Consider the following 46,356-nt stretch of genomic DNA (forward strand, 5'->3'; position numbering starts at 1 on the left):
AACGGGAAGTATTGACTGCTTTGATCGTCTGTCCCGCTTCCAGCGTACGCTTGAACGTGATCGGCTGGGTACGGAAAGAGAATCGGAATGCTTCATAAGGAGCATAGATCAAATCTGTCGTTGTGCCGACGTTAGTAAACGCGACACGTTCACCGTTAGCCAGTTGGAAATAACTACTTTGATGATAGGAATCGTATTTGATAATGCCCAAGCTATCGTAGAACGCGTAATCATAGCGTCCATTTGCCTGAATGGTTGCGTTATTATGTGTCAGATTGCTTGCTTCCAGTGAACCGCCGGGTGGCAGATTGTAGCGATACAACGCCGGATTGGCGGAATCGGAAATCTGGGTCTGCTCCTTCGGAACCTTGATCGTGATAGATGTGGAACTGCTCGGATTGGTGAATACAACCGTATTGCCGATTGGTAGCAAATAGTTGGACAGCGTGCTGCCATTATCGTATTCTGCTACATCGCCGGATGCGTCGTATTCGGCATGCTCGTATAGTCCGTTCATCAAGAGCTTGATCTGATCGCTGGAGCTATTTTTCACTTTGATGCTGGCGTTAGGAGCCAGCGTTTTGGTGACCATTGGCGGCTCGACCTGCGTTGTTGTGTCAAAGGCGGGATATGCGCCCGATACCGTGATTGCCGTAGCGGAAACATTAGTCATGACAAAGCGCTGACCCGCTCGGACGAATTTGCTCGTCGTTTTGGTCGTCCCCGATGAGGATAATGAACCATCTTCATCGTAAATCATAAATTCATACGAGACTCCGCCATCCATATATACATAATAGTTATTGGCAGTTTTGTTGGTCGCTTGTACCGACGTATTTGGAGCCACATTGTATCTGAAATCAGCAGGAGTATATGAATATATAGTACGAATTACTTTTCTCGCACCAAATATATCGTACGTTTTGGAATCACGATTCGTAACAATGATTCTTGTACCTGCATTTAGCGTCTCTACACCACCAGAAGCATTACGTGCAAAAGATGTTGGTACATAGTAGCCGTTACTGTCAAAATGGATATTGGCATTTACTCCGCCAATTCGTATACTCTGGCTTCTCGCCGAATCCATATTCTCAAAAATATAGCTTCCACCCGGCGTTAAAGTAATCCGTTCAAGCGCGTGAGAACTAATTGTGTACACTTGAATTTGTTTACTTTTGGCATCAATCGTCATATTGGAACCAGAAAGGTTCGTGATCTCAATCGTATAATCTTTTGGGAAATTCAGTGTTGTTTTTCCTGTATCTTCGTTGTAAGATGCTACGTCACCATTTGCCATATAACGAGCATATTCATATGACGTTCCATCCAGATAAATAGACATAGCCGCAGTATAAGAATGTGTAATGGTTACACTTTGTCCTGCACCTAATGTATAGGAATTTACAAGCGCTGCCTCAGCAGCTGGTTGTTTGAATATGAACAAGGAAACAACCAATATCGCTGCTAATGCTACTACTTTTAAGCAATTTCTTATATTCATCACTGACTGCCCCCTGCCTTGCTGAAGGTACGGTCAGCAAAACCGGCTTTGGCGTGTCCGTTTGCCTTCAGCAACACGATTTGCAAATGAACGCGTGCTTTGACAGCGCCAGATGGGGCAGTCAGATTGGCGTTGTAGCTAGTCCAGCCAGTATTTTGTCTCAAGTTAAGCAGATTGTCGTAGCGAATCAAGCGTTTGTTGCCATCGTAATAATTGACGATGACCTGCACGACCGCATCCTTCATCTCATCGGTCTTCACCCAGCCCTCGTACGTATAGCTTGTACCACCCTGAACCGGGATATCGCGGTAAATGTTAGCTCCACCACTACGCTTGGCGTCCAGCGTAATCAGTTGCGCGGTCAGATTGCTATCGCTTGGCTCATACACGTCAGCTGCAACGGTCGACGATGTATCACCATATACATTTTCTACTACAGACGGTGCATAGGTAACGTGAGTATCATTGGAAACATTAGCTGTTGTCGTCTCGTATTGGGCTTTCATGCCTTTGGTCATATACGCAGTCCAGCCGGAAACGATATTGCTTTTCTGTACAGCAGGTTTGCTAGTCGACGTCACACTGAGCAGGTTACCACCATGATCGTACGTATACGTCGTTTGTTTGCCGTCTTTGTCTACCGAGGTGACTCGGTTCAGATCGTCATAAGTATAATCGGCTGCATAAGCAGACGCGCTAGCGGTAAGAACAGATAGTCCTACCAGTATCGCTGCCAGCGATTTCCATCGTAATCGTGCTAAATTCAAGTGCATTCGCTCCCTTGTCCATTTCTGGCTATTCCAAGGTTACGTGCTAGCTTCTATGGACAGACGTGTCCCTTGCTTGCTTTGGATCCCTCCGTTTCTGCTTGTTTTATCCTTTTCCAGTCTGATCAAACTTCAATTGGGAAGCTGCGTGAAAAATGATGGGTGACAGCACACTCTGTTGCTGTCTTCGTTAAGAAGCTAGCGTAACAATCTCTATGTATATTGGAAAGCCTAACCCTTTTATCGGTATAATCACCAAAAATTTTAATTTTTAGGTGGGTAAATGAAGAATATGAGCCATTTGTATCATGTTTCGCCGCTTCCCATTCATGATGAATCCATAGCAAAAAGCCATTTACATGGATAGCAGAATGGAACTGCATCACAGAGAGTACTGAGCCACAGTATCCATACGAGCAGAACATTCAACTACACCATATAAATGGCGATTTCATTATTTATCCAATTACAGCTAATGAGCAATCGGACTCATGACATGACCCCAAAATAATCCAAGCAAACAATAACATTAACCTTGTTCAACCAGTGCTTTGGCAGCGATATCGCTACGCTGATGCTTGCCTTCAAACGTAATCTGCTCCGCCTGTGCGTAAGCGTTGGCACGCGCGGAAGCAATATTTTGACCTAGACCGACAACACCGAGAACACGACCACCGTTAGTGACGATCTCGCCATTGCTACCTATACCTGTCCCTGCATGAAAAACAAGTGCTTGCTTGGTATCGATCTTATCCAGTCCCGAGATCAGCAAGCCCTTCGGATACGATGCCGGGTAACCGCCAGAAGCAAGAATGACGCATACCGCTGCTTCATCGCTCCACTCAATCTCAATATCTGCCAGCGTACCGTTCACGGTTGCCAGAAAAATATCCAGCAGATCCGTCTTCAAGCGTGGCAGCACCACCTGCGTTTCTGGATCGCCAAAACGGGCGTTAAACTCGACCGTCTTCGGCTTGCCATCCGGGGTGATCATCAGACCAGCGAACAATACGCCTTGAAATGGACGACCTTCCGAGACCATCGCATTGGCAGTTGGAATGATAATGTCGGCAATCGCTTCGTCGATAATCTGCTGATCAATATGCGGCAATGGTGAATAGGTGCCCATACCGCCAGTATTGGGACCTTGATCATGATCATAGACAGGCTTATGGTCCTGAGCGGCAGGCATCACACGCACGGTTTCACCGTCGACAAAGGCTAGGATCGACATCTCCTGCCCTTCCATAAACTCCTCAATAATGACGCGACTGCCTGCTTCGCCAAATACTTTATCCTGCATAATCGCCTGTAGCGCATCCACGGCTTCATCCATACTGCGTGCGACAGTAACGCCTTTACCAGCTGCCAGACCATCCGCCTTGATAACGATAGGAACGGGCTGCTGCTGCAAATAGTCCAGTGCCGCTTCGTATGTGTCGAACTTGGCATACGCGGCGGTAGGGATATTGTATTTGTGCAGCAGGTCTTTCATAAAGGTTTTGCTGCCTTCGATAATAGCGGCATTTTGACGTGGACCGTAGACCGGAATGCCGCGCGCTTCGAATACATCGACGATACCGTCAGCAAGTGGATCGTCTGGACCAACGACAACTAGCCCAACCTGCTTGTCAGCAGCAAAATCAGCTAGTTTTTGAAATTCATGTACAGAAATCGGTACACACTCGGCGATTTGCCCGATGCCTGCATTGCCTGGTGCACAATAAATGTTGTCGGTTTGTGGACTTTGGGACAGCGACCATACGATTGTATGTTCACGTCCGCCGCTGCCGATGACGAGAATATCCATAATGTCACACTCCGTTCGTGGAAATAGGGATGCTACTTGATCAGTGTTTAAAATGGCGCACGCTGGTGAACACCATCGCGATGCCATGCTCGTTGGCTGCTTTGATCGACTCTTCGTCTTTGACCGAGCCGCCCGGTTGAATGATCGCGGTAATGCCTGCTTGCGCTGCCGCTTCCACTGTATCGCCCATTGGGAAAAAGGCATCCGATGCGAGAATGGCACCTTTCGCTTTGTCGCCAGCTTGCTCGATGGCGATTTTGGCAGCACCGACGCGGTTCATCTGACCTGCACCAACGCCAATTGTCATATCGTCAGCTGCGAGTACAATCGCATTCGATTTTACATGCTTGACGACTTTCCAGCCGAACAGTAATTGCTTCATCTCTTCCGCAGACGGTGCGCGCTTGGTGACGATGTTCAGATCAGCTTCGGTAATGGAATGTACATCGCTCTCCTGTACCACCATGCCGCCTTCCACTTCAGTCACGATCTGTTGCGGTTTGCGATCAGCAGACGAGGAGAATTCGCCCATTTTGAGCAGGCGGATATTTTTCTTCTTCGTCAAAATCTCCAACGCTTCCGGTGTGAAATCCGGTGCCAGCACGATCTCTAAGAAAATCTCGCTCAGCGGCTGCGCCGTTTCCGCATCGATGACGCGGTTGGCTGCTACGATGCCGCCGAAGATGGAAGTCGGATCAGCGTTGTACGCTTTGTTGTATGCTTCGGCGATCGTGGAGCCTACGCCTACGCCACATGGATTCATATGCTTGACGGCTACAACCGCCGGTTCGGTAAATTCTTTGACGATCTGGAGTGCAGCATTGGCATCGTTGATATTGTTGTACGACAATTCTTTGCCATGCAGCTGCTCTGCGGTAGTCAGCGTGCCTGCCGAAGCCAGCGGCTTGCGGTAAAAAGCGGCGCTTTGATGCGGATTCTCGCCGTAGCGCAGATCTTGAATTTTCTCATACGTCACGGTATACCGTTCAGGGAACGGCGTTTCCAATACTTCTGCCAAATAATCGGAGATCAGGGAGTCGTAAGCCGCAGTATGACGGAATACTTTGGCAGCAAGCTGCTTGCGCGTATCCAGCGTCGTATCGCCTTCACTGCGTACTTCGTCCAGTACAGTTGCGTAGTCGCCTGCATCCACTACAACCGTCACAAAAGCATGGTTTTTGGCAGCACTGCGCAGCATCGTTGGTCCGCCGATATCAATATTTTCAATCGCGTCTTCATAAGCGACATCCGGCTTGGAGACCGTCTCTTGGAATGGATACAAGTTTACGACCACGAGGTCGATGTAGCCCAGCTCCAGTTTCTTCATTTGCTGCTGATGCTCTTCACTGTCACGAATTGCCAGCAGACCGCTATGTACAGCCGGATGCAGTGTTTTCACACGTCCGTCCAGAATTTCGGGGAACCCGGTCACTTCGGAAATACCGATGACGGGCACGCCTGCATCAGCAAGCAGATTTTTGGTACCACCAGTGGAAATGATCTCTACACCTAGTTGCGATAATTCGCGGCAGAAATCGACTACACCTGTTTTATCGGATACGCTGACAAGCGCACGTTTGATCGTCATGATTGAAAATTCCTCCTTTGTAGTGGAAACAGAAATCGTTCATTGACTAGCTATCAGTTTGGGCAAATATACAGGTATATCTTGCTCCACATAACAAGCCAGTCCCCTATACGTTATCAAAAGCTTCTCGCAATCCTCTATTCACTGCTCTACAATTACATGTCTGCCATCTTCGGCAAGTCGTACTTTACCAGCAGCAATCTGTGATACGACGCGCGGGTATAGCGTCTGTTCGATCTTGTGAATCCGCTCTGCCAGCGTCTCCGCCGTATCATCCGGGTGAATATGTGCAGGCTGCTGCGCGATGATCGGACCCGTATCCATACCATTATCAACAAAATGAACTGTAATTCCGGTCAATTTCACACCATAATCCAGCGCCTGCCCGATCGCATCCTTACCGGCAAAAGCAGGCAGCAGCGACGGATGAATATTAATCATCCGCCCCATGTATGGATTCACCAGCGTCGGCGTCAGCAAACGCATATAGCCCGCCAGCACGATCAGGTCAATATTTCGCTTCGCCAATTCACTCAGAATATCCAGTTCGTACGCTTCCCGACTGTCATATTCCTTTGGCTGAAAGACAAACGTATCTATCCCTGCCCGCTGTGCACGCTCTACGACCGGTGCTGCCGGCTTGTCGCATACGAGCAGTTCGACTTCCGCCGACCCCAGCAATCCGCTGCGCTGCGCATGCACAAGCGCCTGAAAATTACTGCCCTGACCGGACGCAAATACCGCGATCTTACATACGTTCATTATACATCCGCTCCGGTAAAGGTGACGATCTTCTGTCCTTCCGTGACGTTACCGATGAGATAAGCTTCTTCGCCCTGTTCTTGTAGCACGCTCAATGCCAGCTCCGCCTGTTCCGCTGGAACGACAATCACCATACCGATCCCCATGTTAAAGGTTGTGAACATATCGCGGTTGCTAATGCCGCCCTTCGCTTGCATCAATTGGAAAATCGGCAGGATCGGCCAGTTTCCATATTCGATATCTACATTTACATCATCCGGCAACATCCGTGGAATATTCTCAATAAAACCGCCACCTGTAATATGCGCCATGCCGTTGACCTGTACCGCTTGTTGCAGCGCAAGACACGACTTCACATAAATGCGCGTCGGCTCCAATAATACATGTCCCAGCACGGCATTATCCAGTTCTGCTACCTGTGCTGTCAATTCATAACCACCATCTTCCAGCAGCAGCTTGCGCACAAGGGAAAATCCGTTACTGTGTACGCCGCTTGATGCCAAGCCGATTACAACATCGCCTGCTGCGATATCGCTGCCTGTAATGACTTTTGGCTTATCCACGATACCTACTGTGAAACCAGCGATATCGTATTCACCTTCCGAATACATACCCGGCATCTCCGCTGTCTCGCCGCCAATCAGCGCACAACCGGATTGACGACAACCGTCCGCAATACCGGAGACGATCGCTTCAATCTTTTCGGGAATGACCCGATCACAGGCAAGATAATCAAGGAAAAAGAGCGGTTCTGCCCCTTGCACCACGATGTCGTTTACACACATGGCAACTGCATCGATCCCGATCGTATCGTGCTTATCCATCGCAAAAGCGAGCTTCAGCTTCGTACCAACACCGTCTGTACCGGAAACGAGTACTGGCTCCTCATACTTATCCTTATTCAGTCCAAACAGCGCACCAAAGCCGCCGAGGTCTGTCATCACTTCCGGGCGAAACGTCGTTTTGACATGCTTTTTCATCCGTTCAACCGCTTCATTGCCTGCCGCGATATCGACACCGGCATTTTTATAAGCTTCTGACACTGTGATCGCACCTTTCATCTGTTGAAATATTTGCGGAGTTGGGGGGCGGTGGAGGGGATGGGGGGTTCTGTTGCTACAGCGCTGCGGGAATGGATCGTTCGGGCTTCGCCGTTGCAGACCGGCTTTTTCCGAATGATGACAAGAGTCGTAAAAAGCCGGTCCGCAAATGCTCCGCCCGGAACGATTCCATTCCCTCCGCTACGTGCAACGATCCCCTTCCCCCTCCAAACCCAAGCTCCGAACTTTGGGTGGGGTGGTAATGGGAAGAGATTGGTAGAGATTAGAGATTAAAGATTTAGAGAAATAGGATTAGAGAATAAACAGGAAATAGTTAGAGATATAGGACTAGAAATGACTCGTTTGAGAATGGTGGAATTGACTATATCTCTTGGTCGGTTATATTGATGAGTCGGTTTGATTGCTGTGATTGTTTTAGTTATTTTGCTGTTGAAGATTGTGTTGATTCCGTGCTATTTATAGGTTTAGACTCCGTATCCGGTATTCTCTTTGTATTGGTCGTGTTTGGTCAGGATGTTGGTTTTGATTATAATGTATCATCCTTATCTTTCCCTACTGCCCCAACCGATCTAACGAATTTGCTATTGGAATAGGATGGGGAGCGTGTGGAGCGGAGGGGAAGGAAATAGGCTATAGATCGCCTTTGAAATCGGGTGCCTTCCTCTACAAGGGGTTACCCAATCCAAGGCACCCGATTTCAACCCGCGATCGGCAGCCTATATCCTTCCCCGAAGCGGTGCCACACCAATCCCCATCCCCTATTCCACCCAGCGTAATTCCGTCAGCACCCACATCCGAATTGTTCTTCGCCACCGAAGTCCACTTGAGTCGGGTAGTCGTTGTCAAAGCACGCCATGCACATGCCGCCTTTGTAGTCGCCGCGATTATCGCCAGCGACTGCTTCGATCAAGCCGGTATTGCTCAAAAAGGCGAGTGAATCGGCGTTGATCTCCTGACGGATTTCTTCGACGGTTTTGGATGACGCGATCAGGTCGCGGCGATCCGGGGTATCGATGCCGTAGAAGCATGGATTTTTGAAAGGTGGTGAGGTGATTCGCACATGTACCTCGGTCGCTCCTGCATCGCGTAGCATGTTGACGATCCGGCGCGACGTGGTGCCGCGTACGATGGAATCGTCGATCATCACGACACGCTTGCCTTCCACGACACGGCGGACGGCGCTCAGCTTCATCTTTACGCCCTGCTCGCGCAGTTCTTGACTAGGCTGGATAAAGGTACGTCCGGTGTATTTATTTTTGATCATGCCCAGCTCGTACGGAATGCCTGTCTGCTCGGCATAACCGATCGCGGCGGAGATACTGGAATCCGGTACACCGGTCACTAGATCCGCATCGACAAACGATTCTCGCGCCATTACGGAACCCATCCGTTTCCGGGCAGAATGCAGGTTGGAGCCATTCATATCGCTATCCGGGCGGGCAAAATAAATATATTCCATCGAGCAGAGTGCTTTACGCTGAGGCTGTTCGATATATGTGTCTTCTTGTAATCCGTCTTCGTTCAATACGAGCAATTCGCCCGGCTGTACATCGCGTACCAGTTCAGCACCAATCGTTTCCAGAGCACACGTTTCGGAAGCGAAAATATACGCGTCACCCAGTCGTCCCATCGTTAGCGGACGCAATCCGTTCGGATCACTGGCAACGATCAGTTGTCCGTTCGTCATCACCATAAAGGCAAATCCGCCTACGATCCGGCGGAACGCATCCTTCGCCGCTTCCACCAATGGCTTCGGCGAACGAGCGATCAGATGCGCGACCACTTCGGTATCACTGGTCGTTTGGAAAATAGAACCCATTTCCTCCAGCTCGCGCCGAATCTGCGGAGCGTTGACGATATTACCGTTCGTCGCCAGTGCCAATTCGCCTGCACGGTAACGGAATACGAGCGGCTGAGCGTTGCCCAGATGACTGCTACCGCTAGTCGAATAGCGTACATGACCGACAGAGATGTCGCCGGTCAATCCGCTCATAATATCCTTGTCAAACACTTCCTTTACCAGTCCCATTCCGCGATGGTAATTAAACTGGGTACGGTCGCTGACGCAGATACCGCAGCTTTCCTCGCCACGATGTTGAAGGGCGTGCAAACCATAATAAGACAGGGAAGCGGCCCCCGGGTGTCCGTAGACACCGAAGACGCCGCATTCCTCTTTTAACGTATCAAAAATATCATTGGGTCCGGTTCCCTGATTATAATAGTCGCCGGTCCACAGTTGATGCTGATTTAATTCATCAGACATGGAATCGCATCCTCCCAGACCTGACGAAGTGATTTCACTTCTTCTGTCAGGACTTGTTTGCCGTCCACTTGGATTTGTAGTTGTTGTTCCTGTGTCACCGTACCGATACGAGTGATCGGTACTCCAGCAGCTTGCAATCGACTTTGCAGTGCATCTGCTTGCTCCGCGGTTGCCGATAGCAAAATGCGGGATTGGGATTCGCTGAACAGCAGCAGATCGTGACGCAATCCGCCAGATGTTAGTTCAAGCGCAGCGCCCAGTTTGCCGCTAATACATGATTCTGCCAGTGCAACCGCCAAACCGCCTTCAGACAGATCGTGTGCAGATTGTACCAGACCAGCTTGAATCGCGCCTAGCACACCATCCAGCAGTTGTTTTTCAATAACTAGATCCAGTGCCGGCGGACGACCTTCGGTCTTGCCATGCACGACATACTGGAATTCACTGCCGCCGAGTTCGGCTTTCGTTTCACCCAGCAAGAAGATGACGTCGCCATTCTGCTTGAAGCCTTGTGTTGTAATATGATCGGTATCGTGAACGAGTCCAACCATGCCGACAACCGGTGTCGGGTAGATGGAGCCGCGTGTATTTTCATTGTACAGACTGACATTACCGCCGATAACTGGCGTTTCCAGTGCGCGGCAGGCAGTTGCCATGCCTTCAACGGACTGTTCCATTTGCCAGAAAATTTCTGGCTTTTCTGGACTACCAAAGTTCAGGTTGTCCGTAATGGCAAGCGGTTCGGCACCGGAGCAGACGATATTGCGTGCCGCTTCGCTAACCGCGATTTTGCCGCCCACTTCGGGATCAAGGTATACAAAGCGGGAGTTACAATCGGTCGTCATCGCCAGCGCTTTGCGTGTGCCGTTTACAAGTACAACTGCCGCATCCGAACCAGGACGTACCGCTGTACTTGTGCGTACCATGTAATCGTACTGGTCATATACCCATGCTTTGCTTGCTACCGTTGGCGAAGCCAGCACGGATCGTAATGCGCCGGACAGATCGGTCACTTCGTCGTAAGCAGCAGTGTCAATAGATGCCATTTGCTCATAATAAGCCGGAACCGAGGATGGCTTGTTATAGATTGGGCATTCGTCAACCAGTGCATGAACTGGCATGTCGCCAACAAGCTCGTCATGATGGAACAGCTTCAGACGACCATCGTCCGTTACTTTACCGACTTTGGCACAAATAACGCCCCAACGCTCAAAGATTTCCATCGCCTGTGCTTCGTCCTTCGGCTCAACGACGAACAGCATACGCTCCTGTGATTCAGACAGCATCATTTCGTAAGGAGTCATGCCTTCTTCACGCTGCGGCACCTGATCCAGATACAGCTCCAGACCGTTGCCCGCTTTGCTCGCCATTTCCGAACTAGAGCACGTCAGACCAGCTGCACCCATATCCTGAATACCGAGTACGATGCCGGTATCGATCAGTTCGAGACAGGATTCCATCACCAGCTTTTCCATAAATGGATCGCCGACCTGTACCGCCGTCTTGCGTGCTTCGGATTCTTCGGTCAATTCTTCCGATGCAAAGGTCGCTCCGTGGATACCATCGCGTCCAGTTGGTGGACCTACATAGAACACCGGGTTGCCGACGCCTTTGGCAACGCCGCGTTGGATTTTATCATGATCGATCAGACCGACGCACATTGCGTTGACGAGCGGATTACCTTCATAGCTCTCGTCGAACATGACTTCGCCGCCAACAGTCGGGATGCCGATACAGTTGCCGTAGCCAGCGATACCAGCCACAACATGCTCAAACAGATACTTCACGCGTTCGCTCTCCAGCTTACCGAAACGCAGGGAGTTCAGCGAAGCGATCGGGCGCGCACCCATCGAGAAAATATCGCGGATAATGCCGCCCACACCGGTAGCTGCGCCTTGATACGGCTCCACTGCGGATGGATGGTTATGACTTTCGATTTTGAAAACGACTGCCTGGTTGTCGCCGATATCGACGATCCCTGCACCTTCGCCCGGTCCCATCAGGACACGCGGACCATCGGTCGGGAAACGTCTCAGCAGCGGTTTGGAATTTTTGTACGCGCAATGTTCCGACCACATTACACTGAATACGCCGATTTCCGTGTAGTTCGGTTTACGTCCGAGGAAACCGCAGATCAGATCGAATTCGGTGTCCGAGACACCCATTTGTTGATACAGTTTCTGTTCTGCGACTTGCTCCGCCGTCGGTTCCTTAACGGATGTTTGCTGCGTCATGTTGATCCCTCCAGGCTTTCAAAATAGATGTGAACATTTTCTTGCCGTCTGTCGTGCCAAGCAGTTCATTAACCGCGCGCTCTGGATGCGGCATCATACCGACTACATTGCCACGTTCATTGCTGATGCCCGCGATATCGTGCAACGAGCCGTTTGGATTCTCGCCGTATTGGAAGACGATTTGGTTGTTGCTTTTCAGCTGTTCCAGCGTCGCTTCGTCGCAGTAGTAGTTACCTTCACCATGTGCAATCGGGATGATAATCTCTTCGCCTTGCTCATAATCCCGTGTAAATGGCGTCTGGTTGTTCGTTACCGTCAATACGGTATCATGACAGCGAAATTTCATCGATTCGTTACGCAGCAGCGCGCCCGGCAGCAGATGTGCTTCGGTCAAAATCTGGAATCCGTTGCAGATGCCGAGTACGTATTTGCCTTGCTCGGCGGCTTTGATCACTTCTGCCATGACTGGTGCAAAACGGGAAATGGCGCCGCAGCGCAGGTAGTCACCATAAGAGAACCCACCCGGAACTAGAATACAGTCGTACGCAGACAGGTCTGTCGCCGTGTGCCATACATAATCAACCGGCTCGCCCAGCGTTTCTTCTACCGCTTTGAAGCAGTCGATATCACAGTTGGAACCAGGGAATACAAGTACCGCAAATTTCATGGGATTAACCCTCCAGTTCAAATCGGTAATTTTCAACGACCGTATTGGCAAGCAGCTTCTCGCACATTACTTTCAGGCGCTGTTCCGCTTCTTCGCGGTTGTCGGTGTCCAGCTCGATCTCCATAAATTTGCCGATCCGTACGCTTTCCACTTCATTAAAGCCGAGTGTATGCAGAGCGCCCTGTACGGTTGCTCCCTGCGGGTCGAGTACGCTTTCTTTGATGGTCACGTGGACTGTCGCTTTGATCATGGGTGGTGTTCCTCCTTAGTGGTGGGTGGGGCTGGAATTTTACTTGGTTTTGTTTGGGTGGATCAGGGTGGTGGGGCGGACTGTTGGATTGGGTGAGAGTGTCCGCTCCCGGAAGGGATAAGGGAACGGAACTCCGGTGGAGCCGCGCGAATCTACGGATGAGATCGTTACTTGTAGATTCACGCCCCTCCAAAGTCGTCCTTTTCCCTTATTCCCTTCCCTGCGCTCCGTGCTTCTGAATTATATTGAACGGGCGCATACGTCCTGATCCTATCGGCAAACGGTACTGGTGTAAACATTCATGTTTTGAAGGTGTAGCAGTTGTAAAAGATAAAGAGAAATTACTTTAAAACAATTTTAGAGATTGGTTTGTTAAAAAATTGATTGTTATGCGTGTTGCTGGAATTGTATGGAGTGATTCATTTGAGTTTGCTTGTTCACTTCTTTATTTCTTTACTTTTTGCGCTATTCTCCACTTGTGTGCTGGCTCGTTCTGTTCCTATTCGTAAATGAACGGGCTACGAAAGTTTGGAGCCGGTTAGTTTTTCATAGATGGTGAGGTAGCGGGTGGATGTGGTTTGGACGACTTCGGCTGGTAAGGGGGCTGGGGGGCTGTTTTTGTCCCAGTCGGTGCTTGCCAGGTAGGTGCGTACCGGTTCTTTGTCCATGCTGTCGATTTCGATGTCGAGTGCATAGTTTTCTTTTGCCCAGAAGCGCGAGGAATCTGGGGTGAAGATTTCGTCGATCAGGATCAGTTGTCCGTCGATCAAGCCGAATTCGAATTTGCAGTCGGCGAGGATGATGCCGTGCTGTTGGCATTGCTTACGCGCGTATTCGTACAGCTGGATACTTTTGTCGCGTAGCTGTTCTGCCAGTTCTTCACCGACCTGTTCTTGCATTTGGGCAAAAGAAATGTCTTCGTCGTGACCGACATCGTTTTTGGCAGCTGGGGTAAACAGCGGCTCTGGGAATTGATCATTTTTGCGCAGACCTGGTGGCAGCGGGATGCCGTTGACTTCACCTGTTTGCTGATACTGACGCCAGCCGCCGCCCGTGATGTAGCCGCGAACGACGCATTCGATATCAATCCGCTCCGCTTTGCGTGTGACCATGATCCGGTTGCGCAGAGCGTCGGGATCGCGCACGATGTCACCAAGAATATCGACATCGATATGCACGACATGGTTGTCGAGCAGTTGCTTCGTTTCGCCGAACCAGTAGGCGCTAAGACGATTGAGTACTTCGCCCTTGTGCGGAACTGGCGGTTCCAGTACGTAGTCAAATGCAGATATGCGGTCGGTAACGACGATGAGCAGATGCTCGCCCAGATCATACAGCTCACGTACTTTGCCTTTGTAGATCAGCGGCGCGTCGATCAGTTCCGCTGCCGTAGATAATGCCTGTGCTGTCATGTCATCTTCCCTTTCCCCTGTGTAGTGGTCGCTCAGTCCAAGCCCAGCTTTTTGAAAATAGTATCAACGTGCTTCAGATGCCAAGATGGATTAAACGCGTCTTCGATCTCGTCCGCACTCAGCAGCTCGGTAATCGCTGGCGTTTCCACAATGATGTCTTTGAAGGAGCGTTGTTCTTCCCATGCCTGCATCGCGCGTGGCTGTACCGTATCGTACGCTTGCTCACGGCTCAGTCCTTTGTCGATCAGCTTGGTCATCACACGACCGGAGAATGGTACACCATACGTACGTTGAATGTTGCGCTGCATGTTTTCCGGGAACACGGTCAGGTTTTTGACGATATTGCCAAACCGATTCAGCATGTAGTTCAGCAGCATCGTTGCATCCGGCAAGATGATACGCTCAACGGACGAGTGCGAGATGTCGCGTTCATGCCACAGGGTGACATTTTCATAAGCCGATACCATATGACCGCGAATGACGCGTGACAGACCGGAGATATTTTCCGAACCGATTGGATTGCGTTTGTGCGGCATTGCAGAGGAGCCTTTTTGACCTTTGGCAAAGGCTTCTTCTACCTCGCGGAATTCACTCTTTTGCAGAGCGCGCACTTCGGTAGCAAATTTGTCCAGCGATGTGGCAACCAGTGCCAGTGTCGCCATATATTCGGCGTGACGGTCACGCTGCAATGTCTGCGTGGAGATCGGTGCCGGTTTGGTGCCCAGCTTGCGGCATACAAACTCTTCAACTGCTGGATCGATATTGGCATACGTACCAACCGCACCGGACATTTTGCCGTATTGTACATTGTCTGCTGCATGGCGGAAACGCTCCAGATTGCGCTTCATTTCCTCATGCCACAGCGCCATTTTCAGACCGAATGTCGTCGGCTCGGCGTGTACACCATGCGTGCGTCCCATCATCGGCGTGTTTTTGTACGCCAGCGCTTTGTCCTTCAAAATTTCAATAAAATTGATAATATCGCGTTCCAGAATTTCATTTGCCTGGCGCAACAGGTAGCCGAGTGCGGTATCAACCACGTCGGTCGAGGTCAGTCCGTAATGCACCCATTTGCGTTCCTCGCCTAGACTTTCGGATACGGCGCGAGTGAAGGCGATCACATCATGACGCGTCTCCTGCTCGATTTCGTAGATGCGATCCATATCAAAAGTAGCATTGGCACGCAGCTTGGCTACATCCTCATGTGGAATGACACCGAGATCTGCCCATGCTTCGCAGGCACAAATCTCCACTTCCAGCCACGCTTTGAATTTGTTCTCTTCACTCCAAATATTGCGCATTTCCGGTCTGCTGTAACGTTCAATCATGGTTTTATTTATTCCTCCATATGTTGGTTTGCTCTATCCAGTTCAGAGCGTCTTCCCTATTATGACACAGCACATTGATATGTCCCATCTTGCGTTTGTGCTTGGCTTCTTCTTTCCCATATAAATGGTACTTCGGGATCACGTTCAGCTGTTCTGCATTCTCATCGGCTGCCAGCATACGTTCTACGACGTCCGGCACATGCTCGCCGAGAATGTTCACCATCACGACTGGTGTATGCAGTTCCGTGCTGCCTAGCGGTAATCCGCAGATTGCGCGCACATGCTGTTCAAACTGCGACGTCGCGCATGCTTCCATCGTATAATGCCCGGAATTGTGCGGGCGCGGCGCTAGCTCATTCACGTACAGCTCACCGTTCTTCGTGCAAAATAGCTCCACCGCCAGCAGTCCGACTGCATCTAGCGATTGTGCAATATTCACCGCCATCTGACGCGCCTTCTCTTGTACCTCGTCCGGCACTCGCGCTGGTACGATGGACAGGTGCAGGATGTTGTCCACATGGATATTTTCCGCTACTGGGAAGGTCTGCACTTCGCCGTTGGAGCTGCGTGCTGCAATGACCGACAACTCGCAGTGAAAGTCGATGAATTGCTCCACCACCAGCTCCGTGCCTGCCTGACTCAATTCGGCAAAAGCGGTCACTGCCTGCTGCTCGCTGCGAATGACGAACTGCCCTTTGCCATCGTATCCGCCCATCGCCGTCTTCATCACGCACGGTGTGCCGAAGCGACGTACCGCTTCCAGTGTTTCGTCAGCACTATTCACCTGCGCATACGGTGCTACTGTCGCTCCAGCAGCTTCAATCGCCCGCTTTTCACGTAAACGATGTTGCGTCGTATACAGCAGCTTGCTGCCCTGCGGCACATACGACTGCTCTTCCAGCAGCACCGCTACGCCAGCATCAACATTTTCAAATTCGTACGTAATCACGTCCGCCACTGCCGCTAACCGACTCGCTGCTTCGGTGTCGTCATAATGCGCGACAATCTGCTTGCTCACTTGCCCGCATGGCGCATTGTCCGCCGGATCAAGTGTCACAAAGCGATAACCAAGCGGTGCGCCCTGCAATACCATCATGCGTCCCAGTTGACCTCCACCGAGAATGCCGATCATCGATCCCGGTGGAATCAAACGTCCGTCCCGTGTGCCTGCTTCTGTACTCATAAGCTGTCCTCGCCCAGCGTGGCGCTCGATTCCAGCACTTCCTGCTTGATGCGCTCACGTCGCTCATTGACCCGCTCCAACACTCCGCGGTCAAATGCACCGAGAATCTGCGCTGCCAGTAGTCCGGCATTGGTCGCGCCCGCTTTGCCAATCGCTACCGTTGCTACCGGAATGCCACCCGGCATCTGTACAATCGACAGCAGCGAATCTAGCCCGTTCAGCGCTGCCGATTTCACTGGCACGCCGATTACGGGAAGCAGCGTCTTGGAGGCGATCATGCCCGGTAAATGCGCCGCACCGCCCGCTCCAGCGATAATGACCTTGATGCCGCGATCTTGTGCTTCTTCAGCAAACCGGAACATCAGATCCGGCGTACGATGCGCGGATACAACCTGCTTTTCATAAGAAATATGCAGTTCATCCAACACCTGACAAGCATGCTGCATCGTTTCCCAATCTGACTTGCTCCCCATTACAACAGCGATCTGTACCGTCATCATATAACCTACTTTCTGTAAAAGAATGAATCTTGCAGGGTATGACTCTATTCAGCATATCATCCGCCTGTTTGCGCAATGTTAGCCTGCCCAAAGTAATTGCGAGACATACACAAACGCTTTTAGGCAATAAAAAATCCGCAAACCCAGGCGAAAATCAATTGATTTTCAGGATTTCCGGACTACAGAGCGCATGACAGATGACCAGCCGTACGTCTGCATCCCACCGTCTTCGTCACATAACAAAGCGGCAAGGGCGCAGCAGCACAAGCAATCCACAGCAATAGCCAAACATTCGGCTTCCCATGGTCATCCTTCGCTCTCGTAGTCCGAAAATTTAAGGTCTTCGGGTAGATACTTCCGGGCCATATCCCCGGCGTTATACGAGCACAATCACAATTCACGTTATTCATAAGCTTCATTACACAGTGTACCAATCCGCTACACGGTATGTCAACTTAAAAGGCGAACGTTACATTCTTCACATTTTTCATTGTTCGTATTTTGGACAGTTTGTATCCAAGATAGATGCCCACCAACGATTAAAAACACAAAAAAGACGCATAGTTACGCCTTTTGCCTGTATAGCAGACAAAAAGCAACCATGCGTCGTATAGAATGATACATTTTCACTGTATATGGAGATATGGAGGATACCTTGCGGCTTTGCATTGAATCGTACAATATTTCATCTAGCGCTATTGGGCTTTGAACACCGACCCGTTCGCCGGATGCGCTACTTGCATAAATACATTTTTCAGATGAACAAACCTATTTGATCTGCCCAGAGGCGACGCCTTGCTTTTCTTCGACAGGTGCCATGCCGTAGCCCGTATTCAGCATATCCGTAATGCTGCGAATCGAAGTCAGATTGGCAACCGTCAGATCCTGATCGCGAATCTGAATGTCGAGCTTATTCTCCAGCCCAACGATCAGATCAATCGTAGTAATGGAATCCAGTCCTGCTTTGTTCAGATCATCTTCGCGTCCTACTTCTAACTTGCCTTCGAAGATTTCGTTCAAGATGTCTACAACCGTCTGCTCCGCATCATGCTTCAATACAGATTGTTGCACCGGCGTAGCGCTCTGGCTTTGCCCTTTCTGCACAGCTACACCAGTCTGCTCATCAAACGAAGGCCAAAGCGAACGATCGCGACCATGACGATCCAGAAACGCTTCTTTCCAGCGATCCGTGCCAAAGGCAACACAACCGGAGTACAGCTGCTCTCCCTGCTCATCCGCAATGTCATACTTGCCGCACAGTACATCTTCGCAATAGTTAAACGAAGCAATCGAGCTTTCCTGTCCGGTTGTACGCACCGCAGCCAGCTCGTACTTGGCGTTACTGACCATCTGATACGTCCCCTTCGTCTTCACATCCTGACTGAAAAAGAACGGGTCAGTCGCGGTTTCGATTTTGCCATGCAGACCGATTCGGTCGAATAATGCCCACACATCGTGCATGATGTTGTCGCGCGTCTCTGCTACCCACTGCTGATCGCCGACAAAGACAATCTCGCGCATCGTAAACTCAGTACGACGAAACGCATCTTTACGCCAAGAGATCTCATTGCGGAAACAGCGCCCTTTGGCGGTCAATACTCGACGTTGACTGCTACGGCTGCCCTGATGCTCCTCATAACAGTGATAACAAATGCACGGCTGCAAAATCTCGCCCGTTGGCACCAGCGATTGATGATGCGAATGACTGAGCGCTTGTTGGCGGAATTCGTTGATATGTTTATAGTTATGCGGCACGGTTGCCGTACCAATAATATTTTGCGGGAAATTGATATGATACTGATTGCGCACCATATTGCTTTTGCCAAAGGTAGACGGATATTCACGTAGCTCCGCTCCATGACGACGCGCGATGTCGATAAAGGCACGATCCAGTTGCTCTAGCAGCACAATATCCGTTTCGTCCAGATAAGGAGCAGCAGGCAGTGACGGAACCGGTTCGGCGTGATGCTCTACGGTATCGTCATTCAGATTATTGCGAACGACAGTCTTGCCAATTACGCGCGTCTGCGCCAAGCTGGCACACAGCTCATTATAATGCAGCTCCAGCTCTTGCCGCTTTGACGAGTCTTCGTGATCCAGTATTACCCGAATGATGCTGGACTGTATATCATAATCTACTGCGGTGATTTCTTCCGCCAGATAGGGCACCCGTTCCATCAACAAATCAATTTTGCCGATCATCTTGTCCGATACATGCAGCAGTATTTCCATCAGGACTGCTCCTCTCCGATTCTCCATGGTTGTCTTTTGTCTCATGCTCTTATTGTATGATTAAACCGTTCACGCAAACGGAATAACATCTGTATTCATTTTAGAACCAAATATTGGATAATAAAATGAAGCCCATTCCACTGCTGCGACAGGGTTCATAGGATGTTTTCGAATATTTATTTTTCTTCTCCAAGATGTCATCGTACAGCATGTCATGTTATTTTATCGGCAAGTGAGGGCAAAATAAATAGTACATAGGTGTGACGAATATGCAAAAAAGCCAGTATTCTTCCTAGGAAAAATACCAGCTTTTACAGCGCCGCCATATTCAGGATAAACCGTCAGCAATCCCCACGGGAGCAGGCGGAACTTATTTGACAATCAGCACCGGAATACGCGCGTTCTGCACGACGTTGTGGCTGACACTACCGAGTACAAATTCACGAATACTGCCCAGACCACGACTACCAATGATGATCACATCAGAATTGTGATTTTCGGCGAATTCCAATACGCTCTGTGCCGCCGAACCTTGAATCATCTCCACATCGAACTTGTTCGTGATGCCAGATTCCTCCAGACGGCGCTTCGCTTCTTTTGCCGTTTGCATCGCCATCTCGTACAATTCCTCATTGGATGTCGTTGGCACTGGTACGATCCCCTCGCCCATAAAATAGCGTGGGAAATCAAACACATGAATAGCGTCGATATGTGCCTCAGGATTGGCGCGCGCCAGCTCCACCGCGCGACTCAGCGCTTTGTTGGATGCCTTCGAACCATCATAAGCAAGCAGAATATTGGAAAATAACATGTGTGTTCCCCTCTCTCTCGGCTATTGCCGTTATCGTTCCTGCCACTCTGCCCCGCAACGAAGCAATATACTTTATGTAGTGGGACATCTGGTGACTACGTTTCTTCCTACTGTTATATTACCCGAAACGCTTTCAGGATGAAACGAATCCACCATTTTCTAGTGTTCATCTGCGTGATTCCAACATTATGCTCTGCTTAACTTTCTATTCATTTTTTCTTCATACAGCGGTTGTATAATAAGCCCTACATTTACAACGGAGCCTGATCGGCTGGACGCTTTGTCGTCCCCAGATGATTCCGCTACAGGGAGGATTGCCATGAACCGCAACCAGCTTCATCACTTTCTGCTTGAACACAACACGCGCCCTGCGCTTGATTGGAACGAGCTGCTTCTCCGGTATGAGCCGGAGCATACAACGATCAAGGGACAACAGGTGTATTGGTTTGATTGGAATCTGGATACGATGAATACGCCGATTCAGGACAGCATCGTAATTGCCCAGCATATACCAGGTTCTTTTATGCCGCTTCATATGCATCATTATATTAAGCTTATCTATGTATACCGTGGGCAATGCCGGATTGCGCTGCAACACCATAGCGATCTGGTATTGAACGAAGGCGATCTACTGCTGATTGACAAGCAGACACCGCATGCTATCCGGGACATCTCCGATGAGGATATTGTGATGGACATCAAGCTGAAGCAGGATTATTTGTCCTCCGGCTTTTTGAACCGGTTTGCTAACAAAAATACAACTTCGCAGTTTCTTATTCATTCGCTAATCGACAATCGCCGTGCCAATAGCTATCTGCATTTCCCGTTTCATCCAGAGTCCAATATTCGCGAGACGATGGAGCGTATTCTGTGCGAATACTTTGAGCGTGACTTCTGTTCTGCCGATCTGATCGACTCGTATTGTTTTGCACTATTTACGGAGTTGCTACGCTATAGCGGCACCGGGCGTCAGCGCAGTATGCAATTGCAGCCAAAGGATGCGCTAGTGTTGGATTTTCTCCATTATATTGAGCAGCATCATCGCGAATGCAGTCTGGTCGAGATGGCGGAGCATTTCGGGTATCATCCGAATTACATTTCTGCCTTTTTGAAAAAGGAAACCGGGCGTTCATTTATGGATCTGTTGCAGATTGAACGATTGAACAAAGCCGCACTGTATCTGACGCATTCGGATATGCCGATTCCTTCCATTGCCGAGGAAGTTGGATATTCCAGCGCTTCCTTTTTCCATAAAAAGTTCAAGGAGATGTTCACGTCTACACCAAGTCATTATCGTGAGCAGGCACGCATGTAAACCGATCATTAATACTGTTGGATGATATAGATGTAGATATACAATGGCATAGATATTTTCGACAAATGTAGGAAATACAAGCTTGATACACAGCCCAAAGAGCCGATTCGATGTCATCTCATCATGACGCCGAATCGGCTCTTTGGGTACGTACAACAACGATTTACATCAACCAGCGATACCATACATAGCCGTATACTAGTATATTCAGCACCAGCAGTGCAGGAATACCCAATCGAAAGGATGTATGCTTGGTTTTATGACGGCGGGTGTACATGGCGAACCATGCCCCTGCCGCGCCGCCGATTGCAGCGAGTGTAAACAATGTCTTTTCGGGAATACGTTCACGGGTACGGCGGCGGGCGGCACGGCTTTTGTCTACAGCCATGACGCTGTACGCAATCACATTGATTACGAGCAGCCAGCCCCAGAAGATTGGCTCTATCATCAGTATAGCTCCTTACCTGTTCAGCATGTTCGTCGTTCCACTTGGGCAACGTTGCCGTTTCTTGTATAGTATCGCTTCACCATGCCGCTGGGAAACAATCGCACAGCGACACCATCTAGCGATACATACAACAACTGCAATAGACTGCGATACACCAAGCGGACTATGAACAGTATACCCGCTCTGCGAAAACAGAACAAACGCCGAATGACGACCAGACCGGAACGATTCGTTACTCCGCTCGGAACGAGAACAATGTACTCTGGAAGTCGCCGTATTGCTCCTGAATGACAATCCCGTGATGCATCAGCTCATCGCCATAGTACAGCTCCTCAGCTACCCCGTTAATGCTCATCCGGTAGCGAATCTCAGGCTCCAAGCCAGTCAGCTTCAGACGACGCAAGGGCGGATTCGGCACACTCAACACTTGGAAGTAACCAGCAAACGCCTCACTGCGATCCGCCGATACGAACATCCACGCCGTATGGTTGCCGTCAAACGGACTGAGCAATCGGTAAAAGTCACCAAACTGAATCAGCTCACGCAGCTGCTTGTACTGTGATACCTGCTCACGCACTTCCTGCTTCTCTTCGTCGGTCAGCTTAGTCAAATCCAGCTCATAGCCAAAGTTTCCCGACATCGCAACATGCCCGCGCGTGGCAAACGATGTAATCCGTCCCACCTGATGATTCGGCACTGCTGATACGTGCGAACCCATCGCACTTGCAGGATAGACGACACTGGTGCCGTACTGGATTTTCAAACGCTCTACTGCATCGGTATCGTCACTTGTCCACGTTTGCGGCATATAATACAGCATCCCCGGATCAAAGCGACCGCCACCGCCGGAGCAACTTTCAAACAATACATGCGGGAAAGCAGACGTGATGCGTTCCAGTACATCGTACAATCCGAGCATGTAGCGATGCGCCGTCTCACGCTGACGTTCTGCTGGCAACAACGCCGAACCGATCTCCGACATATTGCGGTTCATATCCCATTTTACATACGTAATCGGTGCTGAGGACAATACGCTGCTAATCGAATCCACGATATAATCGCACACATCGCGGCGCGACAAATCGAGGATGAGCTGTTCGCGTCCCATCGTGCGGCTGCGATCCGGCACATGCAGACACCAGTCTGGATGTGCGCGATACAGATCGCTGTCCGGCGATACCATTTCCGGCTCAAACCACAATCCAAATTGCATACCTGTATCTACAATATCCTGTGCTAGCTGACCTAAACCTTCCGGCAACTTGCGACGATCCTCTACCCAGTCCCCCAGCGAGGAACGATCATTATCCCGATGCCCGAACCAACCATCATCCAGTACGAACAGCTCGATGCCAAGCTCCTTGCCTGCTGCCGCAATCTGCTTGATCTTCGGCGCATCAAATGCAAAGTACGTCGCTTCCCAGTTGTTGATCAGAATCGGACGCACCTTGTCCCGATGTTCACCGCGGCTGAGGCGTGTACGATACAGTCTGTGATACGTGCGCGACATGCCGCCCAGTCCGGCGTCCGAATGCACCAGCACCGCTTCCGGCGTCTGGAACGTATTGCCCGGCTCCAATTGCCAATCAAAATCAAACGGTGACATCCCGATCTGCATCCGTGTTGTGCCAAACTGCTCCACTTCCGCCTGTGCGATAAAATTGCCGCTGTACACAAGACTCATGCCGTACACATTGCCATGCTGCTCGTTCGCTCCATTTTCCAGCAGTGCAATAAATGGATTATGCTGATGACTGCTCGACCCGCGCTTGCTCTCCACCCGCTGCAAGCCTGGTGCCAGCTTACGGTAATGCATATGCCGCTCACGCACCCATGCACCCGACAGATGCAGCAATTCAAAGTCCGCATTGCCAAAGTCCACACTGCTGCTCAGCGCTCGCTCTATCGATACCGTCTGCTTGCCGTTATTCACGATGCGCGCCGAACGTGTGATGGCATTGAATTCATGGAAAACGGTATACGACAACACCGCTTCCAGCCCAGTCAGCTCGTCCTTGAGTGTTAATTCCAGCGTATCCGCTTCGCTATCCTGCTCGACATACGTCGCAGGCAGTCCATCCAATCGCGGTTTGCCAGCATAAATCTTATGCCCAGCATAATGCAAATCACTTAACGTTGAACCATTGTCCAACGCAATCTCAAAGGCAGGTTCCCGATAATCCCCGCGTCCATACCCCGGAAACTCCTGCGGCAAGGTGTCAAATGAAAACGTACGATCTTCGCTATGATAATTGGGGCTGAATGAGCAGCGCTCAATCCGGTGCAACAGACTGCCGATAGAAGGCTGACGCAGACGCGGACCCCAGTACAGATGAGCCGGATGCAGATTATGAATCAGTTGAATGACATAACTTGTTGTGTTTGTTTGTAGATGAAAGGTTTGCTGTTGTTCGTTATACAAAATAGGCATAAGTGGTTCCTCCTGCATGCTATAAAATCAGACTATAACGCTTACATTTCAATTGTAATAGATATTTCAGCAAAAAAAATGGCATGATCCATTCATTTCATGTATCCTTGCGTTCATTTGTATCGGTATAATGGATAAATATCCATTACCGGAACCCATCTAAGGAGGAAACAGAATGGCCCTCAGCGTGCTCGACGAACTTCAGTTGCAATACCGGCAGCTGTCCGCCAAGGAGAAGGAAATTGCCGATTACGTCATGCGCAACAAGCACTCGATCCAGAATATCAATATCCGCGACCTGTCAGCGCTCACCCACGCGTCGATGTCGACGATCACCCGCTTTTGCCGCAAGATCGGCTTTGCCAACTTTGTCGATTTCAAAATCAACCTCAATCGCGAGGCAGCACAGCCACGCGACGAGATGAACGTCTTTGCCCAGACGCAGCACATTTATAACGAAATCATCAACGCCACTGCTGAAATGATTCAGCCGGAACTCGTACAGCAAGTCGTCGACCGGATCAAACAGGCACGCCGCGTATACGTTTACGGCGTCGGCAGCTCCAGCCTGTCGGCACTGGAATTTAAATACCGACTGATGCGCATGAATATTACGATTGATGCGATTAGCGATTCGCATATGATGCGCATGAACGCCGCATTGATGGATGAACAGGATGTAGTGATCGGGCTGTCCAACTCCGGTCATACCGATGAAGTAACCTTTGGGCTGCGAACCGCTCGGCAGCAAGGTGCGTATACGATCGGTATTACCAACTTCGACCATACCCCGTTTACCGAGACGATTGATCTGTGTTTGTTCACACCGGGATTGCAGCGGGTAGGCGATGTGCAGTTTGTGAACAGCCAGCTGGCGATTATTTATGTACTGGATATGATCTCTATGCTGCTGTTGGAAGACGAAACGATGCAAAACGCTCGGCAGCAGACGCTGGATGCGCTGTACCGGATGGAGAAGGAATAAACTGCAATGTCACAAGTAGTACGCTGACACAAATACGAAGCAAAAAGAGCTAACTCCCGGCAAAGGGGTCAGCTCTTTTTTTGCTATTCGCATCACATATTTCAAATCACACATTCAGATACTTATCTCACATGACGCACTTGTCTATCTATTGCACAAGGTAGCATAATACTTGCCTACTACTCCCTTACCACCGATGCTGACTGAATACGATTCATCTGATCAATAAACCGCTCCGTGATCTGCTGCGGACGTGTAATCGCGCCGCCGACCACCACCGTATACACACCCAGCTCCAGACAGCGTGCCGCCATCTCCGGTGTCAGAATATTCCCCTCTGCCACAAACGGCGTTTTAATCTGCCGTAGCATCTCTTTTAAAATGGCAAAATCATGCTCGTACACCTTCTGCCCCTGCGTATGCTCCGTATATCCGACCAATGTCGCCGAGATCAGATCAAATCCCAACTGCTCAGCAGCCAATCCTTCCTCTACCGTCGATACATCCGCCATCAGCAGCAACTGCGGATACTGAAGCCGAATCTGGCGCACCAGTTCATCTAGCTTCATCCCATCCGGGCGTGGACGCTGCGTCGCATCCAGAGCGACGATCTCGCAGCCGGTCGCTGCCAGCTCGCCAATTTCCTTCATCGTTGGCGTAATAAATACCGGATGATCGCCATAATTCCGTTTTACAATGCCGATCACCGGCAAATCCACCTGCTGGCGAATCTCGATAATATCTTCCGCTGAATTGGCGCGGATGCCAGCGGCGCCTCCCTGCTTGGCAGCAAGCGCCATTCTTCCCATAATAAATGAACTGTGCAATGGTTCGTCCGGAAGCGCCTGACAAGATACGATCAGTCTGTGTTGTAAGCCCAGGGAATCCAGCTCCATACGTCAATCACTCACTTTCCATATATTCTTCGATTTCGTTTTTGATGACACTCACCTGCGGGCCGTAAATGACCTGCACGCCGTTGCCGTTAATCAGCACGCCCTTCGCACCAGTTGCCGGGAACGCTTCTTTGTTCACCTGCCCCGGATCGTATACCGATACCCGCAGACGGGTCGCACAACAATCGAGGTCTTTGATGTTAGTGACACCGCCAAGCGCATTAAGGATCGTGACCGAGCGCATTGCTGGTGCAGCCGCTCCTGATGATGCAGCAACACCAGGTTGCGTTTCATTGCCATCGCTTGCGGCTGCTCCGTCTGCCAGTACTGCATTGTCATCTTCGCGCCCCGGCGTTTTGAAGTTGAATTTTACGATCAGGAAACGGAAGGTGAAATAGTACAGGCAGAACCAGACGGCGCCAATGATCGGCACATAGATCCAATTCGTTTTGGCTTCCCCCTGCAAAATACCAAACAGGATAAAGTCGATCAGTCCGCCAGAGAACGTCTGTCCAATCGTAATCTGGAACATATGCGCCAGCATAAACGCCAGACCGTCAAACGCCGCATGAATAACATACAGCACTGGTGCTACGAACAGGAATGAGAATTCCAGCGGCTCGGTAATTCCTGTGAGGAAGGAAGTCAGCGCCGCCGAGAGCATCAGACCACCGACTACCTTTTTCCGTTCGGGACGTGCGGTGTGATAGATTGCCAGCGCCGCACCGAGCAGACCGAACATCATCGTAATAAAACGACCAGACATAAAACGCGATGTACCGATAAAAAACTTTTGCGTAGTTGGATCGCCAAGCTGAGCGAAGAAAATATTTTGTGTTCCTTCATATATCTTACCAGATACTTCCAACGTTCCGCCAAGCCCTGTTTGCCAGAATGGCAGATAAAAAATATGATGCAATCCCAGCGGCCCCAGCATACGTAGGAAAAATCCGTAAAATAGCGTGCCCACATACCCGGTTGCATCGACGATACCGCCCAGCTTCGTAATGCCGAGCTGAATCGTCGGCCAGATCAGAAACAGCAATAAACCGACGAAGATCGCTGCAAACGACGAGATGATGGGAATGAAGCGCGATCCGCCGAAAAAGCCGAGAAACTGCGGCAGCTCAATTTTGTTATACCGGTTGTGCAGCGCCGCTGTCACCAGACCGATAATGATGCCGCCAAGTACACCCGTTTGCAGCGATTGGATACCGAGAATCATGCCTTGTCCGGCTGCTGCCGCATTGTCCTCTGCTAATTTGCCCGCATTGATCAGCATCGCATTGATCGAAGCGTTCATCACGAGATACGCAAGTGCTGCTGCCAGACCGGCAGTACCTTTATCCGACCGTGCCAGACCGACCGCTACCCCGATTGCAAAGATCAACGCCAGATTGTCAAACGCGATACTGCCCGCACTACTCATCACTTTGAAAATTTGCTGTAGCCATTCAATCTGTAACAACGGATAGGTGCTAACCGTGTTCGGATTGGATAATGCTCCACCGATCCCCAGCAGCAAACCAGCTGCTGGCAATACAGCAATCGGTAACATGAACGACTTGCCAAACCGCTGTGCCTTTTCGAAAAACGTTTTCATCTGTGCCCACCACCTGAAAATATTTTCTTGTAAATATATATTAAGAAAACCATTTTCGTCAATGGATATGTTATGTATTCGTATGTTCTTTTTTTAAAATTCAATTTCAGGTTTTGCTCCCTTGTTCGTTTCATTGTGCAACTGCTCACCAATCAGGCGCCAATCTCTGTTGCCTTGCCGATCCCAGTGCTATGATAATCGTAATCTGACATCACGGGAGGAACTGATCATGCTTACCGCCGCTTTTATCGGCTTTGGCAATAGTGTTGTGAACTATCATCTACCTTATCTGGCGCATAGCCAGCATGTAAACGTGAAGCGCATATTTCGCCGCGAGGAAGACCGGATCGGCGATACCGAGCGTGAATTGGACTACCCAGAATTGCAATTTACAACTCATCTGAATGATGTGCTGCACGATCCCGATATTCAGCTGATCGTCGTCTGCACGTATATGGACAGCCATGTGGAGTATGCACGATTGGCGCTAGAGCACGGCAAGCATGTACTCGTGGAAAAGCCCTTCGCAGCTACACCTCAGGAAGCACAGCAGATCTTCGATCTCGCCAAGCAGCGTGGCTTGATAGCGATGGCGAATCAGAATCGACGGTTTGACGGCGATTTTCTCACTCTGAAACAAGTACTGGAGAGCGGCAAACTCGGACAATTGGTAGAGCTGCAATCGCATTATCATTATTTTATGCCAGATCGCATTCAGCCCGGTTTCATGATGCTGCACGGATTGGCTGTGCATACGATCGACCAGTTGTATTCCTTGTTCGGACAGCCAGAGCATATTCATTACGATGTGCGCAGCGCTCGTTTTCCCGGCGAATCGGACGATTATATCGATATCGATTTTCATTACGGCAATTTCAAGGCAACTGTCAAATGCAGCTTGACTGCCCGGCTGGATTATCCCAAATTTATCGTGCATGGCGACCGCGGTAGCTTTATCAAATATAGCAGCGGGCACCAATCCCAGAGCAGCAAGCAGCCGGGACGTACAGTGGTGCAATTGGAGCAAGAACCAGAGCATAACTGGGGCAAGCTAGCGTGGATCGACGAGCAGGGACAGCCGCAAGAGCAGCTCGTTCCATCCGAAATCACCGACTATAGTTTGCTATATGAACAGCTGTACCGCGCCATTGTACACGGTGAAGCCAAGCCGGTTCAGGATGAAGAAGTGATCGCGGTGCTGCGCATATTGGAACAAGGCGTTGAGGCAGCCAAGCAGCATGTTCCTGCACGATAAGCGTTATAATTTGTAAACAGCTGATTCCCTTTTCGTTTCTACCAAGTGACAACAGGCATTTACCATCATTGCATAGCTACCATTTCGACCTATCTGTTCATCCATTGCACATATCGCAGTATCCATTCATCTCAATCATTCATTTTCAAAAGGAGATTATAGTATGACCACGAATCCATCCACTATGAAGATCGGTGTCATCGGCACCGGAAGTATCGTCGAAGCATTTCTGTCTGCATTATCGCAAGTGAATCATGCTACCTGTACCGCTGTATTTTCACGCAAAGAAACGACCGCTCGTCCACTGGCGGACAAATACGAGATTCCGCACATCTATACCAATCTGGATGAGATCGTGTCCAGTTCACAACTAGATTGGGTATACATCGCTTCGCCCAATAGCCTGCATTTTGAATATGCACGTCTGGCGCTGCAACACGGCAAGCACGTCATTTGTGAGAAGCCGTTTACGTCTAATGCACACGAATTGCAGCAACTGATCCAGCTCGCCAAGGAAAAGCATCTGTTCCTGTTCGAAGCGATCACCAATATCCATTTGCCCAATTATCGCTGGATCAAGGATAATGTGCATCGTCTCGGATCTATTCGCATGATCCAGTGCAATTATAGTCAGTATTCACGCAAGTATGATCAGTTGCTCGCTGGCGAGACACCGAATGTGTTCAACCCTCAATTTTCCGGTGGCGCGTTGATGGATATCAACCTGTACAATGTGCATTTTATCCTCAATCTGTTCGGTACGCCGCAGCAGCTTAGCTATACTGCCAACAAGCATGAGAACGGCATTGATACGTCTGGAGCGCTAGTTATGCAATACGACGGTTTTACCGCATCAGCTGTCGGCTGCAAGGATACACGCGGTATGAACTTCGTGCTCATTCAGGGCGAGCAAGGCTATATCCATGTAGAAAATGGCGCCAACGGCTGTCGTAATGTGCATCTGCATATCGGTGATACCAACGAGCAGTACAATGTGCAAACGACCGACAATCCGCTCTATTACGAGCTAGTCGATTTTGTCGATATGTTCCAAAATGATGATTATGAGCAATGCTACCAGCTGCTCGACTATAGCTATACCGTTATGCAAACACTCGATCGTGCACGTCAGGATGCCGGGATTGTATTTGCAGCCGATTCAGCACAAGCAACAGCAAGCAGCAACTAAGTATTCCTATGTATAGCAAAAAAGGATGATCCCGCTCCAGGCGATCATCCTTTTCCTATTCAATCTTACCAAAACACCGGAATCGTCAGCGACATAAGCTTGTATGTAGCATATCCATACAATATTTCTCTGCCATGCCCTGTCCATCCTCATAAAAGTCACAACGTCTCGTCATCGCTCCTGTCGGCTGCTAGTTCCACATCTTCCGGCATCGTCCCCGCATACAACACATCAAACAAATACTGTGCTGACATCATTGAATACATTTTCCCCAATGTCCCTGGGCGCTGGGCATAGGTGTATAGCGTATAATCGCTCAACTCCGCCAGCGGCGAGCCATCCACCGTCAGTGCCACGATGCGGCGACCGTTACTTTTCAGCGTACGGGCAATATCGAGCATGCTGCGATTGCGACCTGTATGGGAAATGATAAACGATAGCGTCGACGGGTCGATATGCGGGCTGGACAAATAATGATGATTGGCATTATTTTGCGCAATCGCTGTTACACCAATCTCATTCCAGCGTGCGCACGCTAGCTCTGCTGTATAATAATTGCTATCACTGCCATAAATATCAATCCGCCGCGCTTCCTTGATCCAGTCCATTACCTTTTGCATGACCGCCGGAATACACATGCGCCGCGTCTCTATGAGTGCCTCATCATACACGCTGGAAATGGTCTGTAAATGCCCTTCCACTCCCATCGTCTGCATCGTTTCTGCTACACCATGCTGACGTTGCTCTGGCGACAACTCCAATGCCAGCTTCAATTGAAAATCAGGATAGCCGTTCAACCCTAGCTTTTTACACAATCGGACAATCGTTGACGCACTCGTCAGCGTCAATCGTGCCAGCTGCTGCGCATTCTGTTCAAACACCGCCTGCGGCTGCTGCAAAATATAGTCCACCACATGCCGCTCCTGCGCGGTTAAATTTTGCGTATATTTCATCGTTTTCCATAACGTCATGATGTTCGCTCCTGCCGGATACAAGCGGAATAGAATCTGTCATTCCTTGCTTTAATCCTCTTCTGTATCTATGACCATCTCTGTACGGATGACCATCGTATGTTCTCTATTGTTACTATAGCAAAAAACAGCACAAAAAAGCAGACAGACACCATTTCCTAGTGCCTGTCTGCTTTCTTCTTAGCTATGAGTGAATGTGTACAGAGAATGTACTTTTCGTTTAGCACGTTCACAGAGCTGTTTTGATAAAACACTTGCAATGGAGTGCTTACGAGTTACTATTTTGCGCTTAACGCTCTATTTATCAGCAATTTTCATATCATTCAACATCTTATCGCTGAAACCGAACAGCCATGTCAGTGTAAAGGCAATCGCCATCGCGACCACATTGCACAAAATGTACAGCGGCAGCTCCGAATTCAGATAGAGCAGCGTACCCGGCAGAACAGTGATCGCCATACCGGTTCCAGCAAGATGGAACAGCGAAGCGAGGAAACCACCACCTGCGCCGCCAATCAACCCCATAATAAACGGCTTCATATAGCGCAGATTCACACCGAAGATCGCTGGCTCGGTAATGCCAAGGAATGCGGAGAACGAGGAAGGCAGTGCCAGCGCTTTCAGCTTCGTATCTTTCGTTTTCAGACCGACAGCGAGACAAGCAGCTGCTTGTGCTGCCATCGCACACGTAATAATCGCATTAAACGGATTCACACCGGTACGTTCCAGCAGTTGAATTTCCAACAGATTGAAAATATGATGCACCCCGGTTACAACGACAATCTGGTGCAATCCACCGATCACAATACCTGCGATACCATACGGCAGATTCAGTACAGCAGTTGTGACATTCAGCACCACTTCTTCAAGCGAGTGGAACACAGGACCAATCGCGAACAGACCGAGCGTAATCATAATGAGCAACGTCAGAAACGGCGTCAAAATCAGATCAAGTGATTCAGGAATACGCTTACGTAGAAAACGTTCCAGCTTCGCGCCGAGCAGACCAACAACGAATGCCGGAATTACCGAACCTTGATACCCAACTACAGGAATGAAGCCAAAGAATCGGAGCGCTTCCGCAGAACCGTCAGCAACCGAATACGCATTGGGCAATGCCGGGTTGACGAGCATCAGACCGAGAATAATACCGAGTACCGGACTGCCGCCGAAGACGCGGAACGCCGACCATGCTACCAATGCAGGCAAGAAAGCAAACGCCGTATCCGTCAGTACCTGCGTGTACAACAGGAAGTTCGGTGAGATATGATCCTTGGTCATCCCGAACAGCGCCAGAATCTCTGGCTGCGTTAACAGTCCACGCAGACCCATAAACAGACCCGTTGCCACCAGCACCGGAATGATCGGTACAAACACATCGCCAAACGTACGAATCGCCCGTTGGAATGCGCCGCCCTGCTGCTTCGCCTGACTTTTCACTTCTTCCTTACTGGAGCCGTCCATCCCCATCTTTTCCATTTCCTCATAAATCTGATTGACCGTACCTGTACCGAAAATAATCTGATACTGTCCAGAATTGAAAAAGGCACCTTTTACTTTATCTATGTTTTCGACCTTCTTCTGGTCGATCTTTTCCTTATCGTTGACCATAATGCGCAAGCGTGTTGCACAATGGGCAAATGACGAGATATTGTCTTTTCCTCCGACTGCTTCCAGTACGTCTTGGGCGATTTCATGATTTTGCGCCATTCTTGTTCATCCTCTCATCTGCATCCCCGCCAGTGACGGGGATGATTTCACAATGTAAAGCATATGGATTTGATAGCAAAATTATTCAGCCGGATACTCCCATTTTTCAGCATACAGCTCCACCTGTCCAGCCTGTACTGAAAATACAATATCCTCACTGTCCGGCTGCGGGAAAATACGACTCGTCAGCACCGCTTCCCCGTCATTCACAAACACCTCAATCGACGATACATCCACGAAGATGTGCAGCTGATGCAGTTGTTGCTCCAGTATGACCGAGCGCGTCGTTCCGTAAGTTTCCGCCAGCGGCTGTCCCGATTCAGTTCGATCCAACGTTAGCGTTCGAGATGCGGCATCATACAGCAGTACCGTTCGTTCATGCTCACTTGCACGCAGCTCCAATCGGAATACCGCTTGCTGCTCCACTGCATCCAAGTAACCAAACGTACATAACAGCTCATACGCTGTACCGGCAAATCCGCCATACTGTCTACTGCCTGCATCTGCCGTCAACACATCGCGCAGATCATATCGCTGTCCTCGTCGCAGCGCTAGTTCAGGCACCGGACGTTGCAGCAATATCCCATCGCTTCGCAATTCCAATTCGCGTGGCAATGTCAGCGCATGCGCCCACCCCTGATCGTCCGTCGGATAATCAATATCCGGCAGACCCATCCAGCCTACTAGCACGCGGCGACCATTCGGTCCTTCTGCTGTCTGCGGTGCATAGAAGTCAAACCCGTGATCCAGCTCACGAAACGCTCCATGTTCAAAATGCAGATCCGGCAGTGCCAGTGGCTTACCGACCATATAGCCAGATTGATAAATATTGCGGTACCGCTCTCCGTCAGGCTCTATCCCCTGCGGACAGAACAGCAATACCGCCTGCCCATTTTGCTCAAAATAATCCGGGCATTCCCACATGTAGCCAAAGGACGGCAATTCCGTTTGCAACTCACCTACCCAGTTCCAGTTACGCAGATCAGGAGAAGAATAAATAACCGCTGTACCTGTAAGCTCCTGACGCTGCGCCCCGATTACACAGTAAAAGGTATTGCCGTCCTTCCACATTTTCGGATCACGATAATGATCTGTATAGCCTTCCGGTACACCGCCGATGACCGGCTGCTCCAGCTTGCTCACCTCATCAGCAGCATTCATCACCGCCAGACATTGATACGGATGTCGCTGCCATTGCTCATCCCGCGTATTCCCCGTATACATCAGATACAGCTTGCCATCATGCTCTAGCCCGCTGCCAGAATACGCACCATGCGAGTCAAACCAATCGCCCGGCTTCAGCCCGATTCCGCAATCTTCCCAATTGACCAGATCGTTCGATTTCAGATGATACCAATACTTCATCCCATGATCGGTTCCCAAGGGAAACCACTGATAAAACAAATGATACTGCCCGTCATAATAAGCAAATCCATTCGGATCATTGAGCAGCCCGATACTAGGCTGAATATGATAGCGCTCTCGCCAGTGACATTGCGATACCAATTCACGCAACTGTTCCAGCTCCTGCGGCTCCACCTGCTCCAGCAGACGGTACTTCTGTTCGTTCGTCATTTTCATAAGCTGCTTCTCCATCATCTACGGAACCGGTTCCATTTTTATTAAAAATAAATGTCCCCTCTTCACTCACCGCTAGTTTGTCTCCATTCTAGCTCAAGCAAATCTAAAAAGGAACCGGTTCCAAATTAGTGTAAATAACAACTGATTCCCTCGCGGAAGTCAGCTATCATTTACTGCAAACCATGTACACAAAATGTTTGCAGAATCTATTCAGTTATTACCTGATGTACATCTACATTGCAATTCGCTATATCAGAAAAGACACCTCGTCTATTCCTCTATCAACGAACATACTACTCTTCTTTATCCAAATCGCATTCCGTGGAACCGATTCCAAAGTTATTATAAATTCTTTGATCAGCATTTGTCAACGCTTTCTCGCTCTAATAATTCATAATCCATAACCGTTACCATCTGTACATGCTGACGATGAACGAGTCGTACAATATCTTGAGCCGCGATTTTACCAGCTTCCTGATACGGATAACGAATTGTTGTTAGCGCCGGGTGCACGACTTCGGTCACATCATAACCACCGAATCCAGTTACCGACAGCTGCTCTGGTACAGCAACCCCATGCTCATATGCCGCCTTCATAACACCAAGTGCAATATTGTCAGTCGCACACACAATAATCGACGCATCCAATCCTTGTTTTAACAATTCCAGTGCATCCTGACGCGCATCCGACATCCGAAAGCTCGTTTCGTAATACTGTACCTGACAACCATCTATCTCTGCCACTGCGCTGGCAAACCCCTGCTTGCGCTTCACGCCAACAGCGATATCCTGCTCCGTTACACCGAGATACGCGATTCGGCGGTGTCCCTGATGAAGCACATACCTGCCCAGCTGATAGCCCGCTTCATAATCGTTATGGATCAAACTATGAATATGCTCATGCTGTTGACCGACGAGCAGCACGGGTATGTTACTCGACTCAATCGCTTCCAGATGTTCATCTGTAATGCGCGCAGCCAACAAAATAATACCAGAAATCTTCTGACGTGCCAGTTCATAGATCGCTTCAATCTCCCGATTCATATCCTGACTTGTATTGGTGATCAGCATTCGGCATCCTTGCTTGCGTAGCTGATCATCAATGCCCATCAGCGTATGCGACGTTGCAAATGAATCCAGACGCGGTACAATCGTACCGATAATGTTCGCCGTTTTGGCTTTCAGACTTTGCGCAAATGTATTAGGCACATAGCCGGTTTCCTTGATGACTTGTTCAATTTTGTTCCGGGTGGCTGCACTGACCGATCCGCCGTTCAAATAACGGGAAACAGTACTTTTGGCCACACCGGCTATCATGGCAATATCTGAAATGGTCTTACTCATCTGTGCCTCCAAATAAGGACGCTCCTGATAGAGCGTCCCGTTTACATGCAATAATCATATAGGGGATGAAGTCGGCAACAATGGGGCTGCGACGACGGTATGATGATTCTGATATTACGGATCGCCCAGCTTCTCGTTGTTGCAAACCGCAGCATGTTTGTACATGTATATATACGACTTCAACCTGCCCAATCCCTGCCATCTTCGCAATACAGGTTCGTATAATTACTTTTTATTTTCCAGTGCCGCTTTGAGCAAATCGCCCAGACTCGAACCAAATTCTTCCTTCTGCTCAAATTGCTTCACCAGCTTCTGCTGCTCTCGTTTGTTCGGCGGACGTTTGCCTCCATCAGCGTTCAACTTTTCGGTGATCCCGCAACCAAGACATTGCACGTATTTGCCCGCTTTGCCATCCTTCATCTCCATCTTTTTATGGCATTGTGGACAACGACGGTTCGATAGCTGCTTTTCGTTGGAACGTCGGTATCCACAATCATCTGCCGGACATACGAGAAACGTACCGCGTTTCCCCTTTTTCTCCAGCATCCGTGTTCCGCAATCTGGACAATGACTATGCGACACATTGTGCGGCTTGTACTCTACTTCACTCGTTTGCACACCTTGAACGAGTGACCCAGCCATCTCACGAATCCCCTGCAAAAATGAACCCGGCTTGCCCTGTCCACGCGCAATCTTCTCCAACTCCTGTTCCCAGCGAGCCGTCAGTTCCGGCGTCCGTAACTCCGGCGATACCAGTTCGATCAATTGCGTGCCTTTACCGGTTGGATGCAGATGATTCCCTTGACGCTCAATCGTATCGGATGAAATGAGCTTTTCGATAATGTCCGCCCGTGTAGCCGGTGTGCCCAGCCCATGCTTTTCCATCCGGGATAGTAGCGCCGCCTCAGTGTAGCGCTTCGGTGGTAACGTACGACCTTGCTGCACGAGTGTACGACGAATCATCAGCCTATCGCCCTGCTTCAATTCCGGCAATGTTTGCGTATTCTGCTGATTCGTATGCTCATTTCCAGATGCAGTTTCATTTGCTTCATCCTCGTCATCTTCTTCCCACTGATCGCCATACACAACTCGCCATCCGCTATCCTTGACCGTTACCCCTCTTGCATGAAATGTCTGCCCAGCCGCTTCGCCAATCATTTGCACCGTGTCATAACGAGCCGACGGGTAAAAGAGGCTAATAAACCGCTTCGCAATCAGATCATACAGCTTGCGTTCGTCTGCCGTCAGACTGTTCAGTAGTAACGTCTGTTCCGTCGGAATAATCGCATGATGATCACTCACCTTGCTATCATCCACAATACGACGCGTAATAGGAAGCTTGCCACGCAGCAGCGGACGCGCCAAGGCTGCATATGGACCAACCGCTACACTGGATAATCGCTCTTGCAGCGTATCCGTCATGTCGGATGATAGATAACGTGAGTCGGTTCGCGGATACGTTACCAGCTTGTGCTGCTCATACAGCTTTTGCAATACATTGGACGTATGCTTGGCGGAAAAGCCCAAGCGACGGTTCGCATCCCGTTGCAGCTCAGTCAGATCATAAGCAAGTGGATGAGGCTCCTGTCGTTCGCTCTTTTTCACTTCTGTGATGCGCAAGTGTTTGCCTTCCAGACTATGCTGCAATTGCTGGACTGTATCCGGTTCAAACATACGCCCGTCTCCATTGCCACCGCGCCACTGCATCTTAAATGTATCCAAATCGAGCTGAAGTGTCTGATAATCCTGTGAACGAAAGTTCCGAATGTCTTGCTCGCGCTGCATAATCATACCAAGAGTAGGCGTTTGCACACGTCCCGCCGACAACTGAGCATCGAATTTGCAGGTCAATGCACGCGTAATATTCAGTCCAATCATCCAATCCGCTTCTGCCCGGCAACGCGCCGATTCATACAAACGATCAAATTCCCGCCCCGGACGCAAACGACTAAATCCATCTATAATCGCTTTATCCGTCTGCGACGATATCCACAACCGTTGAAATGGCTTGTTCCAGCCTGCCATTTGCATAATCCAGCGCGCCAGCAATTCCCCCTCGCGCGCCGCGTCCGTTGCAATGATCAGTTCTCCTACATCCTGTCGTTTCATCAGATGTTGAACCGTTTTATATTGCTGCGCACTTTCACGCAGCACTTTAAGCCGCATCTTATTCGGCAAAATAGGCAGATCTTCCAGATTCCACTTTTGATACTTTGGATCATAATCTTCCGGCTCTGCCAATCCAACCAGATGCCCCAGCGCCCAGGTCACAATATACTGCGGACCTTCTAAATATCCTTTTTGCTTCTGTGTGCTGTTCATTACACGGGCAATCTCTCTGGCAACAGACGGCTTTTCAGCTAGTACAAGCTTTTTCATGTATGTCATGTCTTCCTTTCTTGGATACAGATAACCTTCGATCACTATGGAACAATCGGCAATCGCCATAGAATGACGTGTCACGAATATTGGATGCCCTACATCTACTATCGAATCACGTGCAATCACTATCATCGTCTACTAAATGTAACATAACTACTAACCAAATTGCAGATTACGGACAAGTCACTTTGCCAGTAACTGCTATATATCCCCAAACAAAAGTGAATACAACTCTATTGACATGTAAACAATACTAACAATAAAATAAACAATTAATCACATACGATACTTATTTTTCATGATTAAAGGAGTGAGTCAATGATACATAATCCATTATCCACCTCATCCTCATCGTCCCATTTCAAGTCGCATAAGAGCATGATCTCCCTACTTCTCGCCTTAGTGTTCGCCACTGCCACGCTATTCCCTGTACATACTGCCACTGCACAAGCTGACCCTAGCCCTGGCGCTGTTCAGCCTTATAATGTAACGGAAGCTACCATATCCGACATGCAGCAATCGCTACAAGCAGGTACCACCACCTCAGTTGAACTGGTTCAACAGTATCTTAAGCGCATTCAGCAGTATGATGATCAAGGGATCAAATTGAATGCACTTCTAACGATCAATCCACAAGCACTGCAAATCGCCGCCAATCTCGATCGCGAGCGTCAGACCAGCGGTTCACGCGGACCACTTCATGGCATTCCCATTATTGTCAAAGACAATTTCGATACTGCCGACATGCCCACTACCGCAGGCTGTGTCTGTCTGCAACATTCTATACCAGATCATGATGCCGAGATGATTGCCAGACTCAAAGCTGCCGGTGCCATCATCCTTGCGAAATCCAATTTGCACGAATTCGCCTTTGATATTACGACGTCCAGCTCCCTTGGCGGGCAAACGCTGAATCCATATGAGCCCCATCATTATCCGGGTGGTTCCAGCGGTGGTACAGGTGCAGCGATTGCAGCCAGCTTTGCCGCCGCTGGACTAGGAACCGATACGGGTGGCTCGATCCGCATTCCGTCCGCTTTTAATAGTTTGGTTGGCATTCGTCCAACTGTAGGGCTAACTAGCCGTGACGGTATCATTCCGCTGGCGCTTACGCAGGATGTCGGTGGCCCGATGGCGCGTACCGTAAGCGATGCTGCACTACTGCTGGATGCAACTGCTGGTTATGATGCCGATGATGTAGCTACCGCCTATAGCGTCGGTCATATCCCGTCTAGCTATACCGACAGTTTGCAAACCGATGGATTGCAAGGTGCACGAATCGGTGTTGCGTATGAGTTGTTCGGTTCATCTGCTGCTGAGAAGTCTGTCACAGAAGTCGTATATGGTGCAGTCCACGATATGACACGTCTGGGAGCCACCACCGTACCGATCCAAATTCCACATTTGGAACAGATTATGAAATACCCCAGCCTTAGCGGATATGAATTCAAATTCCAGCTCAATGATTATTTGAACAGCCTTGGCGACGATGCGCCTTATCATAGTCTGGATGAGATTTTAAAATCCGGTCAATTCATGCCTACTCAGCAGGAAAGCATGTCCAAACGCAATGCGCTGCAATCACTGGATACCCCAGAATACAAAGACATCGTGCTGAACCGCACCAAAGTCACTCGCGATGCGCTGCTACAAGTGATGGCAGACAATGACCTGGATGCCATCGTCTATCCGACAACGACCGAACCAGCAGCCGTCATCGGTCAGGAACAACATGCAGGCGATAACAACCGACTCAGCCCTTTTTCCGGTTTTCCGGCGATTACTGTACCCGCAGGCTTTACCGATAATCAGCTTCCCGTAGGCATCGAATTTCTCGGTCGTCCCTTTGACGAAAGCACCTTGATCCAATTATCCTACAGCTATGAGCAAGGCACCCATAACCGCAAAGCCCCACCATTAACACCTTAATATTAATCATACGCGTACTACTCTTCATACCTTCAAGACCTCAAGACCTCAAGACCTCAAGACCTCAAGACCTCAAGACCTCAAGACCTCAAGACCTCAAGACCTCAAGACCTCAAGACCTCAAGACCTCAAGACCTCAAGACCTCAAGACCTCAAGACCTCAAGACCTCAAGACCTTCCATATTATCAACACTATTAATACCTTTAATGCTTTCAATAAAGTTACCAATCTCAAAATTCTCAATCCGCTTAAATACCATGAGTACCCTTATTATCTTTCAAACCCCAAAGCTATCCTCAATACAAAACACCTTCAAAATGACATCCATATCTAACGATAAGGGTTACCATTCTTGAAGGTGTTTTAGTCTACCTCACATTATTTATAACTTTCCCCTGACAGCTACTACAGCTCCAGAAAAGTCGAACTTAACTCTTGCCATACGTATATCTCTGCCCATACTTAGTTCAATCCAAGCATGATACCAATCCCTCTCCAAAGCTTCTACTTTCAGAGAATTCCCATCAGACGCAATCAGAAAAAGTCCATCAAATACGTTTCCCTCCGTGGAATGCGCCGCTCCAATAATTCCACAGCTTCCGCTTTGCCACCAATCTTCTCCCATTGGTGCAATTCCACTGGACGCTTATACCCCATCAATATCGATGTTAGCGCTTGAATGTCCAGCTGCACTCCACTGTATTGTTGAATATCATCCTGCACACCGTCTGGCAACCCATCGTGCCGAACAACCTGCGCGTGACCATCTTCATTGATCAGCACATCCCAGATTCCTTGATTCCATTCACAAATCGAATCCTTTACATCTATCCGAATATTTTCCACGATCCCCTTTTCAAAAGGATACTGCTCCACAAAATCTTTGACACTCACAATACGCGCCATAAAATAAGGTACAATCTGCTGCTCAATCCGCGGATCATGCAGCAAGTATGGCAAAGCGTCATCCGCTGGCGCCTGTAGCTTCACCTGATCCACCATCGAATCATGATTCGCAATATACGTCCACAGCGCGCGTCTTGCCTGCTCATCCAGATACACCAATTCGCGAATATTCAGCTCTCGCTCCTTGACCGTATAGAGCACATACCCTCTCGCAGCTTCATGCTCATCGTAATACACCGCCGTTTTCAACCCTTCCGGCTTTAACACCGCAACTTCCCACCGGTTCGCATCGCGTACCAATGTACCGTTATAACGACTGGCATATTGCGCATACACCGAAGCTAGTACTTCCTGATCCTTTACTCCTCTACGAATCTGTCCTTCCGTCTGCACTTTCTTTGGTAATAATGCAGTAGGAATACTGTACTTTTTATACTCAATATATAATTCCCAACCGTACTTACGATAAAAAGGAAAATAGAACGGATGCAAAAACGACACCGTCTGCCCTGCTTCCTTCATCCATTGCAATGTATGGCGAAGCAGCTGATCCACCAACCCCTGACGCCGATATTCCGGCCAAGTCGATACACCCGCAATACCACCCATCTCAAACACCTGTCCATTTATGTACGTTTGCATCGGCAGCAACGTTAATTGCGCCTGCAATTCTTCCCCTTCAAAAGCCCCCCACACCCGTTCCGGCTTAAACGTCTTCCGTAACTCTTCCTCCCGCTCCGCCGATGCGTCATACTGAAAAGCATACATCGACAACTCCAACTTCTGCTCAAAATCCTCATCCCGCAATTGCCTAATATCCACCTTACTTCACCTCATTTTAAAAGATAGCCAAACCATAGCACAAACCCCAACCCCATCACAACATAATCTGCACCCATTTCTCAAACCAGTCATTCCCGTTTATAATTATCCAATTCCCGTTGATCTACTTTTTATTCATCTATTTCTCATTCATCTCCTCCGCTTCTATCTCTATCTAAACGTATACTTCATCCCATCATCCATATCCATATTAATATGGACACACCTGCTTGTACTCATACTTACAATTAAATTTGCACCTGCATCTTTAGCTTTATATTTACGTATATTCACACTTGTAAATAAAACTATGACTATAACTACGTCTCTATTTACAGTTACACTTACATCTACATCTACATCTACATCTACATCTACATCTACATCTACATCTACATCTACATCTACATTCATTCTGAGCTTTTTACCAAATAAAATAAAATATTATATTTCGGTCTCCCAGCCCCATAAAATATCTCCAATCATTTTCACTCACTACAACTATCTATCAAATACATATATAAACCCATTTACAAACCCCTCACTCTACATTATATTTAATATCAAGATCAATTTTAGTACCAGATACTAAAACTAAGTACTAAAAAATCATCAAAACTATACAACAAAATAAACTATCCAAACCAATACACAACAATACACTAATACGAAAACAAACTATTTCCAGCAACAACAATTAAAATTCAATATTTCATATTTAACGCTTTCATACTGACTCCCATACCTTTATCATTAAAAAGAAATCTTTTGCACGCAAACTATTAATCACACGAGGTGACCCGGATGACTTCATCTACCGCACGTATCACAGCTCTCGGAACCTATGTTCCGGAAAAAAGACTAACCAACAACGATCTTGAACAACTGGTCGATACTTCAGACGATTGGATTGTCCAGCGCACCGGCATTCGCGAAAGACGCGTAGCCGCTCCAGATCAATTCAGTTCCTCTCTCGGTATTGAAGCCGTCCAAAACATGCTATCTCACTACAATGTAACTATCGAAGATGTCGATCTTGTACTCGTCGCAACGACCACATCTGACTATGTATTTCCAAGCGTAGCCGCCCAGATTCAAGCACACTTCAAAATCAAACGTGCTGGCGTATTCGATCTCAATGCCACCTGTGCTGGTTTTGTATATGGTCTCCATATGGCAAATAGCTTTATCACCTCTGGTCTACACCGCAAAGTTTTGGTAATTGCTAGCGAAACGATGACCAAAACATTGGACTACACCGACCGCAGCACCTGCATCCTGTTCGGCGATGGCGCTGGAGCAGCACTGGTTGAGTATGATGAACATCAACCAAGTTTTATCGATGTCTTTATGGATAGCGACGGTGGTGGTGCTCACCATGTATACCGTAGCGGTTTATCCACTGAAGTAAACAACAACCCAATGGAAGGCAACGGCAAAATATTTCAAAATGGACGCGAAGTGTACAAATGGGCAGTTCGCACCGTTCCACAAGGAATCCGCCAATTGCTACAAAATGCCGACAAAACGATATCCGACATAAACTGGTTCGTACCTCATAGCGCCAACCTAAAAATGATCGATTCCATTTGCGAAAAATCCGGCATTTCTCCCCAACATACACTAACCAGTGCCGAATGGTACGGCAACACATCATCCGCCTCCATTCCACTTGCTCTACAACAAGGCTTACTAGACAAAAAAGTCCAAACCGATGATACTATCCTACTCTACGGTTTCGGCGCAGGATTAACTCAAATGGGAATGCTCATCCGCTGGAATCCCAACCTAAAATAAGCTTGACCATATATGAAAGATACATCGCAACAGCATACAGCATACAGCATACAGCATACAGCATACAGCATACAGCATACAGCATACAGCATACAAAATGATGAATCATATATAATGATAAGTCACTTAAAATAATGAAAAAACATGATAAACAAAACAAAAAGAGGATGTCTGATATTAACATCAGACATCCTCTTTTTTTATAAAGCGGGTGATGGGAATCGAACCCACGCTACCAGCTTGGAAGGCTGGAGTTCTACCATTGAACTACACCCGCGAACCAAAAGTTAAGGCTACATATTATCTTACGATCATCATAACAATAAGTAATTGACGATCTAACAGCATATCAAGCCCAAAACAAAAGCACCATTCATTGAAACTCAAGAAGCTTAAAGCTTCTTACACTTTCAACCCGGTACTTACCTAAAATGTATATGGAGCGGACGACGGGAATCGAACCCGCGACCCTCGCCTTGGCAAGGCGATGCTCTACCGCTGAGCCACGTCCGCATAAAAATGGTGCGGTCGAGAGGACTCGAACCTCCACGGGGGTAAGCCCACACGGACCTGAACCGTGCGCGTCTGCCAATTCCGCCACGACCGCATAATATAAAGTCAAACTATTCCATCTACAAAAGGTAAATGGTGAGCCATGAAGGACTCGAACCTTCGACACCCTGATTAAAAGTCAGGTGCTCTACCAACTGAGCTAATGGCTCTCAATAAAAAATCAAATGGCAGGGGATACAGGATTTGAACCTGTGCATGACGGAGTCAAAGTCCGTTGCCTTACCGCTTGGCTAATCCCCTATAAAATATAGAAGAAATGGGGCGATCGACGGGAATTGAACCCGCGAATGTCGGAGTCACAGTCCGATGCGTTAACCCCTTCGCCACGACCGCCATGATATACAATTTATTATCTTATTTGAAAAAATAAAATAATGGTGCCGGCGAGAGGATTTGAACCCCCGACCTACTGATTACAAGTCAGTTGCTCTACCAACTGAGCTACACCGGCATAATTTAACTTCAAAACTGATCTTACTTGTTTCCCCAAAAGGGAATACGCTTGGCAACGTCCTACTCTCCCAGGACCCTGCGGTCCAAGTACCATCGGCGCTGGAGGGCTTAACGGTCGTGTTCGGGATGGGTACGTGTGGAACCCCTCCGCCATCATCACCAAACGTGCAGGTTAATCACCTGAAAACTGAATCCGAAACGATCCATCGCGTATTTAGAATCTTGGATAAGCCCTCGACCGATTAGTATTGGTCAGCTCCATGCATTGCTGCACTTCCACCCCCAACCTATCAACCTCGTCGTCTTCAAGGGGTCTTACTAAACTTGGGAAATCTCATCTTGAGGGGGGCTTCACGCTTAGATGCTTTCAGCGCTTATCCCGTCCGCACGTAGCTACCCAGCGATGCTCCTGGCGGAACAACTGGTACACCAGCGGTGCGTCCATCCCGGTCCTCTCGTACTAAGGACAGCTCCTCTCAAATTTCCTACGCCCACGACAGATAGGGACCGAACTGTCTCACGACGTTCTGAACCCAGCTCGCGTACCGCTTTAATGGGCGAACAGCCCAACCCTTGGGACCTACTTCAGCCCCAGGATGCGATGAGCCGACATCGAGGTGCCAAACCTCCCCGTCGATGTGGACTCTTGGGGGAGATAAGCCTGTTATCCCCAGGGTAGCTTTTATCCGTTGAGCGATGGCCCTTCCATGCGGTACCACCGGATCACTAAGCCCGACTTTCGTCCCTGCTCGACGTGTAGGTCTCGCAGTCAAGCTCCCTTTTGCCTTTGCACTCTTCGAATGATTTCCAACCATTCTGAGGGAACCTTAGGGCGCCTCCGTTACATTTTAGGAGGCGACCGCCCCAGTCAAACTGCCCACCTGACACGGTCCCCGTACCGGATCACGGTACTAGGTTAGAACTCAGATGCGATCAGGGTGGTATCCCAACGGCGCCTCCAAGGAAGCTTGCGCTCCCTCTTCTAAGGCTCCCACCTATCCTGTACAAATCGCACCCCAGTTCAATATCAAGCTGCAGTAAAGCTCCATGGGGTCTTTCCGTCTTGTCGCGGGTAACCTGCATCTTCACAGGTATTAAAATTTCACCGGATCTCTCGTTGAGACAGCGCCCAAATCGTTACGCCATTCGTGCGGGTCAGAATTTACCTGACAAGGAATTTCGCTACCTTAGGACCGTTATAGTTACGGCCGCCGTTTACTGGGGCTTCGGTTCATAGCTTCGCCCGAAGACTAACCACTCCCCTTAACCTTCCAGCACCGGGCAGGCGTCAGCCCGTATACTTCGCCTTGCGGCTTCGCACAGACCTGTGTTTTTGCTAAACAGTCGCTTGGGCCTTTTCACTGCGGCCCCCTCGTGCTATTCACACTACCGG

The 46,356-nt window shown here is 49.1% G+C and carries 33 protein-coding genes, 7 tRNA genes, 2 rRNA genes and 1 riboswitch (2 of these 43 cut by a window edge); of the genes, 6 read left to right on the forward strand and 36 right to left on the reverse strand.

Annotated elements, in window-relative coordinates; all coding sequences use genetic code 11:
• The 16 genes from ACDE64_RS20215 to ACDE64_RS20290 all read right to left on the reverse strand — a co-directional run.
• A protein-coding gene (locus ACDE64_RS20215; RefSeq protein ID WP_411348056.1) for a polymorphic toxin-type HINT domain-containing protein crosses the window boundary here: on the reverse strand, positions 1-1,504 show its beginning. Its footprint begins 7,079 nt before the window's first position; only the first 1,504 of its 8,583 coding nucleotides appear in the window; it begins with the start codon at positions 1,502-1,504; its stop codon lies off the left edge, out of view.
• Positions 1,504-2,271, reverse strand: a complete 768-nt coding sequence (locus ACDE64_RS20220; RefSeq protein ID WP_411348057.1) for an RHS repeat domain-containing protein — start codon at positions 2,269-2,271, stop codon at positions 1,504-1,506. The genes ACDE64_RS20215 and ACDE64_RS20220 overlap by 1 nt, the downstream gene beginning before the upstream one ends.
• 529 nt (positions 2,272-2,800) lie before the next feature.
• Positions 2,801-4,081 carry a phosphoribosylamine--glycine ligase gene (purD, locus tag ACDE64_RS20225; protein WP_411348058.1) on the reverse strand — a complete coding sequence of 427 codons (1,281 nt, stop codon included), beginning with the start codon at positions 4,079-4,081 and terminating at the stop codon, positions 2,801-2,803.
• Between the two features lie 40 nt (positions 4,082-4,121).
• The gene (gene purH, locus ACDE64_RS20230) at positions 4,122-5,669 is read right to left on the reverse strand and encodes a bifunctional phosphoribosylaminoimidazolecarboxamide formyltransferase/IMP cyclohydrolase (protein WP_411348059.1); all 1,548 of its coding nucleotides are present in this window, start codon (positions 5,667-5,669) and stop codon (positions 4,122-4,124) included.
• 141 nt (positions 5,670-5,810) lie between these two features.
• Positions 5,811-6,431 carry a phosphoribosylglycinamide formyltransferase gene (gene purN, locus ACDE64_RS20235; RefSeq protein ID WP_411348060.1) on the reverse strand — a complete coding sequence of 207 codons (621 nt, stop codon included), beginning with the start codon at positions 6,429-6,431 and terminating at the stop codon, positions 5,811-5,813.
• Positions 6,431-7,474, reverse strand: a complete 1,044-nt coding sequence (gene purM, locus ACDE64_RS20240) for a phosphoribosylformylglycinamidine cyclo-ligase (RefSeq protein ID WP_411348061.1) — start codon at positions 7,472-7,474, stop codon at positions 6,431-6,433. Before purM ends, purN begins: the two co-directional genes overlap by 1 nt.
• 799 nt (positions 7,475-8,273) lie before the next feature.
• Complete coding sequence (gene purF, locus ACDE64_RS20245) at positions 8,274-9,755, reverse strand: amidophosphoribosyltransferase (protein ID WP_411343878.1); 1,482 nt, start codon at positions 9,753-9,755, stop codon at positions 8,274-8,276.
• A complete protein-coding gene (gene purL, locus ACDE64_RS20250; protein ID WP_411348062.1) occupies positions 9,740-11,989 on the reverse strand; it encodes a phosphoribosylformylglycinamidine synthase subunit PurL in 2,250 nt (749 codons plus the stop codon). The genes purF and purL overlap by 16 nt, the downstream gene beginning before the upstream one ends.
• The gene (purQ, locus tag ACDE64_RS20255; RefSeq protein WP_411348063.1) at positions 11,967-12,656 is read right to left on the reverse strand and encodes a phosphoribosylformylglycinamidine synthase subunit PurQ; all 690 of its coding nucleotides are present in this window, start codon (positions 12,654-12,656) and stop codon (positions 11,967-11,969) included. Before purQ ends, purL begins: the two co-directional genes overlap by 23 nt.
• Before the next feature lie 4 nt (positions 12,657-12,660).
• Positions 12,661-12,906, reverse strand: a complete 246-nt coding sequence (gene purS, locus ACDE64_RS20260; protein ID WP_367064498.1) for a phosphoribosylformylglycinamidine synthase subunit PurS — start codon at positions 12,904-12,906, stop codon at positions 12,661-12,663.
• A gap of 518 nt (positions 12,907-13,424) precedes the next feature.
• Complete coding sequence (locus tag ACDE64_RS20265) at positions 13,425-14,318, reverse strand: phosphoribosylaminoimidazolesuccinocarboxamide synthase (RefSeq protein ID WP_411343881.1); 894 nt, start codon at positions 14,316-14,318, stop codon at positions 13,425-13,427.
• A 32-nt stretch (positions 14,319-14,350) separates the two neighbouring features.
• Positions 14,351-15,646, reverse strand: a complete 1,296-nt coding sequence (gene purB, locus ACDE64_RS20270; RefSeq protein ID WP_411343882.1) for an adenylosuccinate lyase — start codon at positions 15,644-15,646, stop codon at positions 14,351-14,353.
• A gap of 4 nt (positions 15,647-15,650) precedes the next feature.
• Entirely contained in the window at positions 15,651-16,829 is a 1,179-nt protein-coding gene (gene purK, locus ACDE64_RS20275) for a 5-(carboxyamino)imidazole ribonucleotide synthase (protein WP_411348064.1), read from the reverse strand.
• Complete coding sequence (purE, locus tag ACDE64_RS20280) at positions 16,826-17,326, reverse strand: 5-(carboxyamino)imidazole ribonucleotide mutase (RefSeq protein WP_411346866.1); 501 nt, start codon at positions 17,324-17,326, stop codon at positions 16,826-16,828. The genes purK and purE overlap by 4 nt, the downstream gene beginning before the upstream one ends.
• A 305-nt stretch (positions 17,327-17,631) precedes the next feature.
• Positions 17,632-17,733: riboswitch (purine riboswitch) on the reverse strand.
• A 364-nt stretch (positions 17,734-18,097) separates the two neighbouring features.
• Positions 18,098-19,561, reverse strand: a complete 1,464-nt coding sequence (locus tag ACDE64_RS20285; protein ID WP_411348065.1) for a phosphopantetheine-binding protein — start codon at positions 19,559-19,561, stop codon at positions 18,098-18,100.
• A gap of 370 nt (positions 19,562-19,931) precedes the next feature.
• Positions 19,932-20,372, reverse strand: coding sequence for a universal stress protein (locus tag ACDE64_RS20290; RefSeq protein WP_367064505.1), 441 nt, complete (start codon positions 20,370-20,372; stop codon positions 19,932-19,934).
• Between the two features lie 319 nt (positions 20,373-20,691).
• Here ACDE64_RS20290 and ACDE64_RS20295 point away from each other — a divergent pair, with 319 nt between their 5' ends.
• A complete protein-coding gene (locus ACDE64_RS20295; protein ID WP_411348066.1) occupies positions 20,692-21,687 on the forward strand; it encodes an AraC family transcriptional regulator in 996 nt (331 codons plus the stop codon).
• Between the two features lie 163 nt (positions 21,688-21,850).
• Here ACDE64_RS20295 and ACDE64_RS20300 read toward each other — a convergent pair whose 3' ends face one another.
• Positions 21,851-22,135 (reverse strand): DUF1294 domain-containing protein, encoded by a 285-nt coding sequence (locus ACDE64_RS20300; protein ID WP_411343886.1) that lies wholly within the window; start codon positions 22,133-22,135, stop codon positions 21,851-21,853.
• Positions 22,136-22,367: 232 nt separating this feature from the next.
• On the reverse strand, positions 22,368-24,566 hold the full coding sequence (locus tag ACDE64_RS20305) for an alpha-galactosidase (RefSeq protein ID WP_411348067.1): 2,199 nt from the start codon (positions 24,564-24,566) through the stop codon (positions 22,368-22,370).
• A gap of 175 nt (positions 24,567-24,741) precedes the next feature.
• On the opposite strand from ACDE64_RS20305, the gene ACDE64_RS20310 reads away from it, so the two are divergent.
• Positions 24,742-25,551, forward strand: coding sequence for a MurR/RpiR family transcriptional regulator (locus ACDE64_RS20310; RefSeq protein WP_411343888.1), 810 nt, complete (start codon positions 24,742-24,744; stop codon positions 25,549-25,551).
• A 179-nt stretch (positions 25,552-25,730) separates the two neighbouring features.
• On the opposite strand, the gene ACDE64_RS20315 is transcribed toward ACDE64_RS20310, so the two are convergent.
• Complete coding sequence (locus tag ACDE64_RS20315) at positions 25,731-26,447, reverse strand: N-acetylmannosamine-6-phosphate 2-epimerase (protein WP_411348068.1); 717 nt, start codon at positions 26,445-26,447, stop codon at positions 25,731-25,733.
• A gap of 7 nt (positions 26,448-26,454) precedes the next feature.
• Positions 26,455-28,050, reverse strand: coding sequence for a maltose/glucose-specific PTS transporter subunit IIC (locus ACDE64_RS20320; protein WP_411348069.1), 1,596 nt, complete (start codon positions 28,048-28,050; stop codon positions 26,455-26,457).
• Between the two features lie 229 nt (positions 28,051-28,279).
• Between ACDE64_RS20320 and ACDE64_RS20325 the strand changes: the two genes are divergently transcribed.
• Positions 28,280-29,305, forward strand: a complete 1,026-nt coding sequence (locus ACDE64_RS20325) for a Gfo/Idh/MocA family oxidoreductase (protein ID WP_411348070.1) — start codon at positions 28,280-28,282, stop codon at positions 29,303-29,305.
• Positions 29,306-29,489: 184 nt separating this feature from the next.
• Positions 29,490-30,494, forward strand: a complete 1,005-nt coding sequence (locus ACDE64_RS20330; protein WP_411350354.1) for a Gfo/Idh/MocA family protein — start codon at positions 29,490-29,492, stop codon at positions 30,492-30,494.
• A gap of 158 nt (positions 30,495-30,652) precedes the next feature.
• Here ACDE64_RS20330 and ACDE64_RS20335 read toward each other — a convergent pair whose 3' ends face one another.
• The 5 genes from ACDE64_RS20335 to ACDE64_RS20355 all read right to left on the reverse strand — a co-directional run bounded on the left by ACDE64_RS20335 (position 30,653) and on the right by ACDE64_RS20355 (position 38,479).
• Complete coding sequence (locus ACDE64_RS20335; RefSeq protein ID WP_411348071.1) at positions 30,653-31,465, reverse strand: MurR/RpiR family transcriptional regulator; 813 nt, start codon at positions 31,463-31,465, stop codon at positions 30,653-30,655.
• 297 nt (positions 31,466-31,762) lie between these two features.
• Positions 31,763-33,175, reverse strand: coding sequence for a sucrose-specific PTS transporter subunit IIBC (locus ACDE64_RS20340; RefSeq protein WP_411348072.1), 1,413 nt, complete (start codon positions 33,173-33,175; stop codon positions 31,763-31,765).
• Positions 33,176-33,256: 81 nt separating this feature from the next.
• On the reverse strand, positions 33,257-34,756 hold the full coding sequence (locus ACDE64_RS20345) for a glycoside hydrolase family 32 protein (protein ID WP_411348073.1): 1,500 nt from the start codon (positions 34,754-34,756) through the stop codon (positions 33,257-33,259).
• Positions 34,757-35,113: 357 nt separating this feature from the next.
• Positions 35,114-36,100 carry a LacI family DNA-binding transcriptional regulator gene (locus tag ACDE64_RS20350; protein ID WP_411348074.1) on the reverse strand — a complete coding sequence of 329 codons (987 nt, stop codon included), beginning with the start codon at positions 36,098-36,100 and terminating at the stop codon, positions 35,114-35,116.
• A gap of 225 nt (positions 36,101-36,325) precedes the next feature.
• Complete coding sequence (locus tag ACDE64_RS20355; protein WP_411348075.1) at positions 36,326-38,479, reverse strand: DNA topoisomerase III; 2,154 nt, start codon at positions 38,477-38,479, stop codon at positions 36,326-36,328.
• A gap of 321 nt (positions 38,480-38,800) precedes the next feature.
• On the opposite strand from ACDE64_RS20355, the gene ACDE64_RS20360 reads away from it, so the two are divergent.
• Positions 38,801-40,411 (forward strand): amidase, encoded by a 1,611-nt coding sequence (locus tag ACDE64_RS20360; RefSeq protein WP_411348077.1) that lies wholly within the window; start codon positions 38,801-38,803, stop codon positions 40,409-40,411.
• Positions 40,412-40,946: 535 nt separating this feature from the next.
• On the opposite strand, the gene eis is transcribed toward ACDE64_RS20360, so the two are convergent.
• Together eis and ACDE64_RS20370 are read right to left on the reverse strand one after the other, a co-directional pair.
• Positions 40,947-42,140, reverse strand: coding sequence for an enhanced intracellular survival protein Eis (eis, locus tag ACDE64_RS20365; RefSeq protein WP_411348078.1), 1,194 nt, complete (start codon positions 42,138-42,140; stop codon positions 40,947-40,949).
• 171 nt (positions 42,141-42,311) lie between these two features.
• On the reverse strand, positions 42,312-42,554 hold the full coding sequence (locus ACDE64_RS20370) for a hypothetical protein (RefSeq protein WP_411348079.1): 243 nt from the start codon (positions 42,552-42,554) through the stop codon (positions 42,312-42,314).
• Between the two features lie 390 nt (positions 42,555-42,944).
• Here ACDE64_RS20370 and ACDE64_RS20375 point away from each other — a divergent pair, with 390 nt between their 5' ends.
• A complete protein-coding gene (locus ACDE64_RS20375) occupies positions 42,945-43,937 on the forward strand; it encodes a ketoacyl-ACP synthase III (RefSeq protein WP_411348080.1) in 993 nt (330 codons plus the stop codon).
• A gap of 206 nt (positions 43,938-44,143) precedes the next feature.
• Here ACDE64_RS20375 and ACDE64_RS20380 read toward each other — a convergent pair.
• The 9 genes from ACDE64_RS20380 to ACDE64_RS20420 form a co-directional block, all read right to left on the reverse strand.
• Positions 44,144-44,214, reverse strand: a tRNA-Gly gene (locus ACDE64_RS20380).
• 161 nt (positions 44,215-44,375) lie between these two features.
• A tRNA-Gly gene (locus tag ACDE64_RS20385) sits at positions 44,376-44,450 on the reverse strand.
• Between the two features lie 7 nt (positions 44,451-44,457).
• Positions 44,458-44,544, reverse strand: a tRNA-Leu gene (locus ACDE64_RS20390).
• 39 nt (positions 44,545-44,583) lie between these two features.
• Positions 44,584-44,659: transfer RNA gene (locus ACDE64_RS20395), tRNA-Lys, on the reverse strand.
• A 16-nt stretch (positions 44,660-44,675) separates the two neighbouring features.
• Positions 44,676-44,750: transfer RNA gene (locus ACDE64_RS20400), tRNA-Gln, on the reverse strand.
• Between the two features lie 17 nt (positions 44,751-44,767).
• Positions 44,768-44,843 (reverse strand) — tRNA-His (locus ACDE64_RS20405).
• A 42-nt stretch (positions 44,844-44,885) separates the two neighbouring features.
• Positions 44,886-44,961: transfer RNA gene (locus tag ACDE64_RS20410), tRNA-Thr, on the reverse strand.
• Between the two features lie 49 nt (positions 44,962-45,010).
• A 5S ribosomal RNA gene (gene rrf, locus ACDE64_RS20415) occupies positions 45,011-45,127 on the reverse strand.
• Positions 45,128-45,185: 58 nt separating this feature from the next.
• A 23S ribosomal RNA gene (locus ACDE64_RS20420) occupies positions 45,186-46,356 on the reverse strand; it runs 1,760 nt beyond the window's last position.

The sequence above is a fragment of the Paenibacillus sp. WLX2291 genome (genome assembly GCF_046603665.1).
Lineage (GTDB): Bacteria > Bacillota > Bacilli > Paenibacillales > Paenibacillaceae > Saccharibacillus.

Bases quoted from the DNA above. Each gene is read 5' to 3' on its own strand.
- purL (WP_411348062.1), bottom strand. From the start codon at position 11,989: ATGACGCAGCAAACATCCGTTAAGGAACCGACGGCGGAGCAAGTCGCA.
- ACDE64_RS20330 (WP_411350354.1), top strand. From the start codon at position 29,490: ATGAAGATCGGTGTCATCGGCACCGGAAGTATCGTCGAAGCATTTCTG.
- ACDE64_RS20265 (WP_411343881.1), bottom strand. From the start codon at position 14,318: ATGACAGCACAGGCATTATCTACGGCAGCGGAACTGATCGACGCGCCG.
- purD (WP_411348058.1), bottom strand. From the start codon at position 4,081: ATGGATATTCTCGTCATCGGCAGCGGCGGACGTGAACATACAATCGTA.
- ACDE64_RS20310 (WP_411343888.1), top strand. From the start codon at position 24,742: ATGGCCCTCAGCGTGCTCGACGAACTTCAGTTGCAATACCGGCAGCTG.
- purB (WP_411343882.1), bottom strand. From the start codon at position 15,646: ATGATTGAACGTTACAGCAGACCGGAAATGCGCAATATTTGGAGTGAA.
- purN (WP_411348060.1), bottom strand. From the start codon at position 6,431: ATGAACGTATGTAAGATCGCGGTATTTGCGTCCGGTCAGGGCAGTAAT.
- purQ (WP_411348063.1), bottom strand. From the start codon at position 12,656: ATGAAATTTGCGGTACTTGTATTCCCTGGTTCCAACTGTGATATCGAC.
- ACDE64_RS20300 (WP_411343886.1), bottom strand. From the start codon at position 22,135: ATGATAGAGCCAATCTTCTGGGGCTGGCTGCTCGTAATCAATGTGATT.
- ACDE64_RS20340 (WP_411348072.1), bottom strand. From the start codon at position 33,175: ATGGCGCAAAATCATGAAATCGCCCAAGACGTACTGGAAGCAGTCGGA.
- purS (WP_367064498.1), bottom strand. From the start codon at position 12,906: ATGATCAAAGCGACAGTCCACGTGACCATCAAAGAAAGCGTACTCGAC.
- ACDE64_RS20290 (WP_367064505.1), bottom strand. From the start codon at position 20,372: ATGTTATTTTCCAATATTCTGCTTGCTTATGATGGTTCGAAGGCATCC.
- purK (WP_411348064.1), bottom strand. From the start codon at position 16,829: ATGAGTACAGAAGCAGGCACACGGGACGGACGTTTGATTCCACCGGGA.
- ACDE64_RS20320 (WP_411348069.1), bottom strand. From the start codon at position 28,050: ATGAAAACGTTTTTCGAAAAGGCACAGCGGTTTGGCAAGTCGTTCATG.
- ACDE64_RS20370 (WP_411348079.1), bottom strand. From the start codon at position 42,554: ATGAATGTAGATGTAGATGTAGATGTAGATGTAGATGTAGATGTAGAT.
- ACDE64_RS20305 (WP_411348067.1), bottom strand. From the start codon at position 24,566: ATGCCTATTTTGTATAACGAACAACAGCAAACCTTTCATCTACAAACA.
- ACDE64_RS20355 (WP_411348075.1), bottom strand. From the start codon at position 38,479: ATGAAAAAGCTTGTACTAGCTGAAAAGCCGTCTGTTGCCAGAGAGATT.
- ACDE64_RS20350 (WP_411348074.1), bottom strand. From the start codon at position 36,100: ATGAGTAAGACCATTTCAGATATTGCCATGATAGCCGGTGTGGCCAAA.
- ACDE64_RS20360 (WP_411348077.1), top strand. From the start codon at position 38,801: ATGATACATAATCCATTATCCACCTCATCCTCATCGTCCCATTTCAAG.
- ACDE64_RS20295 (WP_411348066.1), top strand. From the start codon at position 20,692: ATGAACCGCAACCAGCTTCATCACTTTCTGCTTGAACACAACACGCGC.
- ACDE64_RS20285 (WP_411348065.1), bottom strand. From the start codon at position 19,561: ATGGAAATACTGCTGCATGTATCGGACAAGATGATCGGCAAAATTGAT.
- purE (WP_411346866.1), bottom strand. From the start codon at position 17,326: ATGACGGTACAGATCGCTGTTGTAATGGGGAGCAAGTCAGATTGGGAA.
- ACDE64_RS20375 (WP_411348080.1), top strand. From the start codon at position 42,945: ATGACTTCATCTACCGCACGTATCACAGCTCTCGGAACCTATGTTCCG.
- purH (WP_411348059.1), bottom strand. From the start codon at position 5,669: ATGACGATCAAACGTGCGCTTGTCAGCGTATCCGATAAAACAGGTGTA.
- ACDE64_RS20325 (WP_411348070.1), top strand. From the start codon at position 28,280: ATGCTTACCGCCGCTTTTATCGGCTTTGGCAATAGTGTTGTGAACTAT.
- ACDE64_RS20345 (WP_411348073.1), bottom strand. From the start codon at position 34,756: ATGAAAATGACGAACGAACAGAAGTACCGTCTGCTGGAGCAGGTGGAG.
- purF (WP_411343878.1), bottom strand. From the start codon at position 9,755: ATGTCTGATGAATTAAATCAGCATCAACTGTGGACCGGCGACTATTAT.
- ACDE64_RS20315 (WP_411348068.1), bottom strand. From the start codon at position 26,447: ATGGAGCTGGATTCCCTGGGCTTACAACACAGACTGATCGTATCTTGT.
- ACDE64_RS20335 (WP_411348071.1), bottom strand. From the start codon at position 31,465: ATGACGTTATGGAAAACGATGAAATATACGCAAAATTTAACCGCGCAG.